Origin of the sequence: Citrobacter freundii complex sp. CFNIH2 (assembly GCF_002880615.1) — a bacterium.
GTDB lineage: Bacteria > Pseudomonadota > Gammaproteobacteria > Enterobacterales > Enterobacteriaceae > Citrobacter_A > Citrobacter_A amalonaticus_F.
On record NZ_CP025757.1, the window covers coordinates 5,117,398 to 5,175,068 of the forward strand.

The 57,671-nt window shown below is 54.3% G+C and carries 52 protein-coding genes and 1 pseudogene (2 of these 53 only partly in view); 36 read left to right on the forward strand and 17 right to left on the reverse strand.

All coding sequences use genetic code 11. The features are described from left to right. From gudP to WM46_RS25100, 4 genes are all read left to right on the forward strand, one after another. Positions 1-249, forward strand: partial view of a galactarate/glucarate/glycerate transporter GudP gene (gudP, locus tag WM46_RS25085; RefSeq protein WP_061075141.1) — the 3' end only. The gene continues 1,110 nt to the left of window position 1, outside the view; the window shows 249 of its 1,359 coding nt (coding positions 1,111-1,359); its start codon lies off the left edge, out of view; the stop codon is at positions 247-249. Beyond that, positions 246-1,586: an enolase C-terminal domain-like protein gene (locus tag WM46_RS25090; RefSeq protein WP_061075140.1), complete on the forward strand. Its 1,341-nt coding sequence runs from the start codon at positions 246-248 to the stop codon at positions 1,584-1,586. Before gudP ends, WM46_RS25090 begins: the two co-directional genes overlap by 4 nt. Positions 1,587-1,605: 19 nt before the next feature. Next, positions 1,606-2,946: a glucarate dehydratase gene (gudD, locus tag WM46_RS25095; RefSeq protein ID WP_102603674.1), complete on the forward strand. Its 1,341-nt coding sequence runs from the start codon at positions 1,606-1,608 to the stop codon at positions 2,944-2,946. Between the two features lie 88 nt (positions 2,947-3,034). Further along, positions 3,035-4,177 carry a glycerate kinase gene (locus WM46_RS25100; RefSeq protein WP_102603675.1) on the forward strand — a complete coding sequence of 381 codons (1,143 nt, stop codon included), beginning with the start codon at positions 3,035-3,037 and terminating at the stop codon, positions 4,175-4,177. Positions 4,178-4,214: 37 nt separating this feature from the next. Here WM46_RS25100 and barA read toward each other — a convergent pair whose 3' ends face one another. Then, complete coding sequence (gene barA, locus WM46_RS25105; RefSeq protein ID WP_102603676.1) at positions 4,215-6,971, reverse strand: two-component sensor histidine kinase BarA; 2,757 nt, start codon at positions 6,969-6,971, stop codon at positions 4,215-4,217. 57 nt (positions 6,972-7,028) lie between these two features. Here barA and rlmD point away from each other — a divergent pair, with 57 nt between their 5' ends. The 5 genes from rlmD (at position 7,029) to eno (ending at position 14,712) form a co-directional block, all read left to right on the forward strand. After that, the gene (rlmD, locus tag WM46_RS25110; RefSeq protein ID WP_061075137.1) at positions 7,029-8,327 is read left to right on the forward strand and encodes a 23S rRNA (uracil(1939)-C(5))-methyltransferase RlmD; all 1,299 of its coding nucleotides are present in this window, start codon (positions 7,029-7,031) and stop codon (positions 8,325-8,327) included. A 51-nt stretch (positions 8,328-8,378) separates the two neighbouring features. Further along, positions 8,379-10,613, forward strand: a complete 2,235-nt coding sequence (gene relA / locus WM46_RS25115; RefSeq protein ID WP_061075136.1) for a GTP diphosphokinase — start codon at positions 8,379-8,381, stop codon at positions 10,611-10,613. A gap of 60 nt (positions 10,614-10,673) precedes the next feature. Then, a complete protein-coding gene (gene mazG / locus WM46_RS25120) occupies positions 10,674-11,465 on the forward strand; it encodes a nucleoside triphosphate pyrophosphohydrolase (RefSeq protein WP_102603677.1) in 792 nt (263 codons plus the stop codon). A gap of 224 nt (positions 11,466-11,689) precedes the next feature. After that, positions 11,690-13,327 (forward strand): glutamine hydrolyzing CTP synthase, encoded by a 1,638-nt coding sequence (gene pyrG, locus WM46_RS25125; protein WP_042999517.1) that lies wholly within the window; start codon positions 11,690-11,692, stop codon positions 13,325-13,327. A gap of 89 nt (positions 13,328-13,416) precedes the next feature. Further along, entirely contained in the window at positions 13,417-14,712 is a 1,296-nt protein-coding gene (gene eno, locus WM46_RS25130; RefSeq protein ID WP_042322547.1) for a phosphopyruvate hydratase, read from the forward strand. A gap of 58 nt (positions 14,713-14,770) precedes the next feature. On the opposite strand, the gene WM46_RS25135 is transcribed toward eno, so the two are convergent. Further along, the gene (locus tag WM46_RS25135; protein ID WP_102603678.1) at positions 14,771-15,595 is read right to left on the reverse strand and encodes a MurR/RpiR family transcriptional regulator; all 825 of its coding nucleotides are present in this window, start codon (positions 15,593-15,595) and stop codon (positions 14,771-14,773) included. Between the two features lie 165 nt (positions 15,596-15,760). Here WM46_RS25135 and WM46_RS25140 point away from each other — a divergent pair, with 165 nt between their 5' ends. The 3 genes from WM46_RS25140 to queE all read left to right on the forward strand — a co-directional run bounded on the left by WM46_RS25140 (position 15,761) and on the right by queE (position 18,749). Beyond that, on the forward strand, positions 15,761-17,317 hold the full coding sequence (locus tag WM46_RS25140) for a maltose/glucose-specific PTS transporter subunit IIC (protein ID WP_061077922.1): 1,557 nt from the start codon (positions 15,761-15,763) through the stop codon (positions 17,315-17,317). Beyond that, complete coding sequence (locus WM46_RS25145) at positions 17,317-18,006, forward strand: N-acetylmannosamine-6-phosphate 2-epimerase (protein ID WP_061075133.1); 690 nt, start codon at positions 17,317-17,319, stop codon at positions 18,004-18,006. Before WM46_RS25140 ends, WM46_RS25145 begins: the two co-directional genes overlap by 1 nt. Positions 18,007-18,077: 71 nt before the next feature. Beyond that, complete coding sequence (gene queE, locus WM46_RS25150) at positions 18,078-18,749, forward strand: 7-carboxy-7-deazaguanine synthase QueE (RefSeq protein WP_042999521.1); 672 nt, start codon at positions 18,078-18,080, stop codon at positions 18,747-18,749. 36 nt (positions 18,750-18,785) lie between these two features. On the opposite strand, the gene WM46_RS25155 is transcribed toward queE, so the two are convergent. Both WM46_RS25155 and WM46_RS25160 read right to left on the reverse strand, forming a co-directional pair. Next, entirely contained in the window at positions 18,786-20,264 is a 1,479-nt protein-coding gene (locus WM46_RS25155) for an FGGY-family carbohydrate kinase (RefSeq protein WP_102603679.1), read from the reverse strand. 26 nt (positions 20,265-20,290) lie between these two features. After that, positions 20,291-21,589, reverse strand: a complete 1,299-nt coding sequence (locus WM46_RS25160; RefSeq protein ID WP_102603680.1) for an MFS transporter — start codon at positions 21,587-21,589, stop codon at positions 20,291-20,293. Positions 21,590-21,907: 318 nt separating this feature from the next. On the opposite strand from WM46_RS25160, the gene WM46_RS25165 reads away from it, so the two are divergent. The 5 genes from WM46_RS25165 (at position 21,908) to WM46_RS25185 (ending at position 27,231) form a co-directional block, all read left to right on the forward strand. Further along, positions 21,908-22,693 carry an SDR family oxidoreductase gene (locus tag WM46_RS25165; protein ID WP_102603681.1) on the forward strand — a complete coding sequence of 262 codons (786 nt, stop codon included), beginning with the start codon at positions 21,908-21,910 and terminating at the stop codon, positions 22,691-22,693. 62 nt (positions 22,694-22,755) lie between these two features. After that, positions 22,756-24,210 carry an FAD-binding oxidoreductase gene (locus tag WM46_RS25170; protein WP_102603682.1) on the forward strand — a complete coding sequence of 485 codons (1,455 nt, stop codon included), beginning with the start codon at positions 22,756-22,758 and terminating at the stop codon, positions 24,208-24,210. Positions 24,211-24,213: 3 nt separating this feature from the next. Then, positions 24,214-25,620, forward strand: a complete 1,407-nt coding sequence (locus tag WM46_RS25175) for an MFS transporter (RefSeq protein ID WP_102603683.1) — start codon at positions 24,214-24,216, stop codon at positions 25,618-25,620. Further along, the gene (locus tag WM46_RS25180; RefSeq protein WP_102603684.1) at positions 25,598-26,380 is read left to right on the forward strand and encodes an electron transfer flavoprotein subunit beta/FixA family protein; all 783 of its coding nucleotides are present in this window, start codon (positions 25,598-25,600) and stop codon (positions 26,378-26,380) included. Before WM46_RS25175 ends, WM46_RS25180 begins: the two co-directional genes overlap by 23 nt. Beyond that, positions 26,377-27,231 (forward strand): electron transfer flavoprotein subunit alpha/FixB family protein, encoded by an 855-nt coding sequence (locus WM46_RS25185; protein ID WP_102603685.1) that lies wholly within the window; start codon positions 26,377-26,379, stop codon positions 27,229-27,231. The genes WM46_RS25180 and WM46_RS25185 overlap by 4 nt, the downstream gene beginning before the upstream one ends. Here WM46_RS25185 and WM46_RS25190 read toward each other — a convergent pair. The 4 genes from WM46_RS25190 to queD all read right to left on the reverse strand — a co-directional run bounded on the left by WM46_RS25190 (position 27,228) and on the right by queD (position 29,786). Then, positions 27,228-27,803 carry a glycerol-3-phosphate responsive antiterminator gene (locus WM46_RS25190; protein WP_061075125.1) on the reverse strand — a complete coding sequence of 192 codons (576 nt, stop codon included), beginning with the start codon at positions 27,801-27,803 and terminating at the stop codon, positions 27,228-27,230. The two genes, WM46_RS25185 and WM46_RS25190, sit on opposite strands and share 4 nt — an antisense overlap. A gap of 16 nt (positions 27,804-27,819) precedes the next feature. Further along, positions 27,820-28,080 (reverse strand): ferredoxin family protein, encoded by a 261-nt coding sequence (locus WM46_RS25195; protein WP_102603686.1) that lies wholly within the window; start codon positions 28,078-28,080, stop codon positions 27,820-27,822. Further along, positions 28,071-29,342 (reverse strand): FAD-dependent oxidoreductase, encoded by a 1,272-nt coding sequence (locus tag WM46_RS25200; RefSeq protein ID WP_102603687.1) that lies wholly within the window; start codon positions 29,340-29,342, stop codon positions 28,071-28,073. Before WM46_RS25200 ends, WM46_RS25195 begins: the two co-directional genes overlap by 10 nt. An 81-nt stretch (positions 29,343-29,423) precedes the next feature. Then, positions 29,424-29,786 carry a 6-carboxytetrahydropterin synthase QueD gene (gene queD, locus WM46_RS25205; protein ID WP_044254982.1) on the reverse strand — a complete coding sequence of 121 codons (363 nt, stop codon included), beginning with the start codon at positions 29,784-29,786 and terminating at the stop codon, positions 29,424-29,426. 438 nt (positions 29,787-30,224) lie between these two features. On the opposite strand from queD, the gene cysJ reads away from it, so the two are divergent. The 3 genes from cysJ (at position 30,225) to cysH (ending at position 34,570) form a co-directional block, all read left to right on the forward strand. Next, entirely contained in the window at positions 30,225-32,024 is a 1,800-nt protein-coding gene (gene cysJ / locus WM46_RS25210; RefSeq protein WP_102603688.1) for an NADPH-dependent assimilatory sulfite reductase flavoprotein subunit, read from the forward strand. After that, positions 32,024-33,736, forward strand: coding sequence for an assimilatory sulfite reductase (NADPH) hemoprotein subunit (gene cysI, locus WM46_RS25215; RefSeq protein WP_102603689.1), 1,713 nt, complete (start codon positions 32,024-32,026; stop codon positions 33,734-33,736). Before cysJ ends, cysI begins: the two co-directional genes overlap by 1 nt. Positions 33,737-33,835: 99 nt before the next feature. Beyond that, positions 33,836-34,570: a phosphoadenosine phosphosulfate reductase gene (cysH, locus tag WM46_RS25225; protein ID WP_102603690.1), complete on the forward strand. Its 735-nt coding sequence runs from the start codon at positions 33,836-33,838 to the stop codon at positions 34,568-34,570. A gap of 67 nt (positions 34,571-34,637) precedes the next feature. On the opposite strand, the gene WM46_RS25230 is transcribed toward cysH, so the two are convergent. Beyond that, positions 34,638-35,675, reverse strand: a complete 1,038-nt coding sequence (locus tag WM46_RS25230; RefSeq protein WP_061075120.1) for an aminopeptidase — start codon at positions 35,673-35,675, stop codon at positions 34,638-34,640. A gap of 274 nt (positions 35,676-35,949) precedes the next feature. Here WM46_RS25230 and cysD point away from each other — a divergent pair, with 274 nt between their 5' ends. The 12 genes from cysD to rpoS all read left to right on the forward strand — a co-directional run bounded on the left by cysD (position 35,950) and on the right by rpoS (position 45,826). Continuing rightward, positions 35,950-36,858, forward strand: coding sequence for a sulfate adenylyltransferase subunit CysD (gene cysD / locus WM46_RS25235; RefSeq protein ID WP_042322572.1), 909 nt, complete (start codon positions 35,950-35,952; stop codon positions 36,856-36,858). A 9-nt stretch (positions 36,859-36,867) separates the two neighbouring features. Beyond that, positions 36,868-38,295, forward strand: a complete 1,428-nt coding sequence (gene cysN / locus WM46_RS25240; protein WP_102603691.1) for a sulfate adenylyltransferase subunit CysN — start codon at positions 36,868-36,870, stop codon at positions 38,293-38,295. Beyond that, positions 38,295-38,900: an adenylyl-sulfate kinase gene (gene cysC, locus WM46_RS25245; protein ID WP_042999537.1), complete on the forward strand. Its 606-nt coding sequence runs from the start codon at positions 38,295-38,297 to the stop codon at positions 38,898-38,900. The genes cysN and cysC overlap by 1 nt, the downstream gene beginning before the upstream one ends. Before the next feature lie 46 nt (positions 38,901-38,946). Then, positions 38,947-39,270, forward strand: a complete 324-nt coding sequence (locus WM46_RS25250; RefSeq protein ID WP_061075116.1) for a DUF3561 family protein — start codon at positions 38,947-38,949, stop codon at positions 39,268-39,270. Positions 39,271-39,453: 183 nt separating this feature from the next. After that, the gene (gene ftsB / locus WM46_RS25255) at positions 39,454-39,765 is read left to right on the forward strand and encodes a cell division protein FtsB (RefSeq protein WP_042288707.1); all 312 of its coding nucleotides are present in this window, start codon (positions 39,454-39,456) and stop codon (positions 39,763-39,765) included. Between the two features lie 18 nt (positions 39,766-39,783). Beyond that, positions 39,784-40,485 (forward strand): 2-C-methyl-D-erythritol 4-phosphate cytidylyltransferase, encoded by a 702-nt coding sequence (gene ispD, locus WM46_RS25260; RefSeq protein ID WP_102603692.1) that lies wholly within the window; start codon positions 39,784-39,786, stop codon positions 40,483-40,485. 132 nt (positions 40,486-40,617) lie between these two features. Then, on the forward strand, positions 40,618-41,097 hold the full coding sequence (gene ispF, locus WM46_RS25270) for a 2-C-methyl-D-erythritol 2,4-cyclodiphosphate synthase (protein ID WP_021572927.1): 480 nt from the start codon (positions 40,618-40,620) through the stop codon (positions 41,095-41,097). Beyond that, positions 41,094-42,143, forward strand: coding sequence for a tRNA pseudouridine(13) synthase TruD (gene truD, locus WM46_RS25275; protein WP_102603693.1), 1,050 nt, complete (start codon positions 41,094-41,096; stop codon positions 42,141-42,143). Before ispF ends, truD begins: the two co-directional genes overlap by 4 nt. Continuing rightward, positions 42,124-42,885 (forward strand): 5'/3'-nucleotidase SurE, encoded by a 762-nt coding sequence (surE, locus tag WM46_RS25280; protein WP_042322590.1) that lies wholly within the window; start codon positions 42,124-42,126, stop codon positions 42,883-42,885. Before truD ends, surE begins: the two co-directional genes overlap by 20 nt. Then, complete coding sequence (gene pcm, locus WM46_RS25285) at positions 42,879-43,505, forward strand: protein-L-isoaspartate O-methyltransferase (protein WP_061075113.1); 627 nt, start codon at positions 42,879-42,881, stop codon at positions 43,503-43,505. Before surE ends, pcm begins: the two co-directional genes overlap by 7 nt. Before the next feature lie 189 nt (positions 43,506-43,694). Further along, positions 43,695-44,771 carry a murein hydrolase activator NlpD gene (nlpD, locus tag WM46_RS25290; RefSeq protein WP_309402558.1) on the forward strand — a complete coding sequence of 359 codons (1,077 nt, stop codon included), beginning with the start codon at positions 43,695-43,697 and terminating at the stop codon, positions 44,769-44,771. A gap of 62 nt (positions 44,772-44,833) precedes the next feature. Next, positions 44,834-45,826 (forward strand): RNA polymerase sigma factor RpoS, encoded by a 993-nt coding sequence (gene rpoS, locus WM46_RS25295; protein WP_000081550.1) that lies wholly within the window; start codon positions 44,834-44,836, stop codon positions 45,824-45,826. Positions 45,827-45,945: 119 nt separating this feature from the next. On the opposite strand, the gene WM46_RS25300 is transcribed toward rpoS, so the two are convergent. Beyond that, a complete protein-coding gene (locus WM46_RS25300; protein ID WP_102603694.1) occupies positions 45,946-46,353 on the reverse strand; it encodes a MarR family winged helix-turn-helix transcriptional regulator in 408 nt (135 codons plus the stop codon). A 172-nt stretch (positions 46,354-46,525) separates the two neighbouring features. Between WM46_RS25300 and WM46_RS25305 the strand changes: the two genes are divergently transcribed. The 3 genes and pseudogenes from WM46_RS25305 (at position 46,526) to WM46_RS25315 (ending at position 48,793) form a co-directional block, all read left to right on the forward strand. Further along, on the forward strand, positions 46,526-47,119 hold the full coding sequence (locus WM46_RS25305; protein ID WP_061075110.1) for a non-oxidative hydroxyarylic acid decarboxylases subunit B: 594 nt from the start codon (positions 46,526-46,528) through the stop codon (positions 47,117-47,119). After that, a pseudogene (locus tag WM46_RS25310) lies at positions 47,119-48,546 on the forward strand (non-oxidative hydroxyarylic acid decarboxylases subunit C). Before WM46_RS25305 ends, WM46_RS25310 begins: the two are co-directional and overlap by 1 nt. A gap of 10 nt (positions 48,547-48,556) precedes the next feature. Then, entirely contained in the window at positions 48,557-48,793 is a 237-nt protein-coding gene (locus tag WM46_RS25315) for a non-oxidative hydroxyarylic acid decarboxylases subunit D (protein WP_061075108.1), read from the forward strand. A 98-nt stretch (positions 48,794-48,891) separates the two neighbouring features. Here WM46_RS25315 and mutS read toward each other — a convergent pair whose 3' ends face one another. The 5 genes from mutS to WM46_RS25340 all read right to left on the reverse strand — a co-directional run bounded on the left by mutS (position 48,892) and on the right by WM46_RS25340 (position 55,029). Further along, positions 48,892-51,453, reverse strand: a complete 2,562-nt coding sequence (gene mutS / locus WM46_RS25320) for a DNA mismatch repair protein MutS (RefSeq protein WP_102603695.1) — start codon at positions 51,451-51,453, stop codon at positions 48,892-48,894. A gap of 147 nt (positions 51,454-51,600) precedes the next feature. Further along, entirely contained in the window at positions 51,601-52,449 is an 849-nt protein-coding gene (gene sitD / locus WM46_RS25325; protein ID WP_102603696.1) for an iron/manganese ABC transporter permease subunit SitD, read from the reverse strand. After that, complete coding sequence (gene sitC / locus WM46_RS25330; protein WP_102603697.1) at positions 52,440-53,297, reverse strand: iron/manganese ABC transporter permease subunit SitC; 858 nt, start codon at positions 53,295-53,297, stop codon at positions 52,440-52,442. Before sitC ends, sitD begins: the two co-directional genes overlap by 10 nt. Continuing rightward, positions 53,294-54,115, reverse strand: a complete 822-nt coding sequence (gene sitB, locus WM46_RS25335) for an iron/manganese ABC transporter ATP-binding protein SitB (RefSeq protein WP_102603698.1) — start codon at positions 54,113-54,115, stop codon at positions 53,294-53,296. Before sitB ends, sitC begins: the two co-directional genes overlap by 4 nt. Next, positions 54,112-55,029, reverse strand: coding sequence for a metal ABC transporter substrate-binding protein (locus WM46_RS25340; RefSeq protein WP_102603699.1), 918 nt, complete (start codon positions 55,027-55,029; stop codon positions 54,112-54,114). The genes sitB and WM46_RS25340 overlap by 4 nt, the downstream gene beginning before the upstream one ends. A gap of 201 nt (positions 55,030-55,230) precedes the next feature. Between WM46_RS25340 and WM46_RS25345 the strand changes: the two genes are divergently transcribed. Then, complete coding sequence (locus tag WM46_RS25345) at positions 55,231-55,575, forward strand: nitrous oxide-stimulated promoter family protein (protein ID WP_046486428.1); 345 nt, start codon at positions 55,231-55,233, stop codon at positions 55,573-55,575. Positions 55,576-55,619: 44 nt separating this feature from the next. Here the strand turns inward: WM46_RS25345 and WM46_RS25350 are convergent, their stop codons facing one another. Beyond that, complete coding sequence (locus WM46_RS25350) at positions 55,620-56,048, reverse strand: molybdopterin-binding protein (RefSeq protein WP_102603700.1); 429 nt, start codon at positions 56,046-56,048, stop codon at positions 55,620-55,622. A gap of 45 nt (positions 56,049-56,093) precedes the next feature. Further along, positions 56,094-57,671, reverse strand: the 3' portion of a protein-coding gene (gene flhA / locus WM46_RS25355; RefSeq protein ID WP_061075095.1) for a formate hydrogenlyase transcriptional activator FlhA. The gene runs 501 nt beyond the window's last position; the window shows 1,578 of its 2,079 coding nt (coding positions 502-2,079); its start codon lies beyond the right edge, outside the window; it ends in the stop codon at positions 56,094-56,096.

Here is a 57,671-nt window from a genome sequence, read left to right on the forward strand (position 1 = left end):
GCGGTGATGGCTGATACCGCGCCGAAAGAGATCAGCGGCCTGAGCGGTGGTCTGTTCAACATGTTCGGTAACATCTCCGGCATCGTGACTCCCATTGCGATTGGCTACATCGTTGGCACGACCGGCTCCTTCAACGGCGCACTGATTTATGTGGGCGTGCATGCGTTGATCGCGGTACTGAGCTACCTGGTGCTGGTGGGGGATATTAAACGTATCGAACTGAAACCGGTCGCAGGACAACTATCATGACGACACAATCCAGCCCCGTAATCACGGACATGAAGGTCATTCCGGTCGCCGGACATGACAGTATGCTCCTCAATATTGGCGGCGCGCATAACGCGTACTTTACCCGCAACATCGTGGTCCTCACTGACAACGCCGGCAACACCGGCGTCGGTGAAGCGCCGGGCGGAGAGGTTATCTACCAGACGTTGGTTGATGCCATCCCGATGGTGCTTGGTCAGGAAGTGGCCCGGATGAACAATGTGGTTCAGCAGGTACACAAAGGCAATCAGGCCGCTGACTTTGATACCTTTGGCAAAGGCGCGTGGACTTTCGAACTGCGCGTCAATGCGGTGGCCGCGCTGGAAGCCGCACTGCTTGATCTGCTGGGCAAGGCGCTCAACGTGCCGGTCTGCGAACTGTTGGGGCCAGGCAAGCAGCGTGACGCGGTGACCGTGCTCGGTTATCTCTTCTACGTTGGCGATCGCACGAAAACCGATCTGCCTTATCTGGAGACCACGCCGGGCAATCACGACTGGTATCACCTGCGCCATCAGGAAGCGTTGAACAGCGACGCCGTGGTGCGTCTGGCGGAAGCCTCGCAGGATCGCTACGGTTTTAAAGATTTCAAACTCAAAGGCGGCGTGCTGCCAGGCGAGCAAGAGATCGATACCGCTCGCGCGCTGAAAAAGCGTTTCCCGGATGCGCGTATTACCGTTGATCCCAACGGCGCCTGGCTGCTTGATGAGGCGATCGCGCTGTGCAAAGGGTTGAACGATGTGCTCACCTATGCAGAAGATCCGTGTGGCGCCGAGCAGGGTTTCTCTGGTCGCGAAGTGATGGCAGAGTTCCGTCGCGCCACGGGGTTGCCGGTGGCGACGAACATGATCGCCACTAACTGGCGCGAAATGGGCCATGCCGTGATGCTGAATGCCGTCGATATCCCGCTTGCCGATCCGCATTTCTGGACGCTTTCCGGTGCGGTACGTGTGGCACAGCTGTGCGACGACTGGGGGCTGACCTGGGGCTGCCACTCTAACAACCACTTTGATATTTCACTGGCGATGTTTACCCACGTTGGCGCGGCAGCGCCGGGTAAACCGACCGCCATCGACACGCACTGGATCTGGCAGGAGGGCGATTGCCGCCTGACGAAAAATCCTCTTGAGATTAAAAACGGAAAAATTGCTGTTCCCCACGCGCCTGGACTGGGTGTTGAACTGGATTGGGATCAGGTGCAGAAGGCGCATGACGCTTACAAAAAACTGCCAGGCGGCGCGCGAAATGACGCCGGTCCGATGCAGTACCTGATCCCCGGCTGGACTTTTGACCGTAAACGTCCCGTTTTCGGCCGTCACTGATTTGTATAAGGACTCAACAATGAACGCACAATTTACTACTCCTGTTGTTACGGCAATGCAGGTTATTCCGGTTGCGGGCCACGACAGTATGCTGATGAACCTGAGCGGTGCGCATGCCCCGTTCTTCACGCGTAATATTGTGATTATCAAAGATAATTCAGGTCATACTGGCGTAGGTGAAATCCCTGGTGGCGAAAAAATCCGTAAGACGCTGGAAGACGCGATCCCACTGGTGGTGGGTCAACGACTTGGCGAGTACAAAAACGTGCTGAATGCGGTGCGCAATACCTTTGCCGATCGTGACTCAGGCGGCCGCGGCCTGCAAACGTTCGATCTGCGTACCACCATCCACGTGGTCACCGGGATTGAAGCTGCGCTGCTGGATCTGCTGGGACAGCATCTGGGCGTTAACGTGGCGTCCCTGCTGGGCGATGGTCAACAGCGTAGCGAAGTAGAAATGCTCGGCTATCTGTTCTTCGTCGGTAACCGCAAAGCCACACCGCTGCCGTATCAGAGCCAACCGGATGAGCAATGCGACTGGTATCGTCTGCGTCATGAAGAAGCGATGACGCCCGACGCGGTCGTCCGTCTGGCAGAAGCAGCGTATGAAAAATATGGTTTCAACGATTTCAAACTGAAAGGCGGTGTGCTGGCAGGGGAAGAGGAGGCGGAGTCGATTGTGGCGCTGGCAAAACGCTTCCCACAGGCGCGCGTCACGTTGGATCCTAATGGTGCCTGGTCACTGAATGAAGCGATCCAAATCGGTAAATACCTGAAAGGTTCGCTGGCCTACGCGGAAGATCCGTGTGGCGCCGAGCAGGGCTTCTCGGGCCGAGAGGTGATGGCGGAGTTCCGTCGCGCCACCGGTCTGCCGACCGCGACCAATATGATCGCCACCGACTGGCGTCAGATGGGCCATACGCTGTCACTACAGTCGGTGGATATTCCGCTGGCTGACCCGCACTTCTGGACGATGCAGGGCTCCGTGCGCGTCGCGCAGATGTGCCATGAGTTCGGTCTGACCTGGGGTTCACACTCCAACAACCACTTTGACGTTTCGTTGGCGATGTTCACCCATGTGGCCGCGGCGGCGCCGGGCAAGATCACGGCGATCGACACTCACTGGATCTGGCAGGAAGGCAACCAGCGCCTGACCAAAGAGCCGTTTGAAATTAAAGGCGGTATGGTGCAGGTACCGGCGAAACCGGGTCTGGGCGTTGAACTGGATATGGACCAGGTGATGAAAGCCCACGAGCTGTATCAAAAGCATGGGCTGGGCGCACGTGATGATGCGATGGGGATGCAGTATTTGATCCCGAACTGGACGTTCGATAACAAACGTCCGTGCATGGTTCGTTAAGATGTCGACCGGTCCCCAAAGGACCGGTTATTTTTTATCGGTAAACCGGGTGTATGCTTAGCTGAGTCAACATGCGTAAGGATGGCTTATGAAAATAGTGATCGCACCGGACTCGTATAAGGAAAGTTTGAGTGCTCTCGAGGTGGCGAACGCCATTGAGCAAGGTTTTCGTGAAATCTGGCCCGATGCGGATTACGTAAAGCTTCCGGTTGCTGATGGCGGTGAAGGAACGGTTGAAGCCATGGTGGCGGCGACGGCGGGGCGCATTGTTGATGTCGACGTCACGGGTCCTCTGGGGGAACCCGTCACCGCGTTTTTCGGCTTATCTGGTGACGAGCGCACGGCCTTCATTGAGATGGCGGCAGCCAGCGGCCTGGAGCAGGTGCCTGTCGCGTTACGCGATCCATTAAAGACAACCTCCTGGGGAACCGGGGAGTTGATTCGTCATGCGCTGGATGCTGGCGTAGATCATATTATTATCGGGCTCGGCGGCAGTGCGACCAACGACGGCGGTGCGGGCATGGTGCAGGCGTTGGGGGCAAAATTGCTCGATGCCCGGCAGAATGAAATTGGTAAAGGCGGAGCGGCGCTCGATGCGCTTGCACGGATCGATATCAGCCAGTTGGATCCGCGTCTTGCCGCATGCCGTATCGAAGTCGCGTGTGATGTGACTAACCCATTGACCGGTAAAGAGGGGGCGTCAGCGGTGTTTGGCCCACAGAAAGGGGCGACGGCAGAGACGATCGACCGTCTGGATACGGCGCTGGTGCATTATGCGCAGATTATCGCCCGCGATCTGGAGGTGGATGTCCTTGAACTGGCTGGCGGCGGTGCGGCAGGCGGTATGGGCGCAGCGCTGTACGCGTTTTGCGGTGCGCAACTGCGACGCGGCATTGAGATAGTCACCGATGCGCTACAGCTGGATGCGTGCGTTGCCGATGCCGATCTGGTGGTGACCGGCGAAGGGCGCATGGATAGCCAGACGATCCACGGTAAAGTCCCGGTAGGGGTGGCGAAGGTGGCAAAGCGCTACCACAAACCGGTGATCGGCATTGCCGGTAGCCTGACGGCCGATGTTGGCATTGTCCATGAACATGGACTGGATGCCGTCTTTAGCGTGATTTATACCATCTGTACGCTGGACGATGCGTTGAAGAACGCCGCAGCGAACGTGCGCATGACCGCGCGCAACGTCGCGGCGACGCTCAAAATGGGGCAGACGCTACGCTGAGCGATCGGCAGGCCGGAAGGCGCGATGCCAGTCCGGCCTATAACAGCCATTTTCGCGCTTCACGCGCCACGTTATCCATCTCGTCCAGCAGTTCCAGAAACTCGGGCTCCAGATCTTCTTCTGGCGTCCCTTCGCGTAGCTGGCTTTCCAGTAACTGACACAAACTCTTCATGCGCGGTACGCCGCTATAACCGCAACTGCCATGCAGCTTATGAATCAAATCGATTAAGCCTTGCGGATTTTCCCCCACCAGTTGCTCTTCGATTTTATTACGCACTTCCGGCAGGAAATCGATCAGCATTTGCAGCATATCGCGTGCCAGATCGGGTTTTCCGGCGGCCTGACGCAGCGCCAGTTGCCAGTCCAGCGTGGCATTCGGGTTGAAAACCGGTTCGATCGGTTCAGCGCTAAGCTGGCGCGTCGGGGCGCTTGCGCCGGGTTTGTAGCGTTGCAGCAGGTTAAACAGCTTTTCTTCTTCGATCGGTTTTGCCAGATAATCATTCATTCCGGCACTCAGCAATTTCTCTTTCTGGCCAGCCATCGCGTGCGCGGTGACGGCGATCACCGGGGTTTGCTGTTGATGCGGAAGCTGGTGGATCAGTTCGCAGGCCCGAATGCCATCCATGTCCGGCATCTGAATATCCATCAGGATCAGATCAAACTGCATCTGCTTCGCGCGATCGACCGCCTGTTGGCCGCTATCGCAAAGTTCAACGTGTTGAACCAGATCGTCCAGCAGTGCGCCGATCAGCTTCAGGTTGGCTGGATTATCATCAACCGCCATAACCGTCATAGCAATTTTGCTCTCGTCTGAGACCAGCGCGTTTTCGTGGGGGTTCTGACGACACAAATCCACCAGTGCTGGCAGCAGACGCGTGGAGGTCAGGGGTTTTAGCAGACAGCTGGCCACGCCGTCCTGTTTGAGTTTCTCGGCGTTCACCTGAGCGTGGCACGGCAGCGCCAGCATCAGGAATTCGGCCATTTGGGTCGCCTGAATCAGCCGTTCGTGCTGCATTGTCAGCGGCTCTTTGAAGGTGACGGCAACGCCAAGCAGCATAAAGTCGTAGTGCTCAACGGCCAGTGCGGAAAACGTTGGGCTATAAACCACCTCCAGCGGCGTTTCGCTGAGAATGTCCAGCGTACACTGTGCGGCAGCGGCATTTGGCTCGATGTAGGCAATACGTTTACCCGCCAGACACGTGGTGGCCGGGCCATCCTTAATCACATTCGGATTCAGATCGAGATTGATATGGAACCAGAAGGTTGAGCCGCGATTTGGCTGGCTGTGGAAGGAGATATCGCCGCCCATCTCGTTAACCAGTTTCTGTGTGATCACCAGCCCCAGCCCGGTGCCGCCGTGACGACGGGAAATACTGGCATCGGCCTGACGGAAAGCCTGAAACAGGCGCGACTGGTCGCGTTCGGGGATGCCGATGCCGGTATCGCGGATCTGCACTTCGATCTGCACTTTGGTGTTACTCAGCGAGCGCTTTTCCACCAGAATGTCGATGTTGCCGCTCTCGGTGAATTTAATCGCGTTGCCGACCAGATTGGTGATGACCTGCTGCAAACGCAGCGGGTCGCCAATCACGTTATCCGGTACGTCATTCTTAATATTGAGCGTCAGCTCCAGCCCCTTGTCGTGCGACGAATGCGCCAGCAGCGTCACCACTTCATCAAGCGTATTGCGAAGTGCAAAGGGAATGCTTTCGAGAATAAGTTTACCCGCTTCCAGCTTAGAGAAATCGAGAACGTCGTTGATGATTGCCAGCAGGTTATTTGCCGAACGCTCGATGGTATTCAGGTGGTCGCGCTGGGTGGTATTCAGCTCGGTTTTCAGCGTCAGGCGCGTAAAGCCGATCACGCCGTTCAGCGGGGTGCGCAGCTCATGGGACATGTTGGCCAAAAACTCAGACTTGATGCGCGCGGCTTCCTGCGCACGTTTTTTCGCCAGGTCCAGCTCGACGTTCTGGATCTCCATCTGCTCGAGCGTTTCACGCAAATCGGAGGTCGCCTGATCGATATTGTGCTGCATCTCTTCGTGATAGGCAGCGAGCGACATGGCCATCGAGTTAATGCCGTTTTTCAACACATCCAGCTCGCCGAGCATAAAGCCCTCAACGCGGCTGTCGAGTTGCCCCCGGCGGATGCGGTCAACCGTATTGACCATGTTACGAATCGGCCCTGTCACATCGCGCATCAGACGCCAGCCAAAGATCAGCGCAATGCCAATACAAAACAGCATCATGACGGAAGAAATGAAGATTTCTTTATACTGTTGTAAGCGGACCGACTTGAGATCGAGCTCAAGCGCCACATATCCCAACATATTACCCGCGTTTTTCGCGTCAGTAGCCGGGGATTCATCAAGCGAATAGCTTTCGGAAATGATCGGCGTGCGCAGGATTAAAATATCGCCATGACGCTCAACGCTCAGTCGGCGTGGAAACGGTGAGCCCGGAGGCAGCTGCATTTCCGACGGGTTGAGATTGAAATTCGAGGTGACGAAGAGGTGATTATTCTCGTCGTAGACCGAAATCGCCCGCACAATCTCTGAGTGGCGGCGATGCAAAACGCTGATGAGCTGGCCGATGGACTCGCGGTTTTGCAGGTTCATACCGTATTCGGTAGAGACCGCGAGAGGCTCGATGATACTGGCACCGGCATCTTCCAGTTGACGCTGCAAGTCGTGGTAGCGATGCACAACGAAAAAGATACTGAGCAGTAAACCGATAAGTACGGTCGGGGCCAGGATCAGAATCATCATGCGAGCGCGCAGGCTGTAGTTGGTCATGGAGTTCCGTTATGGGACAATTAGGGTCACACTGTTAAATTGAGAATATTCTCGTCGATGGCGCAATTCTACTCTGCAAAACGGCGCGTGACGACGCGCCAGATCATAACCGTTACCGTCAATGACCTCGATTCTTTTGGTCAGGGCGTTGCGCGACACAACGGAAAGACGTTGTTTATCCCCGGATTGTTGCCGCAGGAAAGTGCGGACGTGGCGATCACCGAAGATAAAAAACAGTACGCGAAAGCCCAGGTTAAGCGCCGTTTGAATGATAGCCCGGATCGCGTCACGCCGCGCTGTCCGCACTTTGGCATTTGCGGCGGCTGTCAGCAACAGCACGCCAGCATCGAACTGCAGCAGCGCAGTAAAAGCGCCGCGCTGTCACGCCTGATGAACAACAATGTCACTGAGGTGATCGCCGATGCGCCGTGGGGCTATCGCCGCCGCGCTCGGTTAAGTCTCAACTACCAGCCGAAGACCCAGCAGTTCCAGATGGGGTTTCGCAAGTCAGCGTCCAGCGACATCGTTGATGTCAGACAGTGCCCCATTCTGGCGCCCCAACTTGAAGCATTGCTGCCCGATCTCAGGGCATGCCTCGGCAGCCTGCAGGGAATTCGCCATCTGGGACACGTTGAACTGGTGCAGGCAGGCAGCGGCACGCTGATGATTCTGCGCCATACCGCGCCGTTAAGTGGCGCGGATAACGAAAAACTGGAACGCTTTTCGCATTCAAAGGGACTGTCTCTGTATCTGGCACCGCAAAGCGAGATACTGGAAACGGTTTCTGGTCAGACGCCCTGGTATGAATCAAACGGGCTACGCTTAAACTTTAGTCCGCGTGATTTTATTCAGGTCAATGCAGGGGTGAACCAGAAAATGGTGACCAGCGCGCTGGAATGGCTGGACGTACAGCCTGGCGATCGCGTGCTGGATCTCTTCTGCGGGATGGGCAATTTTACACTCCCGCTGGCAACCCGGGCGGCAAGCGTCGTCGGGGTGGAAGGCGTACCTGCGCTGGTGGAAAAAGGGCGCGAAAATGCACAACAAAATGGGTTACACAATGTGACATTCTTTCATGAAAATCTTGAAGAGGATGTTACCCGACAGCCGTGGGCCAAAAACGGTTTTGATAAAATCTTGCTCGACCCTGCGCGCGCAGGGGCTGCGGGCGTGATGCAACATATTATAAAATTGCAGCCTGGCCGTATTGTTTATGTATCCTGTAATCCTGCCACGCTGGCGCGTGATAGTGAGGCGTTATTACGCGCAGGATACCAGATACAGCGGCTGGCGATGCTCGACATGTTCCCCCACACGGGACACCTGGAATCGATGGTATTGTTTGAGCATTCATAATGAATCACGACTTGTCGACTTCGACAGGTCACGTCCCTTAAGGAGAGGACAATGGTTGCGGTAAGAAGTGCACATCTAAACAAAGCTGGGGAATTTGACCCGAAAAAGTGGATCGAAAGTCTTGGGATCACCAGCCAGCAGTCATGTGAACGCTTAGCCGAAACCTGGGCGTATTGCCTGCAACAGACACAGGGGCATCCAGATGCGGAACTGCTGCTGTGGCGTGGCGTGGAGATGGTGGAAATCCTCTCAACGCTGAGTATGGATATCGACACGCTGCGGGCTGCGCTGCTGTTCCCTCTGGCAGATGCCAATGTCGTTAGCGAAGATACCCTGCAGGAAAGCGTAGGTAAGTCTATCGTCAATCTGATTCATGGCGTGCGTGACATGGCGGCCATTCGCCAACTGAAAGCGACCCATACCGATTCCGTCTCCTCCGAGCAGGTCGACAACGTGCGGCGCATGCTGCTGGCGATGGTCGACGATTTCCGCTGCGTGGTCATTAAACTTGCCGAACGAATCGCCCATCTGCGCGAGGTGAAAGATGCGCCGGAAGATGAGCGCGTGCTGGCGGCGAAAGAGTGCACCAATATCTACGCGCCGCTGGCGAACCGATTAGGCATCGGGCAGTTGAAGTGGGAGCTGGAAGATTATTGCTTCCGCTATCTGCATCCTGCCGAGTACAAACGCATTGCCAAACTGCTGCACGAACGCCGTATCGATCGTGAGCATTACATAGAAGAGTTCGTGGGGCATCTGCGCTCAGAGATGAAAACGGAAGGCGTAAAGGCGGAAGTGTACGGGCGCCCGAAACACATCTACAGCATCTGGCGAAAAATGCAGAAAAAGCATCTGGCATTTGATGAGCTGTTTGACGTCCGCGCCGTGCGTATCGTCGCCGAGCGATTGCAGGATTGTTACGCCGCGCTGGGGATTGTGCACACGCACTATCGCCATCTGCCGGATGAGTTTGACGACTATGTCGCCAACCCGAAACCGAATGGCTATCAGTCGATTCACACCGTGGTGTTGGGGCCGGGCGGCAAAACGGTTGAGATCCAGATTCGCACCAAGCAGATGCACGAGGATGCCGAGCTGGGCGTCGCCGCGCACTGGAAGTACAAAGAAGGCGCAGCCGCAGGCGGAGCGCGTTCCGGCCATGAGGACCGCATTGCCTGGCTGCGTAAGCTGATCGCCTGGCAGGAAGAGATGGCGGACTCTGGCGAAATGCTCGACGAAGTGCGCAGTCAGGTGTTTGACGATCGGGTCTACGTCTTTACGCCGAAAGGCGATGTCGTGGATCTGCCCGCTGGCTCCACGCCGCTCGACTTTGCGTATCACATTCACAGTGATGTGGGGCACCGTTGTATTGGGGCGAAAATCGGTGGGCGCATCGTGCCGTTTACCTATCAGTTGCAGATGGGCGATCAGATCGAAATCATCACCCAGAAACAGCCGAACCCGAGCCGTGACTGGCTGAATCCGAACCTGGGCTATGTGACGACCAGCCGTGGGCGCTCGAAAATCCACGCCTGGTTCCGCAAACAGGATCGGGACAAGAACATCCTTGCAGGACGGCAGATTCTGGACGACGAGCTGTCGCATTTAGGGATCAGCCTGAAAGAGGCAGAAAAGCATCTGCTGCCGCGCTACAACTTCAACGAGCTGGAGGAACTGCTGGCGGCGATTGGCGGGGGCGATATCCGTCTGAATCAGATGGTGAACTTCCTGCAATCGCAGTTCAACAAACCGAGCGCCGCCGAAGAAGATGCCGCCGCGCTGAAACAGCTTCAGCAGAAAACGCATGCTCCGCAGAACCGGCGTAAAGACGATGGTCGTGTCGTTGTGGAAGGCGTAGGTAATCTGATGCATCACATTGCCCGCTGCTGCCAGCCGATTCCGGGCGATGAGATTGTTGGATTCATTACCCAGGGCCGCGGGATTTCCGTCCATCGGGCGGACTGTGAGCAACTGGTCGAACTGCGTGCGCATGCGCCGGAACGCCTTGTGGAGGCCGTCTGGGGTGAAAGCTATTCGGCGGGATATTCGCTGGTGGTGCGCGTACAGGCCAACGATCGCAGCGGCTTACTGCGTGATATCACGACGATTCTGGCAAACGAGAAGGTCAATGTGCTCGGCGTTGCCAGTCGTAGCGATACCAAACAGCAGCTTGCTACTATCGATATGACGATTGAAATCTACAACCTGCAGGTGCTGGGACGCGTGCTCAGCAAGTTGAATCAGGTACCCGATGTGATTGACGCGCGTCGTTTGCACGGCAATTAATTTTACTTTCCAGGCCCGGTGGCGTTTCGCTCATCGGGCCTGTGTTTTCAGGATGTTCCAATGACTCAAATTGACCGCCTGCTTGGCATCATGCAACGCCTGCGCGACCCGGAAACCGGCTGTCCGTGGGATAACGAACAAACTTTCGCCACGCTCGCCCCTTACACCCTTGAAGAAACCTACGAAGTGCTCGACGCGATTTCCCGTGAGGATTTTGACGACCTGCGCGGCGAACTGGGCGATCTGCTGTTCCAGGTGGTGTTTTACGCGCAGATAGCCCAGGAAGAAGGGCGCTTTGATTTCAATGATATTTGTGCCGCTATCAGTGACAAACTTGAGCGCCGCCATCCGCATGTTTTTGCCGATGATTCCGCCCGCAACAGCAGTGAAGTGCTGGCCCGCTGGGAACAAATCAAAACAGGCGAACGGGCGGAAAAAGCGCAGCATTCTGCCCTCGATGATATTCCGCGTAGTTTACCCGCGCTGATGCGGGCGCAGAAAATCCAGAAGCGCTGTTCGAATGTCGGTTTTGACTGGACGACGCTGGGGCCGGTGGTCGATAAGGTGTACGAAGAGATCGACGAGGTCATGCATGAGGCCCGGCAGGTCGTTGTCGACCAGGCTAAACTGGAAGAAGAAATGGGCGATTTGCTGTTTGCCACCGTCAATATGGCCCGTCATTTAGGCACCAAAGCGGAGACCGCGCTGCAAAAAGCCAACGAAAAGTTCGAGCGGCGTTTTCGTGAGGTCGAACGGATTGTGGCGGCGCGGGGCCTGGAAATGACTGGTGTTGACCTGGAAACGATGGAAGAAGTCTGGCAGCAGGTAAAACGGCAGGAAATTGATCTCTAAGGAAATTGAGCGGTCAAGGGCGTTTTGTGTGATTTTTTAAATAACAAGCGCTTGATTTGCGTCAAAAACATTTACCCCAAAGGGGCTATTTTCTCACTCCCGATGTTAAATGTGAGCTGACGAAGAGGAGGGATAATGAAAGTTTGTGGCGTACGTCATGTTCGGGTATACTACTTTCCCGTCCTGGTTATTCCATCGTTTCACCCTAACTTCTCAGGTTCAGCATGACAACGAACTATATTTTTGTGACCGGCGGGGTCGTATCCTCTCTGGGTAAAGGCATTGCCGCAGCCTCCCTCGCAGCCATTCTTGAAGCCCGTGGCCTCAACGTGACCATCATGAAACTGGATCCGTATATTAACGTCGATCCTGGCACCATGAGCCCAATCCAACACGGGGAAGTGTTCGTTACTGAAGACGGCGCTGAAACCGACCTGGACCTGGGTCACTACGAGCGTTTCATTCGCACTAAAATGAGCCGCCGCAACAACTTCACCACGGGTCGTATCTACTCTGACGTTCTGCGTAAAGAGCGCCGTGGCGACTATCTGGGCGCGACCGTACAGGTTATCCCGCACATCACCAATGCCATCAAAGAACGCGTGCTGGAAGGCGGCGAAGGCCATGACGTTGTTCTGGTTGAAATCGGCGGCACCGTCGGTGATATCGAATCTCTGCCGTTCCTTGAAGCGATTCGCCAGATGGCCGTTGAAATTGGCCGTGAACACACCCTGTTTATGCATCTGACGCTGGTTCCGTACATGGCGGCGGCAGGTGAAGTGAAAACAAAACCGACACAGCACTCTGTAAAAGAGCTGCTCTCTATCGGTATTCAGCCTGATATCCTGATTTGCCGCTCTGACCGCGCTGTCCCGGCTAACGAACGTGCGAAAATTGCATTGTTCTGTAACGTTCCGGAAAAAGCGGTGATTTCTCTGAAAGATGTCGATTCCATCTATAAAATTCCAGGCATGTTGAAATCGCAGGGCCTGGACGATTATATTTGTAAACGATTCAGCTTAGAGTGTCCGGAAGCTAACCTGGCCGAATGGGAACAGGTTATTTACGAAGAAGCGAACCCGGCAGGCGAAGTCACGATTGGGATGGTCGGCAAGTACATTGAACTGCCGGATGCCTATAAATCCGTGATTGAAGCGCTGAAACATGGCGGTCTGAAAAATCGCGTGACCGTCAACATTAAGCTGATTGATTCGCAGGATGTTGAAACGCGCGGTGTCGAAATCCTGAAAGATTTGGACGCTATCCTGATCCCTGGCGGCTTCGGCTACCGTGGTGTAGAAGGGAAGATCGCGACTGCACGCTATGCGCGTGAAAACAATATTCCTTATCTGGGCATTTGCCTGGGTATGCAGGTCGCGTTGATTGAGTTTGCGCGTAATGTCGCCGGTATGGACAACGCCAACTCGACGGAATTTGTGCCAGACTGTAAGTACCCGGTTGTGGCGCTGATTACCGAATGGCGTGACGAAGACGGTAACGTTGAAGTCCGTACCGAGAAGAGCGATCTGGGTGGCACCATGCGTCTTGGCGCGCAGCAGTGTCAGCTTGGCGACGATAGTCTGGTCCGTCAGTTGTACGGCACGCCGACTATTGTTGAGCGTCATCGCCATCGTTACGAAGTCAACAATATGCTGTTGAAACAGATTGAAGCTGCGGGTCTGCGCGTTGCAGGCCGTTCCGGTGATGATCAGTTGGTCGAGATCATTGAGGTACCGAATCATCCGTGGTTCGTGGCCTGTCAGTTCCATCCGGAATTTACTTCCACGCCACGTGATGGACATCCGCTGTTTGCTGGCTTTGTGAAAGCCGCCAGCGAGCATCAGAAGCGTCAGGCGAAGTAAGAAGTAAAAAAAGTTAGAACGGCAACGCGTACCAAAGGTACGCGTTGTTTGTCTGGAGTTTTAGTTTAACTTGTACTGAGGAAAACCTAATGTCCAAAATCGTTAAAGTCATCGGTCGTGAAATCATCGACTCCCGTGGTAACCCGACTGTTGAAGCCGAAGTACACCTGGAAGGTGGTTTCGTCGGTATGGCAGCAGCTCCGTCAGGTGCTTCTACGGGCTCCCGCGAAGCGCTGGAACTGCGCGATGGCGACAAATCCCGCTTCATGGGTAAAGGCGTACTGAAAGCTGTTGGCGCGGTTAATGGCCCGATCGCTCAGGCTATCCTTGGCAAAGATGCCAAAGATCAGGCTGGCATCGACAAGATCATGATCGATCTGGACGGTACTGAAAACAAATCCAACTTCGGTGCGAACGCCATCCTGGCGGTGTCTCTGGCTAACGCCAAAGCGGCGGCTGCTGCTAAAGGCATGCCGCTGTACGAGCACATCGCTGAGCTGAACGGTACTCCGGGCAAATACTCCATGCCGGTTCCGATGATGAACATCATCAACGGTGGTGAGCACGCTGACAACAACGTCGACATCCAGGAATTCATGATTCAGCCGGTTGGCGCGAAAACCCTGAAAGAAGCCGTACGTATGGGTTCTGAAGTGTTCCACAACCTGGCTAAAGTGCTGAAAGCGAAAGGCATGAACACCGCTGTGGGTGACGAAGGTGGCTATGCGCCGAACCTGGGCTCCAACGCTGAAGCGCTGGCTGTCATTGCTGAAGCGGTTAAAGCTGCTGGCTACGAGCTGGGCAAAGACATCACTCTGGCGATGGACTGTGCAGCATCTGAATTCTACAAAGACGGTAAATACGTTCTGGCTGGCGAAGGCAACAAAGCGTTCACTTCAGAAGAATTCACTCACTTCCTGGAAGACCTGACCAAACAGTACCCGATCGTTTCTATCGAAGACGGTCTGGACGAGTCTGACTGGGACGGTTTTGCATACCAGACCAAAGTACTGGGCGACAAAATCCAGCTGGTTGGTGACGATCTGTTCGTAACCAACACCAAGATCCTGAAAGAAGGTATCGAAAAAGGCATCGTTAACTCCATCCTGATCAAATTCAACCAGATCGGTTCTCTGACCGAAACGCTGGCTGCAATCAAGATGGCGAAAGACGCTGGCTACACGGCTGTGATCTCTCACCGTTCCGGTGAAACTGAAGACGCTACCATCGCTGACCTGGCTGTGGGTACCGCTGCAGGTCAGATCAAAACCGGTTCTATGAGCCGTTCTGACCGCGTTGCTAAATACAACCAGCTGATTCGTATCGAAGAAGCGCTGGGTGAAAAAGCACCGTACAACGGTCGTAAAGAGATCAAAGGTCAGTAATTTATTACTGTCGCTTTATACTCTAAGAAACCCGCTTCGGCGGGTTTTTTTTATGTCTTTAAAGCAGTAGCGGTAGGGTCGCGCTGGCCGTTTGCTGGCTCACATCGCCGTACTTTTCATCCAACGCAATCAGCGATGTAGTGAGTAGTTCTATCAACAGCATCACTCCCACCTTGGCGTTTAGCGCGCCGGCACTCAAGGGACCTTCTGGTTTGGCCGCGACCAGTTGAATATCACTCAGTGACGCTAACGGGCTGCGCGGTGTATTACTCAGCGCCAGTACGCGCACACCTTGCTTACGCGCCAGTTTTACGACATGCAGCAGATCGCGCGTGGATCCTGAACTGGAAATCGCCACCACGAGCGTGTTTTTACTCAGCGTTGTGGCGTTCATGGCAGCACGATGCATGTCGCTGAACAACTGTGCGGGTTTCCCCAGACGCAGGAGTTTGTAATGTAAATATTCCCCCAGAATGGCACTGGCCGCTACGCCATAAATCTGCACTGACTGAGCCTGATGCAGTGCAAGCGCGGCTGCTTCCAGTAGGGTCCTGTCGAGTAATTTTGCGGTGTCCTGCAGCGCTTGCACGGATTCATTGACCACATTGTCAATCTCATCACCGCTGTGCTCTACAGACTGTCCTTGTCGGAGATCGAGTGCCAGCGCCATTTTGAATTCGTTATAGCCCTTACACCCCAGCGTCCGACACAGTCGTGTGACGCTAGCCTCGCTGGTGCCGCTTTCTCGCGCCAGTTCGGTAATCGTCAGGTAGACAACTTTTGCCGGATCGCTAAGTACAAACTCTCCTAGCTTCTGTTGTGTTCGGCTATATCCATCAACGCTCTGGCGCAATCTCAGCAGCAGGTTTTCATTTTCTGACATGCAAAATCCTTAATGCGTTTATCTGTTGATAGTGTGGCGGAAAGCAGGGGAGAGATGCCAGACATTTTAAAAAAGTATGATCGGCTTCCTGGATTTTGATGATAATTTTCATTTATAAAAATAAATGTGGTAAAAATTTTCATCAATAATCGAGGAGATGAAAAAATGATGCAAATGTTTAGCGGCGCCTCATCGGGGGGATGGTTTGAAAAAGCGCAGCGGTTCGGCAAATCCTTCATGCTGCCGATTGCGGTATTGCCCGCAGCAGGACTGTTGTTAGGGATTGGCGGCGCGTTGTCAAATCCAAACACATTGACGGCTTATCCGTTTTTAGATGTCGACTGGTTGCAGGCAATCTTCACGATCATGACCAGCGCAGGTTCCATTGTGTTTGCCAATCTGTCGGTACTCTTTGCGGTCGGTGTCGCCGTGGGGCTGGCGAAAACGGATAAAGGCACTGCCGGGCTTGCGGCATTGCTGGCATTTCTGGTGATGAACGCCACCATCAACGCCTTATTAACGCTCAATGGAACGCTGGCGCACGAGAACCCCGGTGCAGTTGGCCAGGGGATGACGCTGGGTATTCAGACGCTGGAAACGGGCGTGTTTGGTGGGGTGGTGATGGGTCTTGTCACCTGCGCGTTGCATAGCCGTTTCAATAAAGTCTCACTGCCTCAGTTTCTCGGTTTTTTTAGCGGTTCGCGTTTTGTACCGATTATCAGCTCCCTTGCCGCGATAGTCGTGGGTGCGGTTATGACGGTGGTGTGGCCGCATTTCCAGAAACTCATTTTTGGACTGGGCGGTCTGGTGGATGCGACGGGCTATCTGGGGACGCTGTTGTACGGCTTCATCCTGCGTATGCTTGGTCCACTGGGTTTACACCATATCTTTTATTTGCCGTTCTGGACGACGGCGCTGGGCGGTAGCGAAATCGTCAACGGCCAGTTGGTTGAAGGTACGCAGCGGATTTTCTTTGCCCAACTTGCCGATCCGAATACGCAGCAGTTCTATGCGGGTACCGCGCGCTTTATGTCCGGGCGCTTTATCACCATGATGTTTGGCCTGCTTGGCGCATGTCTGGCGATGTACCACACCGCAAAGCCGGAGAATAGAAAGGTTGTCGCCGGACTGCTTTTGTCGGCAGCCCTGACCTCTTTCCTGACGGGAATCACTGAGCCCATTGAGTTTTCCTTCCTGTTTGTCGCGCCCGTGTTATACGTCATTCACGCCTTCTTCGATGGTCTGGCGTTTATGATCGCCCATATTTTACATATCACGATTGGGCAAACCTTTTCGGGCGGGCTTATCGATTTCCTCCTCTTCGGCGTGTTACAGGGAGAAGCTAAAACCAACTGGATGTACGTCCCCATGGTGGGAATACCGTGGTTCTTCCTTTACTACTTCACCTTCCGCTATTTGATCACCCGCTTTGGCTGGCTGACGCCGGGTCGTGAGAACACTGCCCCGGTTGAATCCGGCCTGCCGCAAAGTGAACGCGCAGCGGCAGTCATCGCAGGGCTGGGAGGCAAAGAGAATCTGGAAGAGGTGGACTGTTGCGCCACGCGCCTGCGCGTGACGGTGAAAGAGAGCAGCAAGGTAGATGAAGCGGCGCTGAAAGCGACCGGAGCGCGTGGCGTGATTATTCGCGGCAACGGCGTTCAGGTGATTTATGGCCCGCATGTCACCATCATTAAAAACGAAGTTGAAGAGATTTTATCGTAATGAAAATTGTACTGGATTCCCTGAAAGGTAAATTAATCGTCTCCTGTCAGGCGCTGGAAAATGAGCCTCTACACAGTCCGTTTATTATGTCACGTATGGCGCTGGCGGCAGCACAAGGCGGTGCGGCAGGTATCCGTGCGAACAGCGTGGTGGACGTTCGTGCGATCAAAGAGATGGTCTCCCTGCCGGTGATCGGGATTATCAAACGCGATTACCCTGGCAGTGAGGTGTTTATCACGGCCACTCTCCGGGAAGTGGATGAGCTGATGACCGTTGAGCCGGAAATTATTGCCCTGGATGCCACTGCGCGCCCGCGCCCCGGCGGGCAGACGCTGGAAGAACTGGTCACGCAGATCCGCGCTCGCTACCCGTCCGTACTACTGATGGCGGATATAGCAACCGTAGACGAGGCGGTGACAGCCGAGCGTCTGGGTTTTGACTGTGTGGGCACCACGCTCTACGGCTATACCGCAGAAACCGCCGGGCATGTGCTGGTGGAAAATGACTGTGGATTCTTACGTGAGGTGTTGGCTGCGGTCAGCGTTCCGGTCGTGGCGGAAGGGAACGTCGATACCCCGGAACGCGCCGCACATTGCCTGGCATTAGGCGCTCATACCGTGGTGGTTGGCGGGGCAATCACGCGTCCGCAGCAGATCACGGCACGCTTTATCGCGGCGATCGCCTCGTAAAGCACCGATGGGGCATGATACTTTGGTGGGGATCTGCGATAATTATCGTTTATCCCCATATTGAGAGCGCTATGCAGTACCCGATTAACGAGATGTTCCAGACCCTGCAAGGTGAGGGTTACTTTACCGGCGTCCCCGCCATTTTTATTCGTTTACAGGGATGCCCGGTTGGCTGTGCCTGGTGCGATACCAAACACACCTGGGATAAGCTTGAGGATCGGGAAGTCTCCCTGTACAGCATCCTGGCGAAAACCAAAGAGAGCGATAAATGGGGCGCGGCAAGCAGTGAAGATCTGCTGGCGGTGATTGGCCGGCAGGGGTACACCGCGCGTCATGTGGTGATTACCGGCGGCGAACCGTGCATCCATGACCTGATGCCGCTTACCGATCTGCTGGAAAAGAACGGCTTTAGCTGCCAGATAGAGACCAGCGGTACGCACGAAGTGCGCTGCACACCTAATACCTGGGTGACCGTTTCTCCGAAGGTGAACATGCGCGGGGGTTATGATGTTCTGTCACAGGCGCTGGAACGTGCAAATGAGATCAAACACCCGGTCGGGCGCGTACGTGATATCGAAGCGCTGGACGAACTGCTCGCCACGCTGAGCGACGACAAACCGCGGGTGATTGCGCTGCAACCCATCAGTCAGAAAGAAGATGCTACCCGCCTGTGCATTGATACCTGTATCGCGCGCAACTGGCGCCTGTCGATGCAGACGCATAAATATCTGAATATTGCCTGATAAAAAGCCGGATTATGTATCCGGCTTTTTTTGGCATTAAGCGTTTGACCAGCTTTGTATTGCGTCCACCTTACTTAAATCACCGTGGAACACTTCATACGATTTTTTCAGAATCGGGTCGGTATGTTTCGTTAATTCCCGGAAGATCCCTTTGTTCATGGCTTCATAGCGTGCCGCATGTTCAGGAACCGGGATAAACACATCTTTCACCCGCACCATACTTTCAACCGCTTTCTGATAGGACGGATAAAGACCAAGCCCTACCGCCGTGTTGATAGCGGCCCCCAGACTCGCACAACCGTTAATGACGTTTCGACGGGCCGGAAGGTTGAATACGTCGGCAAAGATTTGCATGAACAGATCGCTGTTTGAGCCGCCGCCGGTGATGATCACCTGCTTAGCGAAATGATTCATCTCATGACACATACTGTCGTAATTGTTTTTAAGCGTCAGCGCAACGCTCTCCAGAATAGAACGGTAAATCCAGGCGTAGTCCATGCTGGAATCAAAGCCAATCATGATCCCACGCTTGTACGGTTCCCAGGGATTGGTCAGCCAGTCCAGCACGGTCATCAGGCCATTGCAGCCGGGCGGGACGCTGGCGGCTTTCTTATTCAGCAAGTCCTCTGGCGACAGATCCTGCGCTTTCGCATCCTGCAGTAATGATTCACCTAACATATCCCGCAGCCAGCTGACCGTCCACATCCCTTTGCGAATGCCATAACCTTCATAGAGCAGTGTTTCCGGAATCGAAGACATAATCGGCCAGTAAGCGACCGGATCTTTAGGTAGCGCTTTGCCATTCATCATCAGAGCGATGTAGGTCCCTAATGAGATCACCGCCGTTTCGTCATCCAGTAATCCTGCCCCCAGAGCCTCTACCGGTTTATCACTGGTGGTGCAAATGACCGGCAATCCGGTCGGGAAGCTTGTTGCCTTTGCGGCAGCATCGGTCAGATACCCGAGTACAGTGCCTGGCATCTGGACCTCAAACAGCATTTTGCGCGGGATATTAAATTTTCTCACGACTTCGGGGTCATCGCTCCATGACCAGGTTTTGTAATCCACCGGCCACTGACCAAAATAGTTGGCGATATTGTCTTTAAATTCACCGGTTAAGCGATGCGTCAGATAGCCTGAAAATGAGGTGACGTAGGCCACATCAGGATTTGTGTGCTCGTAGGGACGAGTGACGCGAGCATCCTGCCAGCTAATTAATGGCGCAGCGGGTGTGCCATCCGCTTTTAGCAGCGCACGGCAGCAGCGAATGGACCCGAGGCCAATTCCGACGATATCTTTTGGATCTCCCGCGTACTGGCTCATCAAGTCCTTGCCTGCAAAACACAATGATGCCCACACATCGTCGTCCGGATGTTCTGCCGTATCGGCATCAGGGGTGAACATGGGTTGCAGGAGCCCCTTTCCTTCACAAACCACATTACCTTCAAGATCGTACATCACGACTTTGGTACTCTGACTTCCCCCATCAATTCCAATGATGTATTTCTTTGACATTGTCGTTCTCCTTTCGTTTTCCGTTTTCACTCACCGGACGTTTCTGCGGTCAGTGATGTCATCTTTTCTGGTGCGTCATGGATGGTTCGAATTTTACGAAACAGTAAAAAAGTAAAGAGAATGACCATGCACAGCGCTGCCAGACCCATCAACCACATATTGCGATAGGCTTCTGCTGCCGGAAGGGTATCCTGCCAGTGACCCACGATCGGATAGACAAAGACGTCGGGTAGAAAACCAATCACCGAGCAGATACCGACAGTGGTTCCCATGATGTAAGGCGGTGTTCTGGCTTCGCCTGGACAGGCCCAGTAAAGCCCGCGTGAGGCATAACAGGTGAAGCCCAGCAGTAGAATAAGGCCGATCCCCATCACGACAGATTGCGGATTAGAATTGGTCACCAGCAGCGCGATTAGCGCGATGGCTCCAACAATTGAGAGCAACTGAATTACGCGCGTTGGGGACTTAATTTTGCTGTAAGTGGTGATAATGCCGCCCAAAGGGCCGCAGATAGCGCGGAAAATTTTGTTAATGACGATTCCCATATAGCTCGCGGCTACCAGTGACATGCCATACATTTCAGTCAGATAGTTAGTGGAATAACTGAGGATGGCATAGATCGTAAAGACGCCAAAAATGACCATACTGCAGTACCAGGTGGTACTGATCCGCAGTACGGTCAGAATATCGCTGAACTGGAATGCCTGTTTTTCTTCTTTCGCGCTGTCAATGTGTTGGGGACTGTCGCTGACAAAGAACCAGCACAGAATACCCAACAGGATATAAACCACGCTGTAAATCAGAATTACGGCTTTCAGGCTGTTGCTGTCATCCGGTGCGAAACGAGAGAAGACCCACATCGTAAAGACTGCCAGAGACATGACACCAACTCCTCGCAGCCCTTCCATCCAGCCCATAATTTTCCCTTGTTCACTGTGATCTCCCAGCAATGACGCGGCTTTAATGGATACTGACCACAACATTAGAATCGTGGTGACGGCAAATGCGACTTGGATAAAGAGCATGACCCACAGTGGTGGGTAAGTCATCATCAACAGGCCGAGTAATCCGGTAATAATCATTGCAGAGGTAATCATTTTTCGATGAGAGAATTTATCAGCAATGACGCCACTGGGGGCATATAGAATAATAGCTGCAATACCAAATGTACTCATTATTAATCCAATCTCGGTATTGCTAAATCCCATGAATTTTGCCATGGGGATTTGATATATATAGCGTAAATAAGCCAGGTCAAAACTGACGCCGCCACTAAAACTAATAATAGCGAGCGTTATCCAACGGCGATATGAGTTGTGTTGCATATCGAATTCTCATTTTATGTAGACAAAAAAAAGAGAAAAATAAACCGCCCTTTCAGGTGGATTACTTTTCTCAGGTCTCTAGTAATTGCATTTAGAAATAACATGGAAGCGCGATGTGTAGTGTGAGAATAATCACGGTTCTTGTTTTTAACGATAGTGATAAATTGAAAGAGGCATCTGTGAGTTCGATCACGTTAGGGATTTTGCCACTGTGCTAAAAATTCATCCCAGTTACCAGAGATAATGAGAAAGGTAACTTCCCTCTCACGGGGGAAGTTACCTTTCTTTTTTTTTGCCTTAAGAAATTTGGAGCTAACTATGTCGATCGAATCTCTCAACGCATTCTCAATGGATTTTTTCTCCCTGAAAGGGAAAACGGCAATCGTGACGGGGGGGAACAGCGGTTTGGGTCAGGCTTTTGCGATGGCACTGGCAAAAGCCGGGGCGAACCTGTTTATACCAAGCTTTGTAAAGGATAATGGTGAAACGAAGGAAATAATTGAAAAACAAGGTGTTGAAGTGGCGTTTATGCAGGTCGATATTACCGAAAAAGGTGCGCCACAGAAGATTATCGCCGCCTGCTGTGAACGTTTTGGTACCGTTGATATTCTGGTGAATAACGCGGGAATATGTAAGTTGAATAAGGTTCTGGACTTCGGTCGGGCCGACTGGGATCCAATGATTGATGTTAACCTGACGGCGGCGTTTGAGCTGAGTTACGAAGCCGCGAAAATTATGATTCCACAAAATAGCGGTAAAATTATTAACATTTGTTCTTTGTTCTCCTGGCTTGGTGGTCAGTGGTCCCCGGCTTATGCGGCAACCAAGCATGCTCTTGCAGGGTTCACTAAAGCGTATTGCGATGAACTGGGGCAATATAATATTCAGGTTAACGGTATTGCGCCGGGATATTATGCAACAGATATTACGCTAACCACACGTAGTAATTCTGAAACAAATCAGCGTGTACTGGATCATATCCCCGCCAATCGTTGGGGTGATACTCAGGACCTAATGGGGGCAGCGATTTTTCTTGCCAGTCAGGCTTCAAATTATGTAAACGGTCATTTACTGGTTGTCGATGGCGGTTATTTAGTTCGCTAATTTTGTCAGGTGGTTTCTGTTTTTATTAATTATTCCAAGTTAATTATCAGGAAGGTATGACTATGTCTTTATCTCGAGAAGCGATTGTTGACCAGTTAAAAGAAATTGTCGGGTCCGAACGCGTAATCACCGATGAAACCGTGTTAAAGAAAAACAGTATTGACCGTTTTCGTAAATATGCAGATATTCACGGCGTTTACACGCTACCCATTCCTGCTGCCGTGGTGAAACTGGAGTCAACGGTACACGTTTCCCGCGTTCTGGCGTTTATGAATCAACATAAAATCAATGGAGTACCGCGCACTGGTGCCTCGGCAACGGAAGGAGGGCTGGAAACCGTTGTTAAAAATTCCGTGGTGCTGGACGGCGCTGGCATGAACCAAATCTTGAGTATCGACATTGAGAACATGCAGGCGACGGCACAGTGCGGCGTTCCGCTTGAGATTCTGGAAAACGCGCTGCGTGAAAAGGGTTATACCACCGGGCATTCTCCACAGTCTAAACCGTTGGCGCAGATGGGGGGGCTGGTTGCGACCCGGAGTATCGGGCAGTTCTCTACGCTGTATGGCGCCATTGAGGATATGGTCGTCGGTCTGGAAGCGGTGCTTGCGGATGGTACGGTAACCCGTATTAAGAACGTACCGCGACGGGCGGCTGGGCCGGATATCCGCCACATTATCATCGGTAATGAAGGTGCGTTGTGCTATATCACTGAAGTTACGGTGAAAATATTTAAGTTCACGCCAGAGAACAACCTTTACTACGGTTACATTCTGGATGACATGAAAACCGGTTTTAACATCCTGCGTGAAGTGATGGTCGAAGGTTATCGTCCCTCCATTGCGCGTCTGTACGATGCAGAGGATGGTACTCAACATTTTACCCATTTTGCCGACGGCAAATGCGTGCTGATCTTTATGGCTGAGGGGAATCCTCGGATGGCGAAGGCAACGGGTGAAGGTATAGCGGAGATTGTAGCGCGTTATCCGCAGTGTGCTCGCGTGGACAGTAAGCTGATTGAGCACTGGTTTAATCATCTCAACTGGGGCCCGGAAAAAGTGGCGGCTGAACGTGTACAGATCTTAAAAACGGGCAATATGGGCTTTACGACTGAGGTTTCCGGCAGTTGGAGCTGCATCCATCAAATCTACGAAAATGTGATTAATCGTATCCGCGATGAGTTCCCGCATGCGGATGACATCACCATGCTGGGTGGTCACTCTTCCCACAGTTATATCAACGGTACCAATATGTACTTTGTTTATGACTACAACGTAGTGGACTGCAAGCCAGAAGAGGAGATTGATAAGTACCATAATCCCCTTAACAAGATCATCTGCGAGGAGACGATCCGTCTCGGTGGGTCAATGGTGCATCACCACGGTATTGGCAAGCACCGTGTTCACTGGAGCAAGCTGGAGCATGGAAGCGCATGGACGCTGCTGGAAGGTCTCAAACGCCAGTTTGATCCAAATGGCATTATGAACGCGGGAACGATCTACCCGATTGAGAAATAAAAAATCAAACGGCTTCTCATTCGGGAGGCCGTTACTTTACCGGACAATGAAGGGGTAGATATGAACACTTCACCGGTGCGTATGGATGATTTACCGCTTAATGGTTTTCACTGTCGTATTGCTGCACTCACGTTTGGCGCCCATCTGACTGACGGATATGTTCTTGGCGTAGTAGGTTACGCCATTATCCAGTTGACTCCTGCCATGCAGTTAACGCCACTTATGGCCGGGATGATCGGTGGCTCGGCATTACTTGGGCTTTTTCTTGGCAGCCTGGTGTTGGGTTGGGTGTCTGATTACATCGGGCGGCAAAAGATATTTACCTTTAGTTTTGTCCTCATCACCATTGCCTCTTTTTTACAGTTTTTTGCGACGACGCCGGAGCAGCTCATCGTCTTACGCATCCTGATCGGCATTGGACTCGGAGGCGATTATTCCGTGGGGCATACCCTGCTGGCAGAGTTTTCTCCGCGTCGCCATCGGGGTGTTTTGCTGGGCGCATTCAGCGTGGTATGGACTGTTGGCTACGTGCTGGCAAGTGTGATGGGACATCATTTTATTTCTGAAAGTCCGGAAGCCTGGCGTTGGCTGCTCGCCTCGGCGGCACTGCCTGCGCTCTTGATTACGCTGTTACGTTGGGGAACGCCGGAATCACCGCGTTGGCTGCTACGCCAGGGGCGATTTACTGAAGCTCATGCAGTGGTACATCGCTATTTTGGCCCACATGTGCTGCTCGGTGATGAGGTGGCTGTCGCATCCAGCAAGCATATTAAGACACTTTTTTCTGCCCGCTACTGGCGGCGAACCGTTTTTAACAGCGTGTTTTTTGTCTGTCTGGTGATCCCGTGGTTTGTTATCTATACCTGGCTGCCGACCATTGCTGAGACCCTCGGCCTTGAAAATGCACTGACAGCCAGTTTGTTGCTGAATATGCTGTTAATTTTCGGCGCATTGCTGGGGCTTATATTGACGCATTTACTGGCGCACCGACGGTTCCTTCTCGGGAGTTTTCTCCTGCTTGCCATAACGCTTATTGTGATGGCTTTTTTACCGTCTGCTAGCCCGCTGACGCTGTTGCTGTTTGTCCTGTTTAGTACAGCCATATCGGCCGTCAGTAATCTGGTGGGGATCCTGCCGGCAGAAAGTTTCCCGACGGATATTCGCTCTCTGGGTGTGGGATTCGCGACGGCTATGAGCCGCCTTGGTGCGGCAATCAGTACCGGGCTGTTACCCTGGACGCTGGCACAATGGGGCATGCAAGTCACGTTGCTGCTGCTGGCTGGCGTATTACTGACGGGGTTTGTCGTGACCTGGCTATGGGCGCCTGAAACGAAAGCATTGCCGTTGGTGGCAGCGGGGAGTGGGGACAAAAAACAGGGAGGTGTGAATGAACATTCTGTTAGCGTTTAAGTCAGAACCGGATCCCAGCATGCTGGCGGAAAAGGACTGGCAGGCAGCGACAAAAGGGACCTGCGGGCCGGATACGTCTTTGCTGCGTTGTTCTCCGGGGGCAGATGAGCAGGCGGCTGCCGCGTTGTTGTTAGCCCAACGCCATAAAGGGTGTGAGATGAAGTTGACAGCACTCAGTATTGGCGATGAACGTTCGCTACACTGGCTGCGCTATTTTGTCGCGCTGGGGTTTGATCGGTCCGTGTTGTTAGAGACAAAGGGCGACTTGCGTTTTGCGCCGGAATTTATCGCCAGGCAGATTGCAGACTGGCAGCGTAACCACAATGCTGATGTGATCGTGACAGGCTGCCAGAGTAGTGAGGGGCAGAACGGGCAGACACCGTTTCTGGTGGCTGAAATGCTGGCGTGGCCTTGCTTTACCATGGTTGAGCGTTTTACGTTTGAACCGCCTTTTATCGTCCTTGAGCAGAGAACCGCGACTCGCGTTCGTCGATGTCGGGTACGGCTTCCGGCAGTGATTGCGGTCAGACAATGTGGTGAGGTTGCGCTCCCCGTACCGGGTATGCGTCAACGTCTGGCGGCAGCAAAAGCTGAAATAGTTCGTCAGACAGCCTTCTGTAATGAAGTACCTGTCAGGGAGTGTCAGTCGTTGACGCGACCGGAACAGCGTCGCCGCGCCACCCTTATTGACGGTGCAACGGTACAGGAAAAAGCAGGGATTTTGTGGCAAGACTACTTGCGCCAAAGGATGAAGCCATGAAGATAGCGATGGTGTCGGCGTCTGACGAATGCGGCGCATTGACTGACTGGGTCATTGAAAATCGGCCAGGTTCGGCACAACTAGAGCGCTGGATTATGGATCCCGTGCCGGATGTGGCGGAGCAGGTTCTGGATACACTGGAGGCTCAGTGGTTACTGACACCTGCCGATATCCTGATTTTTGCGGCCAGTCCACTTGGCGATGAGCTGGCAACACGACTGGCCTGGCGACTGGGTGGCGGCAGTATTTGTCAGGCGAGGACACTGGACGCGCAACAAGGTCTGGTCAGTAAATCCCACTGGGGCAATGCGTTGAACGCCACGCTTAAAATTACGGCGAGACCTTTGTGTCTGTCACTGGCGCGACAGGCTGAGGAGCGTGTTTCGCATCATCCCCTGCCCACCATGTTTGAGCGCCGGCTTGAGCTTATGGCGCGCCCGGACTGGCTGGAAACGGTGGATACTATAGAAAAGGTCAGCACTCATCCTCTGTTACTGGCTAAATACGTGCTGGTTGTTGGACAGGGGAACCGTGATGTTGGCGTGGAGACCATTTCCACGCTGGCACAGTCGATGAAAGCCGAAGTAGGGTACAGCCGTGCGCGGGTGATGAATGGCGGGTTTGACGCTGAACGTGTGATTGGGATCTCCGGTCATTTACTCTCCCCGGATGTCTGTATTATCGCGGGGGCCTCTGGTGCGGCGGCGTTGATGGCTGGAGTTCGCCACAGCCAGTTTGTCGTGGCGATAAATAGTGATCCCAACTCCCCTGTTTTCTTCCAGGCTGATGTCGGCGTTGTCGATGACTGGCTACCGGTGCTGGAGGCGCTGGCAGCCTTCGCCAAAACCTAATTCAGCTTTTTGGCTAACGTCCAGACATCGATGTTAGTGGTTGAAAGCGCCGCAACTCCTGCTTTCATCGCATTACGGGCATCTTCTTCATCACATACCAGGCCGCCGGCAATCAGCGGCTGGCGTATTTTTTCCGTCACCCATCCCAGCACTTTTGGCATGCACCCCGGCAGAATTTCAATACAGTCCGGGTTTGATTGCGCCACCTGTTTATCGATGCTGTGAAAGGAGATGGAGTCAACGATAAACAGGCGATGGATGCAGAAAAAACCCTCCGCTCGTGCGGCTTTCAGCATTGCCGCTTTAGTACTGATGATTCCGTCCGCTTCGGTAACCAGTTTCAGAAACTGAATGACCACCTCTTTATTTGATGCCCCTTCCAGCAGGTCTACGTGGATAAATGCGTATTTTCCGGCGTTCTTAATTTTCTTCACGATGTTACTGATAGTACAGATGTTACCGTACAGAACAGAGATGAACTGACATTCAGAATCGATGGCGAGTTGCAGACTGGCGTTGTCTTTTACGGCGGCAATCACCGGATTCTGGCGGAGCAGGTGTAACAGAGGCATAGATTATCCTTATTATTTAACCAAAGCGGTAAATGATGCCAAAACCCGACGGTGGGTAGCGCCACTGTTGTAGCGTTTTTTCATCACACAGAAGTCGACAGGTTCCACATTCCAGACAGCCACGAAAATCGACCCGCAGTTCTCCTTCTGGCGTAAGGGAAAAAAGTCCAGCCGGGCAAGATGCGATCAGCCGTTCTGCGACGCTGCGATCGACACTGCTGGCCGGAACGATAGGGGAAATGTCGGGAGGCTGCCAGACATTGTGGGCTACAGACATCGTAAACTCCTGATAATATCGCCAGCCAGATGACGCAGGCCGTGACGGCGAAACTGACGCCAGATGATCTGGCGCAGAGGGGCGACCGGGCGCTCGCCCTGGTGCCATATCTCGTGAGAAATATCGTCCATTAATTCGGGCCACTGGTGATACCATCCCTGGCGCTGCAACAGCGCGGGCATATCACGATAGCGGTGCATAACGTCCCACAACAGACTGTGCTGGATATCGCGATGATAGGCTGGAAACAGATTTTGCGGCGTGCATTTCAGGCAGGCGTTGATGAGCGTGTGCGCGGCTGCCTGAGCGCCGATGAGCGCCATATCCATCCCTCGTACGGAAAAACCGGTATTGACGCAACTGCGTAGCGCATCCCCTACTAACAGCCAGCCTTCTCCCGCGTACTGCACCGGCAGGCTGTGTAATCCGCCTTCCGGCACCAGATGTGCGCCATATTCCAGTGTTTCACTTCCTTTGAGTAAAGGGTGTAGCGCCGGATGCATTTTGAGCCGCTCCAGCAGGTCGACTGCCGGGATGTCGCTTTGAGCGACCGTGGAGAGCGGACAAACGACGCCAAACGAGAGCGTTTCTTTATTGGTGTATAAAAACGCGCCGCCGGGCAGCGCGCCGCAAACGTCTCCACTGAACAGCATCGCGGCGCCTTCCTCTGAAGATAACCGGAAGCGATCTTCAAGTATCTGTCGATCCAGCGCCAGCGTCTCTTTAATTCCCAGCGCCATTGCGGCTGTCGAAGGACGTGACTGAAAGCCATAGCGTTCGGCCAGAACGCTATTTGCCCCTTCCGCGAGAACCACGTATCGACCGCGAAGCGTTTCATCATCGGCAACCACACCGCAGACTCTGCCATCTTCTATATGTAGCGCGTCAACCGTTATACCATTGATAAATTGCACGCCTTCCGCTTCCGCCTGGGCGACGAACCACGGATCGAAACGGGCACGTAGCACACTCCACGAGTCCCCCTCCGGACGCAGACTGGAGTAGGTTGTTGCGCCATGACGGGTTAAAAGTGTGAGATTTTCCTGGGTAATACGGCGTTCAAGTGGCGCGGATTGGTGGGCATCGGGGAGGAGTTCGGTGAGCGCATGACAGTACAGGCGTCCACCGGAAAGGTTTTTACTGCCAGGTAATTCGCCGCGCTCAAGAAGCAGAACCGACAGTCCGGCGCGTGCGCAGCGTAAAGCACACGCGGTGCCTGCTATCCCTGCACCGATGATAATAATATCAAAATCGTCAGACATATCGTGCTCCAGATATCCAGAGCACATAACCCTAACAGAATGTTAGTTAAAGAATATTGACCCTCAGCACATCCGCTGGAATCACTCGCCGCGGTAGACACAGCCCGCAGTACAGGTCTCTTTCACCATCACCGCGCTCAGCAGAGGGACTGCCGGTTTGACCTGATCCCAAATCCATTTCGCCAGTACTTCGCTGGTCGGGTTTTCGAGACCGGGAATATCGTTCAGGTAGTAATGATCAAGCCTGTCATAAGTCGGCTTAAATGCGGCTTTTAACTCAGCAAAATCCATGATCCAACCGGTATGCGGGCAGACTTCACCGGTAATTTCAAGACGCACCATAAATGAGTGACCATGCAGGCGGCCACATTTATGCCCTTCCGGTACGTGTGGCAGGCGGTGAGCGGCTTCGAAGGTGAAATCTTTAAACAAGGTGGTGGACATTATTTACTCTCAAGAATGCAAAAAAACGCCGTAGGGTACCGTAAAGTACAATTTTTATCATTAGTTAAAAGGGCGCTGAGCAGCAGAATGCCACATATAGATGGGAAATATTAAATAACTATTTATATATCATGTGGTTATTTAATCGTTTTTGTCGTTAATAACTATAGCTAAAACAGGTTAGTTCATTTGGTTATTTGTTATTTCCATCCCTTCTTTAATTGTTACTATCACCGCCGTTACCCTAATACTCGTCATACTTCGAGCTGCATGTGCGTTGGCTTCACTCTCTCACCCCAGTCACTTACTTTAGTAAGCTCCTGGGGATTCGCTCATTTGCCGCCTTCCTGCAACTCGAATTATTTAGAGTATTTTCATCTCTTTTGTTTTAGGCGCTCTGGCGCGAAAACAGCTTTGCTTACTGGAACATAACGACGCATGACGACACAGGCCCCACCTTCCGCTTTGCTTCCGCTGAACCCGGAGCAACTGGCACGCCTTCAGGCGGCCACCACCGATCTTACGCCCACGCAGCTTGCATGGGTTTCTGGCTATTTCTGGGGCACGCTGAATCAGCAACCCGGCGCAGCCGTTGCAGCACCCGCTCCCGTGGCGGAAATGCCGGGCATCACACTGATCTCCGCATCCCAAACGGGCAATGCGCGTCGTGTGGCGGAAGCGCTGCGTGATGACCTGCTGGCAGCAAAACTCAGCGTCACGCTGGTTAACGCAGGCGACTACAAATTCAAACAAATCGCCAATGAAAAGCTGCTGGTTGTCGTCACGTCTACCCAGGGAGAAGGTGAACCGCCGGAAGAAGCCGTCGCGTTGCATAAGTTCCTGTTCTCTAAAAAAGCACCGAAGCTCGACAACACCGCATTTGCCATTTTTGGTCTGGGTGACACGTCATACGAATTTTTCTGCCAGTCGGGCAAAGATTTTGACAGCAAGCTGGCGGAACTCGGCGGTGAGCGTTTGTTGGATCGCGTTGACGCCGATGTGGAATACCAGGCCGCCGCCGCCGAATGGCGTGCCCGTGTGGTTGAGGTGTTGAAATCACGAGCACCGATTGCGACACCGGCTCAGGCGGTTGCCAGCGGCGCAGTGAATGAGATCCACTCCAGCCCGTATACCAAAGAAGCGCCGTTAAGCGCGGCGTTATCCGTGAATCAAAAAATCACCGGACGCGATTCAGAGAAAGATGTTCGCCATATCGAAATCGATCTCGGTGATTCGGGTCTGCGCTACCAGCCAGGCGACGCGCTTGGCGTCTGGTATCAAAACGATCCGGCGCTGGTGAAAGAGATGGTGGAGCTGGTCTGGCTGAAAGGCGATGAGCCCGTTACGGTCAATGGCCAGTCTCTCCCGCTGACCGAAGCGCTACAGTGGCATGTCGAACTGACCGTTAATACCGCCAATATCGTTGAAAACTATGCCACCTTAACGCGCAGTGAATCGTTGTTGCCGCTGGTCGGCGATAAGGCACAGTTGCAGCATTACGCAACCACGACGCCTGTCGTCGATATGCTGCGCTTCTCACCAGCGCAACTGGATGCTCAGGCGTTGGTCGACCTGCTGCGTCCGTTAACGCCGCGCCTTTATTCCATTGCGTCGTCTCAGGCGGAAGTGGAGAGCGAAGTGCACATCACCGTGGGGGCGGTGCGTTATGAAGTGGAAGGCCGTGCGCGTGCCGGTGGCGCATCCAGCTTCCTCGCCGATCGCGTCGAAGAAGATGGCGAAGTGCGAGTGTTCATCGAACATAATGATAACTTCCGTCTGCCAACGAATCCTGAAACCCCGGTGATCATGATTGGTCCGGGGACGGGCATCGCGCCGTTCCGCGCCTTTATGCAGCAGCGCGCCGCCGACGAAGCGTCCGGTAAAAACTGGCTGTTTTTTGGCAATCCCCACTTTACCGAAGATTTCCTCTACCAGGTGGAATGGCAGCGTTACGTCAAAGAAGGCGTGCTGAGCCGCATTGATCTTGCCTGGTCTCGGGACCAAAAAGAAAAAGTCTACGTACAAGATAAACTGCGCGAACAGGGCGCAGAACTGTGGCGCTGGATTAATGACGGTGCGCACATTTATGTTTGCGGCGACGCCAATCGCATGGCGAAAGACGTTGAGCAGGCATTGCTGGAAGTGATTGCTGAATTCGGCGCGATGGACGCGGAGTCAGCGGATGAATTTTTAAGTGAGCTGCGCGTTGAGCGCCGTTATCAGCGAGATGTCTACTAATGAGCGAAAAACATCCAGGGCCCCTGGTGGTCGAAGGTAAACTGGCAGACGCCGAGCGCATGAAGCTGGAAAGCAACTATCTGCGCGGCACCATTGCTGAAGATTTAAATGACGGTCTCACCGGCGGTTTCAAAGGTGACAACTTCCTGCTGATCCGTTTTCACGGAATGTACCAGCAGGATGACCGTGACATCCGCGCCGAGCGTGCAGAGCAGAAGCTGGAGCCGCGTCACGCGATGTTGCTTCGCTGCCGTCTGCCGGGTGGCGTTATCACCACCAAACAGTGGCAGGCGATTGATAAGTTTGCCCATGACAACACCATTTACGGCAGTATTCGCCTGACCAACCGTCAGACGTTTCAGTTTCACGGGATTCTGAAGAAGAACGTGAAGCCGGTGCACCAGATGCTGCACTCCGTGGGGCTGGACGCGCTGGCGACTGCCAATGATATGAACCGTAACGTGCTGTGCACCTCGAACCCGTACGAGTCTGAGCTGCATGCTGAAGCCTACGAGTGGGCGAAAAAGATCTCCGAGCATCTGCTGCCGCGCACCCGCGCGTATGCTGAAATTTGGCTCGATCAGGAAAAAGTCGCGACGACGGATGAAGAGCCGATCCTCGGTCAGACCTATCTGCCGCGTAAGTTTAAAACCACGGTCGTGATCCCGCCGCAGAACGACATCGATCTGCACGCCAACGACATGAACTTTGTCGCCGTGGCGGAAAACGGCAAGCTGGTTGGCTTTAACCTGCTGGTGGGCGGCGGTCTTTCTATCGAGCACGGTAACAAGAAAACCTATGCCCGTACGGCGAGCGAATTTGGCTATCTGCCGCTGGAGCATACGCTGGCCGTGGCGGAGGCGGTGGTCACCACCCAGCGCGACTGGGGCAACCGTACCGATCGTAAGAATGCGAAAACCAAATACACGCTGGAACGCGTAGGGGTTGAGACGTTCAAAGCGGAAGTGGAACGTCGTGCGGGCATTAAATTTGAGCCGATTCGTCCGTATGAATTCACCGGTCGCGGCGATCGGATTGGCTGGGTGAAAGGCATCGACAATAAATGGCATCTGACGCTGTTTATCGAAAATGGCCGAATCCTCGATTATCCGGGACGTCCGCTAAAAACGGGCCTGCTGGAGATTGCGAAAATCCATAAAGGCGAGTTCCGAATAACTGCGAATCAGAATCTGATCATCGCTGGCGTACCGGAAAGCCAGAAAGCGAAGATTGAGAAGATCGCGCAAGAGAGCGGTCTGATGAACACCGTGACGCCGCAGCGTGAGAACTCCATGGCCTGCGTGTCGTTCCCGACCTGTCCGCTGGCGATGGCGGAGGCCGAACGTTTCCTGCCGACATTTATCGACAAGATTGATAGTCTGATGGCGAAACATCACGTCAGTGATGAGCATATTGTGATGCGCGTGACAGGCTGCCCGAACGGCTGCGGTCGCGCGATGCTGGCAGAAGTAGGGCTGGTGGGGAAAGCGCCAGGTCGTTATAACCTGCATCTCGGCGGTAACCGAATGGGGACGCGTATCCCGCGGATGTTCAAAGAGAATATCACCGAGCCGGAAATTCTCGACTCGCTGGATGAACTGATTGGGCGCTGGGTGAAAGAGCGCGAAGCGGGTGAAGGCTTCGGTGACTTTACGGTGCGTGCGGGCATTATTCGCCCGGTGCTCGATCCCGCCCGGGATTTCTGGGAATAACCCATCCTTTGCCCGGTGGCGCTTCGCTTACCGGGCCTACGGGTTTTGTAGGCCGGGCAAACGCAGGGCCGCCCGGTAAAACAGGCAAACGAGGTTCTTATGTCCGTACTCGATCTAAACGCGCTGAATGCATTGCCGAAGGTAGAGCGTGTGATGGCGCTGGCTGAAATCAACAGCCAACTGGAAAAACGTGACGCAGAGGGACGTGTGGCGTGGGCGCTGGAGAATTTGCCTGGCGAATACGTCCTCTCATCAAGCTTTGGGATTCAGGCGGCGGTCAGCCTGCATCTGGTCAATCAGATCCGCCCGGATATCCCGGTGATCCTGACCGATACTGGCTATCTGTTCCCGGAAACTTACCAGTTTATTGATGAGTTAACGGACAAACTCAGGCTGAACCTGAAGGTCTACCGTGCGAGTGAGAGTGCCGCCTGGCAGGAAGCGCGCTACGGTAAGCTGTGGGAGCAGGGCGTTGAAGGTATTGAGAAATACAATGAGATCAACAAAGTCGAACCGATGAACCGGGCATTGCAGGAACTGAATGCGCAAACCTGGTTTGCGGGACTGCGGCGCGAGCAGTCCGGCAGCCGTGCGCATTTGCCCGTGCTGGCTATCCAGCGTGGGGTCTTTAAAGTGCTGCCGATTATCGACTGGGATAACCGTACGGTTTATCAATACCTGCAAAAGCATGGGCTGAAATACCATCCACTGTGGGATCAGGGCTATCTTTCCGTAGGGGATACGCACACCACGCGTAAATGGGAACCCGGCATGGCAGAAGAAGAGACCCGCTTCTTTGGCCTGAAGCGCGAGTGCGGGCTGCATGAAGGTTGAAACAAATCCCCCTCCGGCAGTCTGACAGTAGGGCCGGATAATGGCATTGCCTTATCCGGCCTTATGCTTAGCTCGCTTTCGCTAATTCTTTTACGAGCGGCAGCATAATACGCATTACGTCGCGATTACGATGTTCAATGCGTCCGGGCAGGGCTTTGTCGATATGCTGTTGATTATCCAGACGCACATCGTGCCAGCTATTTCCCGCCGGGAAAGAGGCGGTTTTGGCGCGCTGTTGGTAACCATCTTTCTTGCCAAGATTCCAGTTCGTTGCCTCAACGGACAACACCGAAATTCCCGCTTTATCGAAGACCTCAGCGTCATTGCAACAACCGGTGCCTTTGGGATAGTCCTTATTCAGGCCAGGATTACTGGTGGCGGCAATGCCATGATTGCGCGCAATCGCTAATGCACGGTCGCGGGTTAATTTGCGTACGGCTTCCGGGGTGCTTTGCCCGCTATTAAAATACAGTTTGTCACCGACGATCAGGTTATCGAGATTAATCACCAGCAGCGTATTTTTCTTCTCTGCCGCGCTCATGCGTTTCAGCAGGTTTTCAGCCCCCAGCTTTCCCTCTTCCTCGCCGCTGGTGGCAATAAAACGAATACCGTATTCCGTCGGCACATCTTTCAGGCGTTCTGCCAGTTCGAGCATAACGCCCAGACCGGCGGCGTTATCATCCACCCCTTGCAGCGTAAGCCCGCCAAGATTCGCGTCGGTGTCGGCGTCACTTTGCGGCGCGTAGGTATCCAGATGCGCCATGATAATAATCTGCTGCGGGGCTTTGCCTTCGTGAGCGGCAATGACGGTACTGCCAGTGACGTTATGCCAGTTTTTGCGATTATTTTTGGCGGTATAAATATAGCGACTGTTGAACGTGCGGATATCACTGCGATAGCCCATCTGCTCAAACTGCTGGCGTAAATAGTCGGCAGATAACATTTCTGCCGGAGAGCCGGTCATCCTTCCCGGGAAAACGGTCGCAATATGACGGGTCTGCGTTGTCGCAAATTCACCCGGTTTTGGCGATGACGCCTGAGCGGGGACAATAAAGCATACGCCGAGCGCCAGGAGGGCGGAAAGACGGCGCGTTGCGGAAAACATAGTGAATCCTTAATAGCCAGCGGGGGAAGCCCTGAATACAAAGCAAAAATTTTAACCCATCTAGTATGAAACTGTGACTTCGCTAAAACAATTTCATTTGCTCTTAAATGCCCGAATTCCGGCGGGTTAAGCACTTTTTGATATTTGCTTTGCCAGATCGTTATTCCTTTGAGGAACTACTCATTCCAATTCGTAATTTCATTCGTTCTCCTGCGCTCCCTATAGTCGGGTTATCTGACGTGCTCGACATTCGCGGTATTGTAAAGGAACGGTTATGGACCAAAAACGACTCACCCACCTGCGACAGCTGGAGGCCGAAAGCATCCACATCATTCGCGAGGTGGCAGCAGAATTTTCGAACCCGGTAATGCTGTACTCCATCGGTAAAGATTCCAGCGTCATGCTGCATCTTGCCCGTAAGGCATTTTACCCGGGATCGCTACCGTTTCCGCTGCTGCATGTCGATACCGGCTGGAAGTTCCGCGAGATGTATGAATTCCGCGATCGTACCGCCAAAGCGTACGGCTGCGAGCTGCTGGTACATAAAAACCCGGAAGGAGTGGCGATGGGTATCAATCCGTTTGTCCACGGCAGCGCCAAACACACCGACATTATGAAAACCGAAGGGCTGAAGCAGGCGCTAAACAAATACGGTTTTGACGCCGCATTTGGCGGCGCGCGTCGCGATGAAGAAAAGTCGCGGGCGAAAGAGCGTATTTACTCCTTCCGCGACCGCTTTCATCGCTGGGACCCGAAAAACCAGCGTCCAGAACTGTGGCACAACTACAACGGGCAGATTAACAAAGGCGAAAGTATCCGCGTCTTCCCGCTGTCCAACTGGACGGAACAGGATATCTGGCAGTACATCTGGCTGGAAAACATCGAGATCGTCCCACTGTATCTGGCGGCAGAGCGCCCGGTACTGGAGCGAGACGGCATGTTAATGATGATTGATGACGATCGCATCGACCTGCAGCCTGGCGAAATGATCAAAAAGCGGATGGTGCGTTTCCGTACCCTCGGCTGCTGGCCGCTGACCGGCGCCGTCGAGTCAAACGCACAAACGCTGCCGGAAATCATTGAAGAGATGCTGGTCTCGACCACCAGTGAACGTCAGGGACGCGTGATTGACCGCGACCAGGCGGGCTCTATGGAGCTGAAGAAACGTCAGGGGTATTTCTAAGGAGCCGCCATGAACACCACACTTGCACAACAAATCGCTAATGAAGGCGGCGTCGAAGCCTGGATGGTTGCCCAACAACATAAAAGTCTGCTGCGCTTTTTAACCTGCGGTAGCGTGGATGACGGCAAAAGCACCCTGATCGGTCGCCTGTTGCACGACACGCGGCAGATTTATGAAGATCAGCTGTCATCGTTGCATAACGACAGCAAACGTCACGGTACGCAGGGCGAGAAGCTGGATTTAGCGCTGCTGGTGGATGGGCTACAGGCCGAGCGTGAGCAGGGGATTACCATTGACGTGGCGTATCGCTATTTCTCCACTGAGAAGCGTAAATTTATCATTGCCGATACCCCTGGGCATGAGCAATACACCCGGAATATGGCGACTGGCGCGTCAACCTGCGATCTGGCGATCCTGCTGATCGACGCCCGTAAAGGCGTGCTGGATCAGACCCGTCGCCACAGCTTTATTTCAACACTGCTGGGGATCAAACACCTGGTCGTGGCGATCAATAAAATGGATCTGGTCGACTACAGCGAAGAGACCTTTGCGCGCATTCGTGAAGATTATCTGACCTTTGCCGAACAGTTGCCGGGGAATCTGGATATTCGCTTTGTGCCGCTCTCCGCACTGGAGGGCGACAACGTCGCCTCCCAGAGCGTCAGCATGCCGTGGTACAGCGGCCCGACTTTGCTTGAAGTGCTGGAGACGGTTGAGATCCAACGCGTGGTCGATAGCCAGCCAATGCGCTTCCCGGTGCAGTACGTAAACCGTCCAAACCTCGATTTCCGCGGCTATTCCGGTACGCTGGCTTCTGGCCGCGTTAAGGTGGGACAGCGTGTGAAGGTGCTGCCGTCCGGTGTGGAATCCAGCGTGGCGCGGATCGTCACCTTTGATGGCGATCTGGACGAAGCCTTTGCCGGGGAAGCGATCACCCTCGTCCTGAAAGACGAGATTGATATCAGCCGCGGCGATCTGCTGCTGGCAGCGGATGAAAGTTTACCTGCTGTACAGAGTGCCGCCGTTGACGTGGTCTGGATGGCGGAACAGCCGCTGGCGCCGGGGCAAAGTTACGAAATCAAAATCGCCGGTAAAAAGACCCGTGCTCGCGTTGATCATGTTCAGTATCAGGTGGATATCAACAATCTGACGCAGCGTGAGGTGGACAATCTGCCGCTGAACGGCATTGGTCTGGTGAATCTGACCTTTGATGAGCCGCTGGTGCTTGATACCTATCAGCAAAACCCGGTGACCGGCGGGCTGATCTTTATCGATCGTCTGAGTAACGTCACCGTGGGGGCCGGTATGGTCCGCGAACCGATTGTACAGGAGACCGCCGCGCCGTCAGAATTCAGCGCCTTTGAGCTGGAACTGAATGCGCTGGTACGTCGTCACTTCCCGCACTGGGGCGCTCGCGATCTGCTGGGAGGAAAATAATGGCGCTGCATGACGAAAACGTCGTCTGGCATGCTCATCCCGTCACGCCGCAACAGCGCGAGCAACACCACGGTCATCGTGGTGTTGTGCTGTGGTTTACCGGGCTGTCCGGGTCCGGTAAATCGACCGTCGCCGGGGCGCTGGAAGAGGCGCTGCATCAACTGGGCGTCAGTACCTATTTGCTGGATGGCGATAACGTTCGCCACGGCCTGTGCAGCGATCTGGGGTTCAGCGATGCCGATCGGAAAGAGAACATCCGTCGCGTGGGCGAAGTCGCAAACCTGATGGTGGATGCTGGACTGGTGGTACTGACGGCGTTTATTTCTCCGCACCGTGCGGAGCGGCAAATGGTGCGCGAACGCGTCGGTGAGGGGCGCTTTATTGAAGTGTTCGTGGATACGCCGCTGGAAATCTGTGAAGCCCGCGATCCAAAAGGGTTATACAAAAAAGCGCGCGCTGGCGAATTGCGCAACTTCACCGGAATTGATTCCGTTTACGAAGCGCCTGAATCGCCAGAGGTTCATCTCAATGGCGAACAATTAGTAACAAATTTGGTCGCCCAATTATTAGACCTGCTCAGACAGAGCGATATTATCAGATCCTGAGACACCTGACCTCTGTGTACGGTCAGTCAAGGTTACAGGATTCACTATGCGCAATAGCCAGAACATCACACTCACAACGACAGACGCGTTTGCTACTGATGACGAAACCACCTGGTCGCTGCCGGGCGCGGTGGTGGGTTTCGCGTCATGGCTGCTGGCGTTGGGGATCCCCTTTCTGGTGTATGGTCCTAATACGTTGTTTTTCTTCATCTACACCTGGCCTTTCTTCCTGGCGTTGATGCCCGTTGCGGTGGTCGTGGGTATCGCGCTGCATTCCCTGCTCAAGGGCAAATTGCGCTACAGCATTGTCGCAACGCTGCTGACCGTTTGCGCAATGTTCGGCGCACTGTTTATGTGGTTGCTGGGCTAAAGCGCGACGGCTGTCCATAATTCAAACCGTAACTAACAATGAGATGATGTTCTCAGGGTTCTGGGTATACGTTATAAAGGGCAATTGTGGTACATTTGCCCGCGTTGTTGCGGCTTTCCCGCCTGCAAACGTCGTGTCGTTTGCGGAAGTATGGGAGGATGATGCCGTTTTTCAGGGGGCAGGATGGGTAAACTAACGCTGCTGTTGCTGGCTTTACTGGTCTGGCTACAGTATTCACTGTGGTTCGGTAAGAACGGCATACATGATTACAGTCGCGTCAATGATGACGTGGCGGCGCAGCAGGCGACGAACGCCAAACTTAAAGCACGTAACGATCAGCTCTTTGCCGAAATTGACGATCTCAATGGCGGTCAGGAGGCTATCGAGGAGCGTGCACGCAACGAACTCAGCATGACTAAGCCGGGCGAAACGTTTTATCGTCTGGTGCCCGACGCGTCTAAACGCGCGCAAACTGCGGGGCAAAATACTCGTTAAACCAGCCCAGGAAATCACATGGCAGCCACTTTATTGGATGTTTGCGCCGTGGTGCCGGCGGCCGGATTTGGCCGCCGTATGCAAACGGAATGTCCGAAGCAATATCTCTCGATCGGCAATAAAACCATTCTCGAACACTCGGTCTTTGCGCTGCTGGCGCATCCTCGGGTGACCCGCGTGATCATCGCGATAAGCCCCGGCGACAGCCGCTTTGCCCAACTCTCTCTGGCGCAGCATCCGCAAATTACCGTCGTGGACGGGGGAAATGAACGCGCAAACTCCGTGCTGGCCGGATTGCAGGCCGCCGGAGACGCCGAATGGGTGCTGGTACATGATGCGGCGCGCCCTTGTTTACATCAGGATGATTTAGCGCGTCTGCTGGCGCTTAGCGAAACCAGTCGCACTGGCGGGATCCTTGCCGCACCGGTGCGCGATACTATGAAACGCGCAGAGCCAGGCAAAACCGCCATCGCCCATACGGTCGAACGTAACGATTTATGGCACGCGCTGACGCCGCAATTTTTCCCTCGCGAGCTGTTGCATGACTGTCTGACGCGCGCGCTGAATGAAGGGGCGACCATCACCGATGAAGCCTCGGCGCTGGAATATTGCGGCTTCCATCCACAGCTTGTTGAAGGACGGGCTGATAACATCAAAGTAACCCGTCCGGAAGATTTAGCGCTGGCTGAATTTTACCTGACCCGAACAATTCAGACATAAAATCATTCGAGATGCATCGAGGCGGCAACGGAGCGAATCCCAGGAGCTGACTAAAGTAAGTGACTGGGGTGAGCGAAGGCAGCCAACAAAGAGGCAGCCTGAAGGATGAGGTGTATAACAGGAGAAAGCATAATGCGAATCGGACACGGTTTTGACGTACACGCCTTTGGCGGGGAAGGCCCAATTATCATTGGTGGCGTGCGTATCCCCTATGAGAAGGGGCTGCTGGCGCATTCTGATGGCGATGTCGCGCTGCATGCGCTCACCGACGCGCTGCTTGGTGCGGCGGCACTGGGTGACATTGGCAAGCTGTTTCCGGATACCGATCCGGCGTTTAAAGGCGCAGACAGCCGTGAGCTGTTGCGCGAAGCCTGGCGTCGGATCCAGGCAAAAGGTTATACCCTGGGCAACGTCGATGTGACCATTATTGCTCAGGCGCCGAAGATGCTGCCGCACATCCCGCAAATGCGCGTGTTTATTGCTGAAGACCTCGGTTGTCACATGGATGATGTGAACGTGAAGGCCACCACCACGGAAAAACTCGGTTTTACCGGGCGTGGGGAAGGGATTGCCTGCGAAGCGGTGGCGTTACTCATTAAGGCCGCGAAATGACAGAGTTTGAAAATCTCACGTATCTCCACGGTAAGCCGCAAGGCTCCGGGCTGCTGAAAGCCAGTCCGGAAGATTTTGTGGTGGTCGAAGATTTGGGTTTCGAACCGGATGGCGAAGGTGAACACATTCTGGTGCGTATTCTTAAAAACGGTTGCAACACTCGTTTTGTGGCTGACGCGCTGGCGAAGTTTCTGAAAATTCATGCCCGCGAAGTGAGTTTTGCCGGGCAAAAGGATAAGCATGCGGTCACCGAACAGTGGCTGTGCGCGCGCCTACCGGGCAAAGATATGCCCGACCTGAGCGCTTTCCAGCTTGAAGGCTGCAAGGTGCTGGAATATGCGCGTCACAAACGCAAGCTACGTTTAGGCGCGCTGAAGGGCAATGCGTTCACGCTGGTGCTGCGGGAAGTCAGCCATCGTGATGAAGTGGAATCCCGTCTGCAAGCGATAAACGCTGGCGGCGTACCGAACTATTTCGGTGCTCAGCGTTTTGGCATCGGCGGCAGCAATCTGCAAGGTGCGCTGCGCTGGGCGCAAAGCGATGCACCGGTCCGGGATCGCAATAAACGCAGTTTTTGGTTGTCGGCGGCCCGCAGTGCGTTGTTTAATCAAATTGTCAGCGAGCGTCTGAAAAAAACAGACTTTAATCAAGTTGTTGACGGCGATGCGCTACAATTAGCGGGACGCGGAAGCTGGTTTGTCGCCACGCAAGAAGAGCGGGCGGAATTACAGCGTCGTGTCGATGAAAAAGAACTGATGGTGACGGCTTCGCTTCCCGGCAGCGGCGAGTGGGGAACCCAGCGGGATGCACTGGCGTTCGAACAGTCCGCGATTGCCGAGGAGACCGCGTTGCAGTCGCTGCTGCTGCGTGAAAAAGTCGAGGCTTCGCGAAGAGCGATGCTGCTCTATCCGCAGCAATTAAGCTGGAACTGGTGGGATGACGTCACCGTCGAGTTACGCTTTTGGCTGCCGGCGGGGAGCTTTGCCACCAGCGTTGTGAGGGAACTGATCAACACAATGGGTGATTATGCGCATATTGCTGAGTAACGATGATGGGGTCCACGCGCCCGGTATACAAACGCTGGCGAAAGCCCTGCGGGAGTTTGCTGATGTACAGGTCGTCGCCCCGGATCGGAACCGCAGCGGTGCGTCAAACTCGCTGACGCTTGAATCCTCTCTCCGGACGTTTACCTTCGAGAACGGCGATATCGCCGTACAGATGGGCACGCCCACCGACTGCGTGTACCTGGGCGTTAATGCGCTCATGCGCCCGCGCCCGGACATCGTGGTCTCGGGAATTAATGCCGGCCCTAACCTGGGGGATGACGTTATCTATTCCGGCACCGTCGCGGCGGCAATGGAAGGGCGTCATCTTGGTTTTCCGGCGCTTGCCGTGTCGTTAGACGGGCATCAGCATTACGAGACCGCGGCGGCCATCACCTGTCGGATCTTACGCGCCCTGCGGCGTGAACCGCTGCGTACCGGACGGATCCTCAATATCAACGTGCCCGACTTACCGTTGGATCAGATCAAAGGCATTCGCGTGACGCGTTGCGGCAGTCGTCATCCGGCAGACAAAGTGATCCCACAGGAAGATCCGCGCGGCAACACGCTGTACTGGATTGGCCCACCGGGCGACAAATGCGACGCCGGGCCTGATACCGATTTTGCGGCAGTGGACGAGGGTTACGTGTCCATTACGCCGTTGCATGTAGATTTAACCGCGCACAGCGCGCATGATGTGGTTTCCGACTGGTTAGATAGCGTGGGAGTTGGCACGCAATGGTAAGCAGACGCGTACAGACGCTTCTTGATCAACTGCGCGCACAGGGGATTCGCGATGAGCAGGTGCTTAATGCCCTGGCTGCGGTGCCGCGTGAGAAATTTATTGATGAAGCGTTTGAACATAAAGCCTGGGACAATATCGCGTTGCCGATAGGTCAGGGACAGACGATTTCGCAGCCGTACATGGTGGCGCGAATGACCGAACTCCTCGAACTGACGCCGCAGTCGCGGGTGCTGGAAATTGGCACGGGTTCCGGGTATCAGACGGCGATACTGGCGCACCTGGTACAACAGGTTTGTTCAGTCGAACGTATTAAAGGTTTGCAATGGCAGGCGCGTCGCCGCCTGAAACAGCTCGATTTACACAATGTTTCAACTCGTCACGGTGATGGATGGCAAGGCTGGCAGGCACGCGCGCCATTTGACGCTATTATTGTGACGGCAGCTCCGCCGGAAATTCCGACCGCGTTGATGACGCAACTGGATGAAGGCGGCATTCTCGTCTTGCCCGTGGGTGACGAGCATCAGTTTCTGAAACGGGTGCGTCGTCGGGGCGGCGAATTTATTATCGACACCGTGGAGGCGGTACGTTTTGTTCCCTTAGTTAAAGGGGAACTCGCGTAAAAAGCGGTTCCGAATACCTGGAATTTTCCTGGAGTTTTTGGAACTGGTCAGCGTATCGTGGTCACATTTTCCAGTGCCCATTTGCTGTCTGCACGATTATACGTCACTGGTTGTTAACCAATTTTTCCTGGGGGATAAATGAGCGCGGGAAGCCCAAAATTCACCGTTAGCCGCATTGCGGCACTGTCACTGGTTTCGCTATGGCTGGCGGGTTGTTCAAATTCATCGAATCCGCCTGCGCCGGTAAGCTCCGTCAATGGTAATGCTCCGACGAATACCAGTTCTGGCATGCTGATCACGCCGCCACCGAAAATGGGGACGACGACGTCCGCTCCGCAGACACCGCAAATTCAACCGGTGCAGCGCCCGACGACGCAACCGACGACAGTTCAGCCCGTCGCCGAGCAGCCCGTGCAGATGGAAAACGGACGTATTGTCTACAATCGCCAGTATGGGAACATTCCGAAAGGTAGCTACAACGGCGGCAGTACTTACACCGTTAAAAAAGGCGACACGCTTTTTTATATCGCCTGGATCACCGGGAACGATTTCCGTGACCTGGCGCAACGCAACAACGTCCAGGCCCCGTATGCTCTGAATGTCGGACAAACGCTGCAGGTGGGTAATGCATCGGGCGCGCCTATTACCGGCGGTAATGCGATTACTCAGGCCGATGCAGCAGAGCAAGGAGTTGTGACCAAACCTGCACAAAATTCCGCCGTCGCTGTTGCGTCGAAACCGACAATTACGTATTCTGAGGACTCAGGTGAACAAAGTGCTAACAAAATGTTGCCGAACAACAAGCCTGCTGGGACAGTCGTCACAGCACCTGTAACGGCTCCAGCAGTTAGCGCAACCGAATCGACAGCAAGCAGTTCGTCTACCAGTTCGCCAATCTCCGCATGGCGCTGGCCGACTGACGGCAAAGTGATCGAAAACTTTGGGGCTTCCGAGGGAGGCAATAAAGGGATCGACATTGCAGGCAGTAAGGGACAGGCTATTATCGCGACCGCCGATGGGCGCGTGGTCTATGCCGGTAACGCACTGCGCGGTTACGGTAATCTTATTATCATCAAACACAACGATGATTACCTGAGTGCCTACGCTCATAACGATACAATGCTGGTCCGGGAACAACAAGAAGTGAAGGCAGGACAGAAAATAGCGACGATGGGTAGCACCGGAACCAGTTCTACACGTTTGCATTTTGAAATTCGTTACAAGGGGAAATCCGTAAACCCGCTGCGTTATTTACCGCAGCGATAAAGCGGCGGAACCAGGCTGACACTTGCTAGTTCCGTCAAGGGATCACGGGTAGGAGCCACCTTATGAGTCAGAATACGCTGAAAGTTCATGATTTAAATGAAGATGCGGAGTTTGATGAGAACGGAGTTGAGGTTTTTGACGAAAAAGCCTTAGTTGAAGAGGAACCCAGTGATAACGATTTGGCTGAAGAAGAGCTGTTATCGCAGGGGGCCACACAGCGTGTGTTGGACGCGACTCAGCTTTACCTTGGTGAGATTGGTTATTCGCCACTGTTAACGGCCGAAGAAGAAGTGTATTTTGCGCGTCGCGCACTGCGTGGAGATGTTGCCTCTCGCCGTCGGATGATTGAAAGTAACCTGCGTCTGGTGGTGAAAATTGCCCGCCGTTATGGCAATCGTGGTCTGGCGCTGCTGGATCTGATTGAAGAGGGTAATCTGGGGCTTATCCGTGCCGTCGAGAAGTTTGATCCGGAACGCGGGTTCCGCTTCTCAACATACGCAACCTGGTGGATTCGCCAGACGATTGAACGGGCTATTATGAACCAAACCCGTACCATTCGACTGCCGATTCACATTGTTAAAGAGCTGAACGTCTATCTGCGTACCGCGCGTGAGTTGTCCCATAAACTGGACCACGAACCCAGCGCGGAAGAAATTGCAGAGCAGCTGGATAAGCCGGTTGATGACGTTAGCCGCATGCTTCGTCTTAATGAGCGCATTACCTCGGTAGACACCCCATTAGGGGGCGATTCCGAAAAAGCGTTGCTGGATATCCTGGCCGATGAGAAAGAGAACGGTCCGGAAGACACCACGCAAGATGACGATATGAAACAGAGCATCGTCAAATGGCTGTTCGAACTGAACGCCAAACAGCGTGAAGTGCTGGCACGTCGTTTCGGTCTGCTGGGCTATGAAGCGGCGACACTGGAAGATGTAGGCCGGGAAATCGGTCTGACTCGTGAACGTGTTCGTCAGATTCAGGTTGAAGGCCTGCGCCGTCTGCGTGAAATTCTGCAGACTCAGGGGCTGAATATCGAAGCGCTGTTCCGCGAGTAAGCACTGTTCTAACAAGAAAGGCCAGCCTCTTTGAGGCTGGCCTTTTTCTTTCTGGCTTACCTGGCTGTGATTTCACGGGCGAAGGCGGACGGGCGCATTTTCATGCGTATTCAGGTTTGTTAATCAGGCATCATTTTCTTGATTAGCAGGGCGAATTGCGCACGTTCCTCGTCATTCAACCGTCCCAGAAACTCCTCGTCCACCTGGTTTCCCAACGGCATGCTTACCTTCAGCAATGCTTCTCCATCAGGAGTCAGATAAACGAAGCGGCGACGTTTATCCAGCGGATCGTTCTCACGCCTCACCAGCCCACGCGTTTCCATCCGGCTCAGCATTTCCGCCAGCGTCGCTTTAGTACTGACGGCGGCTTCCGTCAGGTTAACCTGTTCAATGCCAGGACGTTCCGCAATGGCACGCATCACCGCGTACTGTGGTTTAGTGAGATCCGGCAACGCGTGCTGCCAACGAGCCGTATGTCGCTGGAACAGCTGGCGTAACAGATGAAACGCTTTATTCCGTAACTCCATGAAAACTCCAGGCTAAAAATCATTCCTTCTATCATAACGGGTAACACCGCGTTTTTTAACGAGGAAATCTTAAGCTATACGTGCGAAAAAAAACGGGTGATCTTGTCGCCGTTGTTTCATCAGGGTAATTTAATTGAAAATGTTCGTATGCGAACAAATTATGGAGTGATGAATGAGACTGATTGTGGGGATGACCGGAGCAACAGGGGCGCCGCTGGGCGTGGCGTTGTTGCAAGCGCTGCGGAAGATGCCGGATGTGGAAACGCATCTGGTGATGTCGAAGTGGGCCAAAACCACTATTGAACTGGAAACGCCTTACCGTGCGCGTGATGTCGCCGGACTGGCGGATTTTTGCCATAGCCCGGCGGATCAGGCGGCGACAATCTCGTCTGGTTCGTTTCGTACCGACGGCATGATCGTTATTCCCTGCAGCATGAAAACGTTGGCCGGTATACGCGCTGGTTACGCTGACGGTCTGGTAGGACGCGCAGCCGACGTAGTACTGAAAGAAGGACGCAAACTGGTGCTGGTGCCGCGCGAAATGCCGCTCAGCACGATACATCTCGAAAACATGCTCGCGCTTTCCCGCATGGGCGTGGCGATGGTGCCGCCCATGCCCGCTTTCTATAACCATCCACAGTCCGTTGATGATATTACGCAACACATCGTGGCTCGCGTACTGGATCAGTTTGCGCTGGAGCATCCGAATGCGCGCCGCTGGCAGGGGTTACCGCAGACACAGAATTTTTCACAGGAGAATGAATAATGGCATTTGATGATTTGCGCAGCTTTTTGCAGGCGCTCGACGACCAGGGACAATTGCTGAAAATCAGTGAAGAGGTGAACGCGGAGCCGGATCTGGCCGCGGCTGCTAACGCCACTGGCCGTATTGGCGACGGCGCTCCGGCGCTATGGTTCGATAATATTCGTGGTTTTACCGATGCGCGTGTGGCGATGAATACCATCGGCTCCTGGCAAAATCATGCCATTTCATTGGGCTTACCGCCGAATACGCCAGTGAAAAAGCAGATTGATGAGTTTATCCGTCGCTGGGATAAATTTCCGGTCGCCCCGGAACGCCGCGCGAATCCGGCGTGGGCGGAAAACAGCGTTGATGGTGAAGAGATTAATCTGTTCGATATTTTGCCGCTGTTTCGTCTGAATGACGGCGATGGCGGATTTTATCTGGATAAAGCCTGCGTGGTCTCCCGCGATCCGCTCGACCCGGACAACTTCGGCAAGCAGAACGTCGGTATTTATCGGATGGAAGTGAAGGGCAAGCGTAAGCTGGGCCTGCAACCGGTGCCGATGCACGATATCGCGCTGCATCTGCACAAGGCGGAAGCGCGCGGTGAGGATCTGCCGATCGCCATCACGTAGGGTAACGATCCCATCATTACCCTGATGGGCGCGACACCGCTGAAGTACGATCAGTCCGAATATGAAATGGCGGGGGCGCTGCGTGAAAGTCCGTATCCCATCGCCACTGCGCCGTTGACCGGGTTTGATGTGCCGTGGGGATCGGAAGTGATCCTGGAAGGGGTAATTGAAAGTCGCAAACGCGAAATCGAAGGCCCGTTCGGTGAGTTTACCGGCCACTATTCCGGCGGTCGCAATATGACGGTTGTGCGTATTGATAAGGTGTCGTATCGCAACAAACCGATTTTTGAATCCCTCTATCTCGGTATGCCATGGACGGAAATCGACTATCTGATGGGGCCCGCCACCTGCGTTCCGCTGTACCAGCAACTGAAAGCGGAGTTCCCGGAAGTGCAGGCGGTCAACGCCATGTATACCCATGGCCTGCTGGCGATTATCTCGACTAAAAAGCGCTACGGCGGTTTTGCTCGGGCGGTGGGACTGCGTGCGATGACCACGCCACACGGGCTGGGTTACGTGAAGATGGTGATCATGGTGGATGAAGATGTCGATCCATTCAACCTGCCGCAGGTGATGTGGGCGCTGTCGTCGAAGGTCAACCCGGCGGGGGATCTGGTTCAGCTACCGAATATGTCGGTACTGGAGCTGGATCCGGGCTCCAGTCCGGCGGGGATCACCGATAAGCTGATTATCGACGCCACCACGCCCGTAGCACCGGATAACCGTGGTCACTATAGCCAGCCGGTGTGCGATCTTCCGGAAACCAAAGCCTGGGCTGAAAAGCTGACTGCCATGCTGGCCAACCGTAAATAAGGAGCCTCAGATGATTTGCCCACGTTGTGCCGATGAACATATTGAAGTGATGGCGACCTCGCCCGTGAAAGGGGTCTGGACGGTGTATCAGTGCCAGCATTGCCTGTACACCTGGCGTGATACGGAGCCGCTACGTCGTACCAGCCGCGAACATTATCCGCAGGCGTTTCGGATGACGCAGAAAGATATCGATGAGGCGCCGATGGTTCCGAGTATTCCGCCGCTGCTGACAGAAGATAAGCGATAACGGAGTGCCGGATGGCGGCTGACGCCTGATCCGGCCTGGGAAAGTACAGTACCGTTAGTGTGTAGGCCCGATACGCAAAGCGTCATCGGGCATTTCTTTTACATCAGACTCTTCAGCCGATAGATCCACTCCAGCGCCTGGCGGGGCGACAGAGAATCCGGGTCGAGATTTTCCAGCGCTTCAACGGCAGGTGAGGTCTCTTCGGGAACGGACAACAGCGACATCTGGGTGCCATCCACCTGTGTTGCCGCCGCGTTCGGCGAAATGCTCTCCAGTTCACGCAGTTTCTGCCGCGCACGTTTGATCACCTCTTTCGGAACGCCCGCCAGCGCCGCGACCGCCAGGCCGTAGCTCTTACTGGCCGCACCGTCCTGAACGCTGTGCATAAAGGCGATGGTATCACCGTGCTCCAGTGCGTCCAGATGCACGTTGGCGACGCCTTCCATTTTCTCCGGCAACTGTGTCAGCTCGAAGTAGTGCGTGGCAAACAACGTCAGCGCTTTGATTTTATTCGCCAGATTTTCTGCGCACGCCCACGCCAGCGACAAACCGTCGTAAGTGGATGTCCCGCGGCCAATCTCATCCATTAGCACCAGGCTGTTCTCAGTGGCGTTATGCAGAATGTTGGCTGTTTCGGTCATCTCTACCATGAAGGTGGAGCGCCCGGAAGCCAGATCGTCTGCCGCGCCTACGCGGGTAAAGATACGATCGATGGGACCAATCTCCACCTTCTGCGCCGGTACATAGCTGCCGATATAGGCCAGCAGGGCAATCAGCGCGGTCTGGCGCATGTAGGTACTTTTACCGCCCATGTTTGGCCCGGTAATGATCAGCATTCTGCGCTGTGGTGAGAGGTCCAGGGGGTTGGCGATAAACGGCTCATTCAGTACCTGTTCCACCACCGGATGGCGGCCCTCGGTAATACGAATACCCGGTTTATCGCTGAAGGTTGGACAGGTGTAGTTCAGCGTATATGCGCGTTCGGCCAGATTCACCAGTACATCGAGTTCGGCCAGCGCACTGGCGCTTTGCTGTAGATCCGCCAGGTGCGGCAGCAGCAGGTCGAACAGTTCGTCATAGAGCTGTTTTTCCAGCGCCAGCGCTTTGCCCTTGGAAGTCAGAACTTTATCTTCGTACTCTTTCAGTTCCGGGATGATGTAGCGCTCGGCGTTTTTCAGCGTCTGGCGACGGACATAGTTGATTGGCGCGAGGTGGCTCTGCCCACGACTAATCTGGATGTAATAACCGTGTACCGCGTTGAAGCCGACTTTCAGCGTATCCAGCCCGGTACGTTCACGTTCACGGATTTCCAGCCTGTCGAGATAGTCGGTCGCGCCGTCTGCCAGTGCGCGCCACTCATCGAGCTCTTCGTTGTAGCCCGGCGCGATAACGCCGCCGTCACGGACCAGTACCGGCGGTGCGTCAACGATCGCGCGCTCCAGCAGTTCCCGCAGTTCAGTGAATTCGCCCATTTTCTCGCGCAGCATCTGTACGGGGGCGCTGTCCACCGATTCCAGCTGAGCACGCAGTTCCGGCAGTTGCTGGAAAGCGTGACGCATACGGGCGAGATCGCGCGGACGGGCAGTGCGCAGTGCCAGACGGGCAAGAATACGTTCCAGATCGCCTACCTGGCGCAGCACCGGCTGTAATTCGCTGGTCGCATCCTGTAATGCGCCAATGGTTTGTTGGCGTTCAGTCAGGATTGTCGTGTCACGTACCGGCATGTGCAGCCAGCGTTTGAGCATACGGCTGCCCATCGGCGTCACGGTGCAGTCAAGCACAGAAGCCAGCGTGTTCTCCACGCCGCCAGCCAGATTCTGGGTGATCTCCAGATTGCGGCGCGTCGCGGCATCCATGATGATGCTGTCCTGCTGGCGCTCCATGGTGATAGAGCGAATATGCGGCAGAGATGTACGTTGGGTATCCTTGACGTACTGCAACAGGCAGCCAGCGGCGCAAAGTCCGCGCGGCGCGTTTTCAACGCCAAAGCCAATCAGATCGCGGGTACCAAACTGCAAATTCAACTGCTGACGCGCAGTATCAATTTCAAATTCCCACAGCGGACGACGACGTAATCCTCGACGACCTTCAATCAGCGCCATCTCTGCGAAATCTTCTGCATACAGCAGTTCCGCCGGATTGGTCCGCTGCAGTTCGGCGGCCATCGTCTCGCGATCGGTGGGTTCGCTCAGACGAAAACGACCGGAGCTGATGTCCAGCGTGGCATAACCATAACCTTTGCTGTCCTGCCAGATGGCGGCGAGCAGATTGTCCTGGCGCTCCTGTAGCAGGGCTTCATCACTGATGGTGCCCGGCGTGACAATACGCACGACTTTACGCTCAACCGGCCCTTTACTGGTGGCCGGATCGCCAATTTGCTCACAAATGGCGACGGATTCACCCTGATTAACCAGTTTGGCGAGGTAGTTTTCGACCGCATGATGGGGAATGCCCGCCATCGGGATGGGCTCGCCTGCGGAGGCGCCGCGCTTAGTCAGCGAAATATCGAGCAGTTGCGACGCCCGTTTTGCATCGTCGTAAAAGAGTTCGTAAAAGTCGCCCATGCGATAGAAAAGCAGGATCTCCGGGTGCTGAGCCTTCAGCTTGAGATACTGCTGCATCATTGGGGTGTGGGCGTCGAGATTATCGATTGTACTCATGGAGTTGTGTCCAGTCCCTGAATGTAAATGGGTTGTGATACTTTTAATTTTCGTTGTTATCACATAAGGGACACATGATAGCGGAGATACGCATTTCAGGGAAAGCCAGGATCGACGACTTCTCGATCCTTCTTCCGTTTCAGAATTTTACACCGATTGTTGTTGTCGCAATTCCGAGCGTCGGTCGCGTAATGCGGCAAAAACAAACGCAATGATAAAGATAATAGTGAACAGCACGACGATTGTGGGAGCGGGGGCGCTGTCGAGGAAAAACGACAGATACACACCTAAAAATGAGGTGACCACCGACAACCCCGTCGCCAGCAACAGCGCGCGGGCAAAGCGTCGGGTGAGGAGAACGGCAATCGCGCCAGGGGCGATCAACAGGGAGATCGACAGAATGATCCCCACCGATTTCAGCGTCGCGACGATGGTCAGCGCAATCATGCACAGCAGTCCGTAATGCAGCAAGGTCGTGTTAAGGCCGCTGGCTTTCGCCTGATGTGGATCGAAGGCGTGCAGCAATAAGTCTTTCCATTTGAATGCAATGATCAGAGCGATACCCAGCGCAATGAACGCCGTTTGCCCAATATCGCTCAGCGAAATCCCCAGCATGTCGCCAAACAGAATATGATCGAGGTGAACCTCTGACTGGATAGAGACATAGAGCACCAGTCCGGCGCCAAACATCCCGGAGAAGACGATCCCCATGATGGTGTCGCGTTTGATCCGACTATTGTCGTCGAGATACCCGGTTGCCACCGCGCAGAACAGGCCGGCAATAAACGCGCCGATCGCCAGCGGAATGCCGACAATATATGCCAGTACGATCCCCGGAAAGACGGCATGACTCATGGCATCGCCCATGAGCGCCCAGCCTTTGAGCACCAGAAATACCGACAGTAGCGCGCAGGGAATCGCCACAAGGGCGGAGACGATCAGCGCATTGACCATAAAGTCGAACTGAAAGGGTTCCAGCAGGGTGGTCAGAAACATGACGACTCCTTACGTCGTGCGCGACGGCGGTTCGCCAGCAGGCCGTGTTTGGGAGCAAAAACGAACGCCAGCAGGAATAACATGGTTTGCAGCACCACAATGATCCCGCCGGTCGCCCCGTCCAGCCAGTAGCTGAGCCAGGCGCCGAAAAAACTGGTCACACTGCCGATCGCAACGGCGATCATAAGAAGGCGTGGAAAGCGGTCGGTCAGCAGCCAGGCGGTGGCGCCTGGCGTCACGACCAGGCAGATCACCAGAAATGCCCCCACGGTTTGCAGCGCGGCGACGGTGGACACCGATAACAGAGTGAAAAACAGCAGCTTCAGACGAGCCGGATGCAGACCAATGGATCGGGCGTGGTTTTCATCGAAAAAAGTGACCATCAGATCCTTCCACTTCAGCAGCAGGATGAGCAGGGAAACCGTGCCGATAATCGCCAGTTGCACAATGTCTTCCGGCGCGATGGCCAGCACGTTGCCGAGAATGATGGTCTGAATATTCACCGACATCGGGTTGAGCGACACCATAAACAGCCCGATGCCAAAGAATGACGAGAAGATCAGGCCAATAATGGCATCTTCTTTAAGCCGCGAACGCTGGTTCAGAAACAGCATACTGCCTGCTGCCAGGCCACCGGAGAGAAAGGCACCGAGCGAGAAGGGCAAGCCGAGCATGTAGGCACCGGCAACGCCTGGCACGATGGAGTGTGACAGCGCATCGCCAATCAACGACCAGCCTTTAAGCATTAAATAGCAGGAGAGAAAGGCGCACAAGCCGCCCACCATCGCTGATACCCACATCGCATTGAGCATGTACTGATAACCAAAGGGCTCTGTCAGCCAGTTCATGATGACTCTCCGTCGCCTGCCGTACGCCGGGAGATAAACGGGCGTTCGTCGTCGGTAATGATGTGCTCTTCGCCGCCGCTGAGCGCGACGTGACGCAGGACGCCGCTGAACGCCAGTTCAAGGTTTTCGGCGGTAAAGGTGGTTTCGGTCGGGCCGCTCGCCAGCACGGTGCCTTTGATCATCACCGTATAATCACAGAATTCGGTGACTGACCCGAGATTGTGGGTGGAGACCAGCATGGTGCGCCCCTCATCGCGCAACTCGCGTAGCAGCGCAATAATGCGCGCTTCAGTTTTGACATCGACGCCGGTAAAAGGCTCATCCAGCAGAATGACCTGGCCATCCTGGGCGATGGCTCTGGCGAGGAAGACGCGTTTTTTCTGCCCGCCGGAAAGCTCGCCAATCTGTCGGTAGCGGTATTCCAGCATATCCACCCGCGCCAGCGCAGCGTCAACGCTGGCATGATCCTGAGCCTTCGGGCGACGCAGCCAGCCCATATGCCCGTAGCGGCCCATCATCACCACGTCTTCCACCAGCACCGGAAACGACCAGTCGACCTCTTCGGACTGCGGGACGTAAGCAATCAGATTCTGCTTCAGCGCGTTATTCACCGGTTGTCGCAGGATAGAAATCTCGCCGTCGGCCAGACGAACAAAACCCATCAGCGCCTTGAACAACGTTGATTTTCCCGACCCGTTGACCCCCACCAGCGCGGCAATCGAACCGCCCGGCACCTGAAAAGTAGCATCGCGTAGTGCGGTATGACCATTGCGATACGTCACCGTCACCTGATTCACGGTAATCGCCGATTGACTCATTTCTGACTCCTCAGACCGTCATTGATGCCACTGACAATGGTTTCGGTCGTGACGCGCAGCAGATCGAGATAAGTGGGGACGGGGCCATCGGCGGCGCTCAGGGAATCGACATACAGCACGCCGCCGTAATGTGCGCCGGATTCCCGCGCGACCTGGCGGGCCGGTTTATCTGACACGGTGCTTTCACTGAATACGGTCGGGATCTGATGCGCTCTGATCGCATCGATCACTTTACGTACCTGTTTGGGCGTTCCCTGCTGATCGGCATTGATCGGCCAGAGATACAGCTCTTGCAGATCGTTATCGCGGGCAAGATAAGAGAACGCCCCTTCGCTGGTGACCAGCCAGCGTTTATCGGCAGGGATTTTTGCCAGCGCGGCATGGAGAGGGGCCAGCGTCTGGTGAATTTGCGCTTTATAACGTTCGGCATTTTTCTGGTAAACCGCGGCGTTATCCGGATCGTATTTCGCCAGCGCGTCACGAATATTGTCGACGTAGATCATCGCGTTTTCCGCCGACATCCAGGCGTGAGGATTAGGTTTACCGTTATACGGCCCTTCGCTGATGCCCATTGGTTTCACCCCATCAGACACAGTTACGTCCGGCACACCCGACAAATTCTGGTAGAAGCGGGCAAACCACAGCTCCAGATTCAGACCGTTAGAGAGGATCAGTTGCGCCCCCTGCGCTCGCTTAATGTCGCCCGGTGTGGGTTGATACTCATGAATTTCCGCGCCGGGTTTGGTGATCGAACTGACATTGGCCGCCTCACCCGCCACGTTTTGCGCCATGTCAGCAATGATCGTGAAAGTGGTAACGACATTGAGCTTCTCTTTGGCGTAAGCAGGTGACAGCACGAAGATGGCCAGCACAGCAGCCAGCAGAGACGAGGTCAGACGGGGGAGGTGCGACATAGTATCCCTCATAAAAAAAGTGGTTAATTATTCATCAAATATAGCCTTTGCTATGTTATATAGCACAAGGCATACATAAAGATAGTGTTAAATGAAAATAATTCTTATTTGAGCTGGAAAGGACGTGTCACCTTTGGGTGATAGTGTCGTGAGAATTTAAGTTGTAGAATAAATACACCTTAATGTTGTGGAGGGCGCATCATGTCCGGCAAGCGCATTGCTCGCGAAAAACTGACGATTAAAAAGATGATCGCGCTGTACGAGAGCCAGTGTCCGCAGGCATCAGATGAGCCGGAACACTACGACGCGCTGTTTGCCTATGCGCAAAAACGTCTGGATAAGTGCGTCTTTGGCGAGGAGAAACCGGCCTGTAAACAGTGTCCCGTGCACTGCTATCAGCCAGCGAAGCGTGAAGAGATGAAGCAGATCATGCGCTGGGCGGGGCCGAGAATGCTCTGGCGTCATCCAATCCTGACCGTTCGTCATCTTATCGACGATAAACGTCCCGTACCGGAACTGCCGGAAAAATATCAGCGCAAGAAGTAAGGCGTTAGTAAGCCCGATGAATATTACGTCATCGGGCGCCTGAGTTACGCTTTGGTGGCAATCAGAATTGCTGAGGCTTTAATCAGCGCGATAACGCGGCTGCCCTGCCTCAGTTTCATCTCTTGCTGACTCTCATTGGTGACGACTGCCACAATCTCAAATCCGGCATCGGTTTTGATGTGGACAGTGGCATTGACTGCGCCTTCGGTGACCTGATAAACGCTACCGGCGAACTGGTTGCGGGCTGAAAATTTCAGACCACAATCTTCTGTTGCCAGGGTGACCCACGGCGCTTTGATCAGCGCGATGGCGTCTTTGCCTTTCACCAGACCCAGCGCCTGCTGGCTGCTGTGGGTGACGATAGCGACCAGTTTTGCACCGCCTGCCAGCGTCAGCTCTACTTCGTCGTTGACTGCGCCTGTCGCGACTGCGCTAACCGTACCGGTCAATTGATTACGTGCTGATACCGCCATGTTGCCTCCTTTTGTTTATGTTCCACAGAGTATAGCCGGAACGGCTTACACTAATGCATCCTTATCAATCCCTAAACGCTTCATGCGTGACAACAGCGTTGTACGCTTGAGTCCGAGGCGCTGTGCCGCCCCTTTCGGCCCTGCGACCACGCCGTTGGTTTCCTTCAGCACCCGCATGATGAGCTGATATTCGTCTTCCCCTTCCTGGGCGACTTCGGTCGCAACGGGCGGTTCGCCTGGCGAGAGCATGCCGATATCCGGCAGCGAGAGTTGCAGTACGCTTCCTCGTGTCAGCAGAACGGCACGTTCAACCACGTTCTCCAGTTCGCGCACGTTACCCGGCCACTCCATATTGCTGAGGATGCGCAGGGTTTCCGCCGGGATACTGTCGATGTTACGCCCCAGGCGGCGAGCGATTTTAAAGGTGAACGCTTTCACCAGCAGGGGGATATCTTCCGGGCGTTCGCGCAGCGGCGGAAGCTGGATCGGAAAAACGTTGAGACGGTAGTAGAGATCGCTACGAAACTCGCGATCCTCGACCATTTTTTTCAGGTCACGGTTGGTGGCGGCGATCAGACGCACGTCGGTCTGGATCAATTTATTGCTGCCCAGACGCTCAAATTCCTGTTCCTGCAAGACGCGCAGGAGCTTAGGCTGTAATTCCAGCGGCATATCGCCCACTTCATCCAGGAACAAAGAACTTTTATCCGCCAGCTCAAAGCGGCCAATGCGCTGCGCACTGGCACCGGTGAAGGCGCCGCGTTCGTGGCCGAACAGGTCACTTTCCAGCAGGCCCGCGGGCATCGCGGCGCAGTTCATCTTCACCATCCGGCGTGCATTACGCCCACTCAGATTGTGTATTGCGCGGGCAATCAGCTCTTTCCCGGTGCCGGTTTCACCGAGGATCAGCACGGTGCTGTCGCTCTGAGCTACCATCTCGACTTGCTTGAGCACGCTGTACATCGCATCGCTGCGCCCGATGATTTCACCAAACTCGCTGTCGACATTATTGAGCTGTTCGGTGAGCGCCAGGTTTTCATCCACCAGCCGCTCTTTCAGCCGATGGATTTCCTGATAGGCGAGGGCGTTATCGACGGCGATGGCGACGCGCCCGGCAATCTGGCGCAGCAGGTTCAGGTTGGCGGTGGTAAACACTTTTTCTTCACACTGCGCCAGCTTGAGCACGCCGAGCATGGTGTTGCCCGACATCAGCGGCAGCAGGCACAGCGTCTGAATCTGGTTGCCCCACGTATCGAACAGCATGCGTTCATAGGGGGCCAGCGCGTCCCGTTCGTTTAGGTTAATCAGCAGCATCTCTTTGCTTTTAAACACCCGTTCCGTCAGGGTACCAGCTTCATCGACTTCGCTTTGTTCGTGTGCGGGATGATTTTCATCGAGGTAGTGAGTGGAGTAAATGCTGAGCTTATTTTTACGGTGGCTGCGCAGGACAATGCTGATGTCGTCGATATTGAAATAGTGATGGATCTCTTTGGCGACTTCGCTCACCAGCTCATCCATGTCGAGCCGGGAGAGAACGGCGTTAGTGATGGCGACCAGAATACGAAAGTTGTCGCGTTCGCGGCACAAGAGATCGTAATCGACGTTGTTCGTGACCCGGCACTG

What these genes read in the sequence shown, in the direction of transcription:
- WM46_RS25090 (WP_061075140.1), top strand. Translation starts at nt 246, where the DNA reads ATGACGACACAATCCAGCCCCGTAATCACGGACATGAAGGTCATTCCG.
- gudD (WP_102603674.1), top strand. Translation starts at nt 1,606, where the DNA reads ATGAACGCACAATTTACTACTCCTGTTGTTACGGCAATGCAGGTTATT.
- WM46_RS25100 (WP_102603675.1), top strand. Translation starts at nt 3,035, where the DNA reads ATGAAAATAGTGATCGCACCGGACTCGTATAAGGAAAGTTTGAGTGCT.
- barA (WP_102603676.1), bottom strand. Translation starts at nt 6,971, where the DNA reads ATGACCAACTACAGCCTGCGCGCTCGCATGATGATTCTGATCCTGGCC.
- rlmD (WP_061075137.1), top strand. Translation starts at nt 7,029, where the DNA reads ATGGCGCAATTCTACTCTGCAAAACGGCGCGTGACGACGCGCCAGATC.
- relA (WP_061075136.1), top strand. Translation starts at nt 8,379, where the DNA reads ATGGTTGCGGTAAGAAGTGCACATCTAAACAAAGCTGGGGAATTTGAC.
- mazG (WP_102603677.1), top strand. Translation starts at nt 10,674, where the DNA reads ATGACTCAAATTGACCGCCTGCTTGGCATCATGCAACGCCTGCGCGAC.
- pyrG (WP_042999517.1), top strand. Translation starts at nt 11,690, where the DNA reads ATGACAACGAACTATATTTTTGTGACCGGCGGGGTCGTATCCTCTCTG.
- eno (WP_042322547.1), top strand. Translation starts at nt 13,417, where the DNA reads ATGTCCAAAATCGTTAAAGTCATCGGTCGTGAAATCATCGACTCCCGT.
- WM46_RS25135 (WP_102603678.1), bottom strand. Translation starts at nt 15,595, where the DNA reads ATGTCAGAAAATGAAAACCTGCTGCTGAGATTGCGCCAGAGCGTTGAT.
- WM46_RS25140 (WP_061077922.1), top strand. Translation starts at nt 15,761, where the DNA reads ATGATGCAAATGTTTAGCGGCGCCTCATCGGGGGGATGGTTTGAAAAA.
- WM46_RS25145 (WP_061075133.1), top strand. Translation starts at nt 17,317, where the DNA reads ATGAAAATTGTACTGGATTCCCTGAAAGGTAAATTAATCGTCTCCTGT.
- queE (WP_042999521.1), top strand. Translation starts at nt 18,078, where the DNA reads ATGCAGTACCCGATTAACGAGATGTTCCAGACCCTGCAAGGTGAGGGT.
- WM46_RS25155 (WP_102603679.1), bottom strand. Translation starts at nt 20,264, where the DNA reads ATGTCAAAGAAATACATCATTGGAATTGATGGGGGAAGTCAGAGTACC.
- WM46_RS25160 (WP_102603680.1), bottom strand. Translation starts at nt 21,589, where the DNA reads ATGCAACACAACTCATATCGCCGTTGGATAACGCTCGCTATTATTAGT.
- WM46_RS25165 (WP_102603681.1), top strand. Translation starts at nt 21,908, where the DNA reads ATGTCGATCGAATCTCTCAACGCATTCTCAATGGATTTTTTCTCCCTG.
- WM46_RS25170 (WP_102603682.1), top strand. Translation starts at nt 22,756, where the DNA reads ATGTCTTTATCTCGAGAAGCGATTGTTGACCAGTTAAAAGAAATTGTC.
- WM46_RS25180 (WP_102603684.1), top strand. Translation starts at nt 25,598, where the DNA reads ATGAACATTCTGTTAGCGTTTAAGTCAGAACCGGATCCCAGCATGCTG.
- WM46_RS25185 (WP_102603685.1), top strand. Translation starts at nt 26,377, where the DNA reads ATGAAGATAGCGATGGTGTCGGCGTCTGACGAATGCGGCGCATTGACT.
- WM46_RS25190 (WP_061075125.1), bottom strand. Translation starts at nt 27,803, where the DNA reads ATGCCTCTGTTACACCTGCTCCGCCAGAATCCGGTGATTGCCGCCGTA.
- WM46_RS25195 (WP_102603686.1), bottom strand. Translation starts at nt 28,080, where the DNA reads ATGTCTGTAGCCCACAATGTCTGGCAGCCTCCCGACATTTCCCCTATC.
- WM46_RS25200 (WP_102603687.1), bottom strand. Translation starts at nt 29,342, where the DNA reads ATGTCTGACGATTTTGATATTATTATCATCGGTGCAGGGATAGCAGGC.
- queD (WP_044254982.1), bottom strand. Translation starts at nt 29,786, where the DNA reads ATGTCCACCACCTTGTTTAAAGATTTCACCTTCGAAGCCGCTCACCGC.
- cysJ (WP_102603688.1), top strand. Translation starts at nt 30,225, where the DNA reads ATGACGACACAGGCCCCACCTTCCGCTTTGCTTCCGCTGAACCCGGAG.
- cysI (WP_102603689.1), top strand. Translation starts at nt 32,024, where the DNA reads ATGAGCGAAAAACATCCAGGGCCCCTGGTGGTCGAAGGTAAACTGGCA.
- cysH (WP_102603690.1), top strand. Translation starts at nt 33,836, where the DNA reads ATGTCCGTACTCGATCTAAACGCGCTGAATGCATTGCCGAAGGTAGAG.
- WM46_RS25230 (WP_061075120.1), bottom strand. Translation starts at nt 35,675, where the DNA reads ATGTTTTCCGCAACGCGCCGTCTTTCCGCCCTCCTGGCGCTCGGCGTA.
- cysD (WP_042322572.1), top strand. Translation starts at nt 35,950, where the DNA reads ATGGACCAAAAACGACTCACCCACCTGCGACAGCTGGAGGCCGAAAGC.
- cysN (WP_102603691.1), top strand. Translation starts at nt 36,868, where the DNA reads ATGAACACCACACTTGCACAACAAATCGCTAATGAAGGCGGCGTCGAA.
- cysC (WP_042999537.1), top strand. Translation starts at nt 38,295, where the DNA reads ATGGCGCTGCATGACGAAAACGTCGTCTGGCATGCTCATCCCGTCACG.
- WM46_RS25250 (WP_061075116.1), top strand. Translation starts at nt 38,947, where the DNA reads ATGCGCAATAGCCAGAACATCACACTCACAACGACAGACGCGTTTGCT.
- ftsB (WP_042288707.1), top strand. Translation starts at nt 39,454, where the DNA reads ATGGGTAAACTAACGCTGCTGTTGCTGGCTTTACTGGTCTGGCTACAG.
- ispD (WP_102603692.1), top strand. Translation starts at nt 39,784, where the DNA reads ATGGCAGCCACTTTATTGGATGTTTGCGCCGTGGTGCCGGCGGCCGGA.
- ispF (WP_021572927.1), top strand. Translation starts at nt 40,618, where the DNA reads ATGCGAATCGGACACGGTTTTGACGTACACGCCTTTGGCGGGGAAGGC.
- truD (WP_102603693.1), top strand. Translation starts at nt 41,094, where the DNA reads ATGACAGAGTTTGAAAATCTCACGTATCTCCACGGTAAGCCGCAAGGC.
- surE (WP_042322590.1), top strand. Translation starts at nt 42,124, where the DNA reads ATGCGCATATTGCTGAGTAACGATGATGGGGTCCACGCGCCCGGTATA.
- pcm (WP_061075113.1), top strand. Translation starts at nt 42,879, where the DNA reads ATGGTAAGCAGACGCGTACAGACGCTTCTTGATCAACTGCGCGCACAG.
- rpoS (WP_000081550.1), top strand. Translation starts at nt 44,834, where the DNA reads ATGAGTCAGAATACGCTGAAAGTTCATGATTTAAATGAAGATGCGGAG.
- WM46_RS25300 (WP_102603694.1), bottom strand. Translation starts at nt 46,353, where the DNA reads ATGGAGTTACGGAATAAAGCGTTTCATCTGTTACGCCAGCTGTTCCAG.
- WM46_RS25305 (WP_061075110.1), top strand. Translation starts at nt 46,526, where the DNA reads ATGAGACTGATTGTGGGGATGACCGGAGCAACAGGGGCGCCGCTGGGC.
- WM46_RS25315 (WP_061075108.1), top strand. Translation starts at nt 48,557, where the DNA reads ATGATTTGCCCACGTTGTGCCGATGAACATATTGAAGTGATGGCGACC.
- mutS (WP_102603695.1), bottom strand. Translation starts at nt 51,453, where the DNA reads ATGAGTACAATCGATAATCTCGACGCCCACACCCCAATGATGCAGCAG.
- sitD (WP_102603696.1), bottom strand. Translation starts at nt 52,449, where the DNA reads ATGTTTCTGACCACCCTGCTGGAACCCTTTCAGTTCGACTTTATGGTC.
- sitC (WP_102603697.1), bottom strand. Translation starts at nt 53,297, where the DNA reads ATGAACTGGCTGACAGAGCCCTTTGGTTATCAGTACATGCTCAATGCG.
- sitB (WP_102603698.1), bottom strand. Translation starts at nt 54,115, where the DNA reads ATGAGTCAATCGGCGATTACCGTGAATCAGGTGACGGTGACGTATCGC.
- WM46_RS25340 (WP_102603699.1), bottom strand. Translation starts at nt 55,029, where the DNA reads ATGTCGCACCTCCCCCGTCTGACCTCGTCTCTGCTGGCTGCTGTGCTG.
- WM46_RS25345 (WP_046486428.1), top strand. Translation starts at nt 55,231, where the DNA reads ATGTCCGGCAAGCGCATTGCTCGCGAAAAACTGACGATTAAAAAGATG.
- WM46_RS25350 (WP_102603700.1), bottom strand. Translation starts at nt 56,048, where the DNA reads ATGGCGGTATCAGCACGTAATCAATTGACCGGTACGGTTAGCGCAGTC.